Origin of the sequence: Terrisporobacter petrolearius, assembly GCF_020748185.1 — a bacterium.
GTDB classification, from domain to species: domain Bacteria; phylum Bacillota; class Clostridia; order Peptostreptococcales; family Peptostreptococcaceae; genus Terrisporobacter; species Terrisporobacter petrolearius.
Genome location: NZ_JAHZMO010000004.1, coordinates 1 through 57,671 on the forward strand (window position 1 = coordinate 1; position 57,671 = coordinate 57,671).

64 protein-coding genes and 2 riboswitches (1 of these 66 running past the window's edge) are annotated in these 57,671 nt (G+C 28.0%); of the genes, 48 read left to right on the forward strand and 16 right to left on the reverse strand.

Annotated features, from left to right (window positions below; genetic code table 11):
- Positions 1–140: 140 nt before the first annotated feature.
- On the reverse strand, positions 141–920 hold the full coding sequence (locus K0040_RS03500) for a class I SAM-dependent methyltransferase (protein WP_228107565.1): 780 nt from the start codon (positions 918–920) through the stop codon (positions 141–143).
- Between the two features lie 325 nt (positions 921–1,245).
- On the opposite strand from K0040_RS03500, the gene K0040_RS03505 reads away from it, so the two are divergent.
- The 11 genes from K0040_RS03505 (at position 1,246) to K0040_RS03555 (ending at position 11,576) form a co-directional block, all read left to right on the forward strand.
- The gene (locus tag K0040_RS03505; protein WP_228107566.1) at positions 1,246–1,854 is read left to right on the forward strand and encodes a DUF2284 domain-containing protein; all 609 of its coding nucleotides are present in this window, start codon (positions 1,246–1,248) and stop codon (positions 1,852–1,854) included.
- Between the two features lie 111 nt (positions 1,855–1,965).
- Positions 1,966–2,580, forward strand: a complete 615-nt coding sequence (locus K0040_RS03510; protein ID WP_228107567.1) for a flavodoxin family protein — start codon at positions 1,966–1,968, stop codon at positions 2,578–2,580.
- 252 nt (positions 2,581–2,832) lie between these two features.
- Positions 2,833–3,201 carry a GntR family transcriptional regulator gene (locus tag K0040_RS03515; protein ID WP_228107568.1) on the forward strand — a complete coding sequence of 123 codons (369 nt, stop codon included), beginning with the start codon at positions 2,833–2,835 and terminating at the stop codon, positions 3,199–3,201.
- A complete protein-coding gene (locus K0040_RS03520; protein WP_228107569.1) occupies positions 3,202–3,900 on the forward strand; it encodes an ABC transporter ATP-binding protein in 699 nt (232 codons plus the stop codon).
- The gene (locus K0040_RS03525) at positions 3,894–4,706 is read left to right on the forward strand and encodes an ABC transporter permease (RefSeq protein WP_228107570.1); all 813 of its coding nucleotides are present in this window, start codon (positions 3,894–3,896) and stop codon (positions 4,704–4,706) included. Before K0040_RS03520 ends, K0040_RS03525 begins: the two co-directional genes overlap by 7 nt.
- 111 nt (positions 4,707–4,817) lie before the next feature.
- Entirely contained in the window at positions 4,818–5,981 is a 1,164-nt protein-coding gene (locus tag K0040_RS03530; RefSeq protein ID WP_228107571.1) for a DUF2812 domain-containing protein, read from the forward strand.
- 50 nt (positions 5,982–6,031) lie between these two features.
- The gene (locus K0040_RS03535) at positions 6,032–6,700 is read left to right on the forward strand and encodes a response regulator transcription factor (RefSeq protein ID WP_228107572.1); all 669 of its coding nucleotides are present in this window, start codon (positions 6,032–6,034) and stop codon (positions 6,698–6,700) included.
- A 2-nt stretch (positions 6,701–6,702) separates the two neighbouring features.
- Positions 6,703–7,743, forward strand: a complete 1,041-nt coding sequence (locus tag K0040_RS03540) for a sensor histidine kinase (protein WP_228107573.1) — start codon at positions 6,703–6,705, stop codon at positions 7,741–7,743.
- A 140-nt stretch (positions 7,744–7,883) separates the two neighbouring features.
- On the forward strand, positions 7,884–8,651 hold the full coding sequence (locus tag K0040_RS03545; RefSeq protein WP_074917029.1) for an ABC transporter ATP-binding protein: 768 nt from the start codon (positions 7,884–7,886) through the stop codon (positions 8,649–8,651).
- Positions 8,641–10,671, forward strand: coding sequence for an ABC transporter permease (locus K0040_RS03550; RefSeq protein ID WP_228107574.1), 2,031 nt, complete (start codon positions 8,641–8,643; stop codon positions 10,669–10,671). Before K0040_RS03545 ends, K0040_RS03550 begins: the two co-directional genes overlap by 11 nt.
- Positions 10,672–10,961: 290 nt before the next feature.
- Positions 10,962–11,576 (forward strand): hypothetical protein, encoded by a 615-nt coding sequence (locus tag K0040_RS03555; protein ID WP_228107575.1) that lies wholly within the window; start codon positions 10,962–10,964, stop codon positions 11,574–11,576.
- A gap of 315 nt (positions 11,577–11,891) precedes the next feature.
- On the opposite strand, the gene K0040_RS03560 is transcribed toward K0040_RS03555, so the two are convergent.
- The 5 genes from K0040_RS03560 to K0040_RS03580 form a co-directional block, all read right to left on the reverse strand.
- Entirely contained in the window at positions 11,892–12,311 is a 420-nt protein-coding gene (locus tag K0040_RS03560) for a WapI family immunity protein (RefSeq protein WP_228107576.1), read from the reverse strand.
- A gap of 34 nt (positions 12,312–12,345) precedes the next feature.
- The gene (locus K0040_RS03565) at positions 12,346–12,636 is read right to left on the reverse strand and encodes a DUF362 domain-containing protein (protein ID WP_228107577.1); all 291 of its coding nucleotides are present in this window, start codon (positions 12,634–12,636) and stop codon (positions 12,346–12,348) included.
- Between the two features lie 15 nt (positions 12,637–12,651).
- Positions 12,652–13,110 carry a flavodoxin family protein gene (locus K0040_RS03570; RefSeq protein WP_228107578.1) on the reverse strand — a complete coding sequence of 153 codons (459 nt, stop codon included), beginning with the start codon at positions 13,108–13,110 and terminating at the stop codon, positions 12,652–12,654.
- Positions 13,111–13,215: 105 nt separating this feature from the next.
- Positions 13,216–13,563: a TIGR04076 family protein gene (locus K0040_RS03575; protein ID WP_228107579.1), complete on the reverse strand. Its 348-nt coding sequence runs from the start codon at positions 13,561–13,563 to the stop codon at positions 13,216–13,218.
- 98 nt (positions 13,564–13,661) lie between these two features.
- A complete protein-coding gene (locus tag K0040_RS03580) occupies positions 13,662–14,597 on the reverse strand; it encodes an alpha/beta hydrolase (protein WP_228107580.1) in 936 nt (311 codons plus the stop codon).
- A gap of 319 nt (positions 14,598–14,916) precedes the next feature.
- On the opposite strand from K0040_RS03580, the gene K0040_RS03585 reads away from it, so the two are divergent.
- The 3 genes from K0040_RS03585 to K0040_RS03595 all read left to right on the forward strand — a co-directional run bounded on the left by K0040_RS03585 (position 14,917) and on the right by K0040_RS03595 (position 18,490).
- Positions 14,917–15,831, forward strand: coding sequence for an ABC transporter ATP-binding protein (locus K0040_RS03585; protein ID WP_228107581.1), 915 nt, complete (start codon positions 14,917–14,919; stop codon positions 15,829–15,831).
- Positions 15,831–17,084 (forward strand): ABC transporter permease, encoded by a 1,254-nt coding sequence (locus K0040_RS03590; RefSeq protein WP_228107582.1) that lies wholly within the window; start codon positions 15,831–15,833, stop codon positions 17,082–17,084. The genes K0040_RS03585 and K0040_RS03590 overlap by 1 nt, the downstream gene beginning before the upstream one ends.
- 74 nt (positions 17,085–17,158) lie before the next feature.
- Positions 17,159–17,231: riboswitch (Fluoride riboswitch) on the forward strand.
- Positions 17,232–17,281: 50 nt separating this feature from the next.
- The gene (locus K0040_RS03595) at positions 17,282–18,490 is read left to right on the forward strand and encodes a cation:proton antiporter (protein ID WP_228107583.1); all 1,209 of its coding nucleotides are present in this window, start codon (positions 17,282–17,284) and stop codon (positions 18,488–18,490) included.
- Between the two features lie 51 nt (positions 18,491–18,541).
- Here K0040_RS03595 and K0040_RS03600 read toward each other — a convergent pair whose 3' ends face one another.
- The gene (locus K0040_RS03600) at positions 18,542–19,429 is read right to left on the reverse strand and encodes a PhzF family phenazine biosynthesis protein (RefSeq protein WP_228107584.1); all 888 of its coding nucleotides are present in this window, start codon (positions 19,427–19,429) and stop codon (positions 18,542–18,544) included.
- 106 nt (positions 19,430–19,535) lie between these two features.
- Between K0040_RS03600 and K0040_RS03605 the strand changes: the two genes are divergently transcribed.
- The gene (locus K0040_RS03605; RefSeq protein WP_228107585.1) at positions 19,536–20,951 is read left to right on the forward strand and encodes an aminotransferase-like domain-containing protein; all 1,416 of its coding nucleotides are present in this window, start codon (positions 19,536–19,538) and stop codon (positions 20,949–20,951) included.
- A gap of 135 nt (positions 20,952–21,086) precedes the next feature.
- Positions 21,087–21,620: a GNAT family N-acetyltransferase gene (locus K0040_RS03610; RefSeq protein ID WP_228107586.1), complete on the forward strand. Its 534-nt coding sequence runs from the start codon at positions 21,087–21,089 to the stop codon at positions 21,618–21,620.
- A 129-nt stretch (positions 21,621–21,749) separates the two neighbouring features.
- Here the strand turns inward: K0040_RS03610 and K0040_RS03615 are convergent, their stop codons facing one another.
- Positions 21,750–22,289, reverse strand: coding sequence for a metal-dependent hydrolase (locus K0040_RS03615; protein ID WP_228107587.1), 540 nt, complete (start codon positions 22,287–22,289; stop codon positions 21,750–21,752).
- A 199-nt stretch (positions 22,290–22,488) separates the two neighbouring features.
- Here K0040_RS03615 and K0040_RS03620 point away from each other — a divergent pair, with 199 nt between their 5' ends.
- The 3 genes from K0040_RS03620 to K0040_RS03630 all read left to right on the forward strand — a co-directional run bounded on the left by K0040_RS03620 (position 22,489) and on the right by K0040_RS03630 (position 24,791).
- Positions 22,489–23,394, forward strand: a complete 906-nt coding sequence (locus K0040_RS03620; protein ID WP_228107588.1) for an N-acetylmuramoyl-L-alanine amidase — start codon at positions 22,489–22,491, stop codon at positions 23,392–23,394.
- Between the two features lie 132 nt (positions 23,395–23,526).
- A complete protein-coding gene (locus K0040_RS03625; protein ID WP_228107589.1) occupies positions 23,527–24,366 on the forward strand; it encodes a polysaccharide deacetylase family protein in 840 nt (279 codons plus the stop codon).
- Between the two features lie 107 nt (positions 24,367–24,473).
- The gene (locus K0040_RS03630; RefSeq protein ID WP_228107590.1) at positions 24,474–24,791 is read left to right on the forward strand and encodes a DUF1540 domain-containing protein; all 318 of its coding nucleotides are present in this window, start codon (positions 24,474–24,476) and stop codon (positions 24,789–24,791) included.
- Between the two features lie 138 nt (positions 24,792–24,929).
- Here K0040_RS03630 and K0040_RS03635 read toward each other — a convergent pair whose 3' ends face one another.
- On the reverse strand, positions 24,930–25,583 hold the full coding sequence (locus tag K0040_RS03635; protein WP_228107591.1) for a leucine-rich repeat domain-containing protein: 654 nt from the start codon (positions 25,581–25,583) through the stop codon (positions 24,930–24,932).
- A gap of 20 nt (positions 25,584–25,603) precedes the next feature.
- Positions 25,604–26,299, reverse strand: coding sequence for a DnaJ domain-containing protein (locus tag K0040_RS03640; RefSeq protein WP_228107592.1), 696 nt, complete (start codon positions 26,297–26,299; stop codon positions 25,604–25,606).
- A gap of 122 nt (positions 26,300–26,421) precedes the next feature.
- On the opposite strand from K0040_RS03640, the gene K0040_RS03645 reads away from it, so the two are divergent.
- The 3 genes from K0040_RS03645 to K0040_RS03655 all read left to right on the forward strand — a co-directional run bounded on the left by K0040_RS03645 (position 26,422) and on the right by K0040_RS03655 (position 30,172).
- Entirely contained in the window at positions 26,422–26,946 is a 525-nt protein-coding gene (locus tag K0040_RS03645) for a nucleotide exchange factor GrpE (protein ID WP_228107593.1), read from the forward strand.
- Between the two features lie 146 nt (positions 26,947–27,092).
- Entirely contained in the window at positions 27,093–28,850 is a 1,758-nt protein-coding gene (locus K0040_RS03650) for an Hsp70 family protein (protein WP_228107594.1), read from the forward strand.
- Positions 28,851–28,996: 146 nt separating this feature from the next.
- Positions 28,997–30,172, forward strand: a complete 1,176-nt coding sequence (locus K0040_RS03655) for a cation diffusion facilitator family transporter (protein WP_228107595.1) — start codon at positions 28,997–28,999, stop codon at positions 30,170–30,172.
- A gap of 30 nt (positions 30,173–30,202) precedes the next feature.
- Here K0040_RS03655 and K0040_RS03660 read toward each other — a convergent pair whose 3' ends face one another.
- Both K0040_RS03660 and K0040_RS03665 read right to left on the reverse strand, forming a co-directional pair.
- Positions 30,203–32,032, reverse strand: a complete 1,830-nt coding sequence (locus tag K0040_RS03660) for a S8 family peptidase (protein WP_228107596.1) — start codon at positions 32,030–32,032, stop codon at positions 30,203–30,205.
- 140 nt (positions 32,033–32,172) lie between these two features.
- Complete coding sequence (locus K0040_RS03665; RefSeq protein ID WP_228107597.1) at positions 32,173–32,493, reverse strand: (2Fe-2S)-binding protein; 321 nt, start codon at positions 32,491–32,493, stop codon at positions 32,173–32,175.
- A 253-nt stretch (positions 32,494–32,746) separates the two neighbouring features.
- On the opposite strand from K0040_RS03665, the gene K0040_RS03670 reads away from it, so the two are divergent.
- The 4 genes from K0040_RS03670 (at position 32,747) to K0040_RS03685 (ending at position 35,748) form a co-directional block, all read left to right on the forward strand.
- The gene (locus K0040_RS03670; RefSeq protein ID WP_228107598.1) at positions 32,747–33,454 is read left to right on the forward strand and encodes a DUF5714 domain-containing protein; all 708 of its coding nucleotides are present in this window, start codon (positions 32,747–32,749) and stop codon (positions 33,452–33,454) included.
- Positions 33,455–33,456: 2 nt separating this feature from the next.
- A complete protein-coding gene (locus tag K0040_RS03675; protein WP_228107599.1) occupies positions 33,457–33,771 on the forward strand; it encodes a hypothetical protein in 315 nt (104 codons plus the stop codon).
- A gap of 46 nt (positions 33,772–33,817) precedes the next feature.
- On the forward strand, positions 33,818–34,195 hold the full coding sequence (locus tag K0040_RS03680) for a hypothetical protein (RefSeq protein WP_228107600.1): 378 nt from the start codon (positions 33,818–33,820) through the stop codon (positions 34,193–34,195).
- Positions 34,196–34,455: 260 nt separating this feature from the next.
- On the forward strand, positions 34,456–35,748 hold the full coding sequence (locus tag K0040_RS03685) for a dicarboxylate/amino acid:cation symporter (protein WP_228107601.1): 1,293 nt from the start codon (positions 34,456–34,458) through the stop codon (positions 35,746–35,748).
- A 722-nt stretch (positions 35,749–36,470) separates the two neighbouring features.
- Here K0040_RS03685 and K0040_RS03690 read toward each other — a convergent pair.
- Positions 36,471–36,716: a hypothetical protein gene (locus K0040_RS03690; RefSeq protein WP_228107602.1), complete on the reverse strand. Its 246-nt coding sequence runs from the start codon at positions 36,714–36,716 to the stop codon at positions 36,471–36,473.
- A gap of 215 nt (positions 36,717–36,931) precedes the next feature.
- Here K0040_RS03690 and K0040_RS03695 point away from each other — a divergent pair, with 215 nt between their 5' ends.
- The 8 genes from K0040_RS03695 to K0040_RS03730 all read left to right on the forward strand — a co-directional run bounded on the left by K0040_RS03695 (position 36,932) and on the right by K0040_RS03730 (position 44,812).
- Entirely contained in the window at positions 36,932–38,050 is a 1,119-nt protein-coding gene (locus tag K0040_RS03695; protein WP_228107603.1) for an erythromycin esterase family protein, read from the forward strand.
- Between the two features lie 20 nt (positions 38,051–38,070).
- Positions 38,071–38,532 carry a GNAT family N-acetyltransferase gene (locus K0040_RS03700; RefSeq protein ID WP_228107604.1) on the forward strand — a complete coding sequence of 154 codons (462 nt, stop codon included), beginning with the start codon at positions 38,071–38,073 and terminating at the stop codon, positions 38,530–38,532.
- A gap of 33 nt (positions 38,533–38,565) precedes the next feature.
- Entirely contained in the window at positions 38,566–39,381 is an 816-nt protein-coding gene (locus K0040_RS03705) for a nitroreductase family protein (RefSeq protein WP_228107605.1), read from the forward strand.
- A 135-nt stretch (positions 39,382–39,516) separates the two neighbouring features.
- Positions 39,517–39,771: a hypothetical protein gene (locus tag K0040_RS03710; protein ID WP_228107606.1), complete on the forward strand. Its 255-nt coding sequence runs from the start codon at positions 39,517–39,519 to the stop codon at positions 39,769–39,771.
- Between the two features lie 96 nt (positions 39,772–39,867).
- The gene (locus K0040_RS03715; protein WP_228107607.1) at positions 39,868–40,467 is read left to right on the forward strand and encodes a hypothetical protein; all 600 of its coding nucleotides are present in this window, start codon (positions 39,868–39,870) and stop codon (positions 40,465–40,467) included.
- Positions 40,468–40,803: 336 nt separating this feature from the next.
- Complete coding sequence (locus tag K0040_RS03720; protein ID WP_228107608.1) at positions 40,804–42,156, forward strand: APC family permease; 1,353 nt, start codon at positions 40,804–40,806, stop codon at positions 42,154–42,156.
- Positions 42,157–42,427: 271 nt separating this feature from the next.
- Positions 42,428–43,261, forward strand: a complete 834-nt coding sequence (locus K0040_RS03725; protein WP_228107609.1) for a CPBP family intramembrane glutamic endopeptidase — start codon at positions 42,428–42,430, stop codon at positions 43,259–43,261.
- 86 nt (positions 43,262–43,347) lie between these two features.
- Positions 43,348–43,442, forward strand: a riboswitch (guanidine-I (ykkC/yxkD leader).
- 59 nt (positions 43,443–43,501) lie between these two features.
- Complete coding sequence (locus K0040_RS03730; RefSeq protein ID WP_228107610.1) at positions 43,502–44,812, forward strand: MATE family efflux transporter; 1,311 nt, start codon at positions 43,502–43,504, stop codon at positions 44,810–44,812.
- A gap of 115 nt (positions 44,813–44,927) precedes the next feature.
- Here the strand turns inward: K0040_RS03730 and K0040_RS03735 are convergent, their stop codons facing one another.
- The gene (locus K0040_RS03735) at positions 44,928–45,605 is read right to left on the reverse strand and encodes a manganese catalase family protein (RefSeq protein ID WP_228107611.1); all 678 of its coding nucleotides are present in this window, start codon (positions 45,603–45,605) and stop codon (positions 44,928–44,930) included.
- 190 nt (positions 45,606–45,795) lie between these two features.
- On the opposite strand from K0040_RS03735, the gene K0040_RS03740 reads away from it, so the two are divergent.
- The 4 genes from K0040_RS03740 (at position 45,796) to K0040_RS03755 (ending at position 48,037) form a co-directional block, all read left to right on the forward strand.
- Positions 45,796–46,218: a VOC family protein gene (locus K0040_RS03740; RefSeq protein WP_228107612.1), complete on the forward strand. Its 423-nt coding sequence runs from the start codon at positions 45,796–45,798 to the stop codon at positions 46,216–46,218.
- Between the two features lie 109 nt (positions 46,219–46,327).
- Positions 46,328–46,783: a MarR family winged helix-turn-helix transcriptional regulator gene (locus tag K0040_RS03745; protein ID WP_228107613.1), complete on the forward strand. Its 456-nt coding sequence runs from the start codon at positions 46,328–46,330 to the stop codon at positions 46,781–46,783.
- A 16-nt stretch (positions 46,784–46,799) separates the two neighbouring features.
- Positions 46,800–47,300, forward strand: a complete 501-nt coding sequence (locus tag K0040_RS03750) for a GNAT family N-acetyltransferase (protein ID WP_228107614.1) — start codon at positions 46,800–46,802, stop codon at positions 47,298–47,300.
- 197 nt (positions 47,301–47,497) lie between these two features.
- Complete coding sequence (locus tag K0040_RS03755) at positions 47,498–48,037, forward strand: DUF7010 family protein (RefSeq protein ID WP_228107615.1); 540 nt, start codon at positions 47,498–47,500, stop codon at positions 48,035–48,037.
- 146 nt (positions 48,038–48,183) lie between these two features.
- Here K0040_RS03755 and K0040_RS03760 read toward each other — a convergent pair whose 3' ends face one another.
- Positions 48,184–50,817 carry a calcium-translocating P-type ATPase, PMCA-type gene (locus K0040_RS03760; RefSeq protein WP_228107616.1) on the reverse strand — a complete coding sequence of 878 codons (2,634 nt, stop codon included), beginning with the start codon at positions 50,815–50,817 and terminating at the stop codon, positions 48,184–48,186.
- A gap of 193 nt (positions 50,818–51,010) precedes the next feature.
- On the opposite strand from K0040_RS03760, the gene K0040_RS03765 reads away from it, so the two are divergent.
- The 3 genes from K0040_RS03765 (at position 51,011) to K0040_RS03775 (ending at position 53,460) form a co-directional block, all read left to right on the forward strand.
- Positions 51,011–51,376, forward strand: coding sequence for a hypothetical protein (locus K0040_RS03765; RefSeq protein ID WP_228107617.1), 366 nt, complete (start codon positions 51,011–51,013; stop codon positions 51,374–51,376).
- Between the two features lie 242 nt (positions 51,377–51,618).
- Positions 51,619–52,824, forward strand: coding sequence for an MFS transporter (locus K0040_RS03770; protein WP_228107618.1), 1,206 nt, complete (start codon positions 51,619–51,621; stop codon positions 52,822–52,824).
- Positions 52,825–52,860: 36 nt separating this feature from the next.
- Entirely contained in the window at positions 52,861–53,460 is a 600-nt protein-coding gene (locus K0040_RS03775) for a DedA family protein (protein ID WP_228107619.1), read from the forward strand.
- Positions 53,461–53,657: 197 nt separating this feature from the next.
- Here K0040_RS03775 and K0040_RS03780 read toward each other — a convergent pair whose 3' ends face one another.
- On the reverse strand, positions 53,658–53,930 hold the full coding sequence (locus tag K0040_RS03780; protein ID WP_228107620.1) for an ArsR/SmtB family transcription factor: 273 nt from the start codon (positions 53,928–53,930) through the stop codon (positions 53,658–53,660).
- 195 nt (positions 53,931–54,125) lie between these two features.
- On the opposite strand from K0040_RS03780, the gene K0040_RS03785 reads away from it, so the two are divergent.
- The 7 genes from K0040_RS03785 to K0040_RS03810 all read left to right on the forward strand — a co-directional run.
- Positions 54,126–54,497: an ArsR/SmtB family transcription factor gene (locus K0040_RS03785; RefSeq protein WP_228107621.1), complete on the forward strand. Its 372-nt coding sequence runs from the start codon at positions 54,126–54,128 to the stop codon at positions 54,495–54,497.
- A 17-nt stretch (positions 54,498–54,514) separates the two neighbouring features.
- Complete coding sequence (locus K0040_RS03790; protein WP_228107622.1) at positions 54,515–55,258, forward strand: metallophosphoesterase family protein; 744 nt, start codon at positions 54,515–54,517, stop codon at positions 55,256–55,258.
- 45 nt (positions 55,259–55,303) lie between these two features.
- A complete protein-coding gene (gene arsM, locus K0040_RS03795; protein WP_465244991.1) occupies positions 55,304–55,891 on the forward strand; it encodes an arsenite methyltransferase in 588 nt (195 codons plus the stop codon).
- Between the two features lie 27 nt (positions 55,892–55,918).
- Complete coding sequence (locus K0040_RS22340) at positions 55,919–56,062, forward strand: hypothetical protein (protein WP_465244992.1); 144 nt, start codon at positions 55,919–55,921, stop codon at positions 56,060–56,062.
- Between the two features lie 113 nt (positions 56,063–56,175).
- A complete protein-coding gene (gene arsB, locus K0040_RS03800; RefSeq protein ID WP_228107624.1) occupies positions 56,176–57,243 on the forward strand; it encodes an ACR3 family arsenite efflux transporter in 1,068 nt (355 codons plus the stop codon).
- Positions 57,244–57,284: 41 nt separating this feature from the next.
- Positions 57,285–57,593 (forward strand): arsenite efflux transporter metallochaperone ArsD, encoded by a 309-nt coding sequence (gene arsD, locus K0040_RS03805; RefSeq protein ID WP_228107625.1) that lies wholly within the window; start codon positions 57,285–57,287, stop codon positions 57,591–57,593.
- Between the two features lies 1 nt (position 57,594).
- Positions 57,595–57,671 carry the 5' portion of a TRC40/GET3/ArsA family transport-energizing ATPase gene (locus K0040_RS03810; protein WP_228107626.1) on the forward strand. The gene runs 1,744 nt beyond the window's last position, so only the first 77 of its 1,821 coding nucleotides appear in the window; the start codon lies at positions 57,595–57,597; the stop codon falls past the right edge of the window.

Below are 57,671 nucleotides of genomic sequence, written 5' to 3' on the forward strand. Positions count from 1 at the left end.
ATTTCTTTTTTATTTTTCATTTTAATACCTCCAAAAGTTTAATATGAATATTATTCCAAACTTACCAGTTTTACATACAAAAAAGACTGTAGGTAAGTTTGTTTTACACAAATCTACCTACAGTCCCGTCCCTTTTAATATTATTTAGTTTTTACAGCTTTTGTTGCAAAATATTTAGCACTATATTTACAGATTTTATCATTATCCACATCTTCATAAAAACCATTAATAGCCAAGCCAACACTTGTTTGACCAGCTATTAAATCTTCCAAAGTATGACTATATTCTACAGCTTCTTTATTATTTAAAAAGTCTATTTTCTCTTCTTCATTTAATTCATCTAAAGAGTTAAATGGAAGTTTATTTACAACTTCAAATACACCTTCATCGTATTTTTTATTATCAAACAAATAAATTAAAGGATTTGTACTTCCAAATAAGAAGGTTCCACCTGTTTTTAAAACTCTATAACATTCTTTGAATACAGGTAGTACATCTGGTATATATGTTACTGATACAGGACAAAATACTAGATCAAAATAATTGTTTTTAAAACAATGTAAATGTGTCATATCTCCTTGCACAGTGGAAATCATCAGATTATTTTCATTAGAAACCTTTTCATCTTGCTTTAATTGATTCATTGATATATCAAATACAGTAACTATTGCTCCAGCAGCAGCTAAAATAGGTCCTTGTTGTCCTCCTCCAGAAGCAAGACATAATATTCTTTTTTTATTTAAATCCTCTGGAAACCAACTTCTAGGCACATCCTTGTAAGCCGTTAACTTTATATTAAATATTCCTTTTCTTGCATTTTCTATTTCTTCTTTTGTCACAGGTATTGACCAAGGAGTATTATTTACAACCTTTTTGTCCCAAGCTAATTGATTTTGTTTTATTACTTCTTTGTTATTCATAATATACACCCCTTAAAATTAATACAAATAAAATGATTAAATTAAATAATGATAAGTTATTCTTGTACTAATTAAATTGCTTGCTTTATAAATAGTATATTATAAATTTATTGTCTTTTAAATAGCTAAGTGATAATACAAAATTTTTAATGAGTAACTGCATTTTTATGATATTTATTGGAATAAAAGAATGAGTTTATATAAGTTATAGCTTTCATAAACATAAGTACACCTAAAGTTAATATTTTTAATTTTCTTTTATATAGAAAAAATATAAAATTATATACTAAAATAGAATTAAAGATATAAAAATGGGGGGATTATTTTGAGTGAGCTATCTTATTTAAATAATAGTTATGTTACAGAAGTTTTTTATAAAAAAATAAAGGTGGAGGATATAATAGCGGATTATATAAATGTGGGCACATTTTTAGAATGTTGCAAGCAATGTCCTAATTATGACACAAGATGGAGCTGTCCTCCTTATGATTTTGATGTAATTGAGTATTGGAAAAATTACAAATACCTACATGTATTAGGATATAAATTTAATTTTGAGGAAGATGTAGTTTTAAAAACTTATGATGAAGATGAACTTAACTTATTTATAAAAGAATTTTTTAGAAAACAAATGGAATTCTTTTATAAAAAAACAAAATACTTAGAAGAAAAATACGAAGACTCTATAAGTTTGGCATGGGGTAAATGCTACAAATGTAAAGAGTGTACAAGAAAACAGTCTAAAAAATGTAGATATGAAAATGACTTGAGATATTCTATTGAGTCGCTGGGAGGAAATGTAGACAAATTAAGTAAAGATTTATTTAACATTGAACTAAAGTGGGCCCAAAGAGGAAAGCTTCCTCAGTATTACTTTAACTCCATAGGTCTTTTAACTAAAGAAGATATTACAATAACTAAAGATGAGTTTTAAAAATACCTAGTAGTTTCATTATTTAAAAATTGTATAAATACATAAAGATTATTTTTAAAAAATATATTAAACTTAATAAGTAAGAATAAAAGTCAAAAAGGAGATGTTAGAATGAAAGTATTATTAATAAATGGAAGCCCACATAAAAGTGGATGTACATATACTGCCTTAAGTGAAGTTTCAAAAGCTTTAAACAATAATAATGTGGAAAGTGAAATTTTGCATATTGGAATGAAGCCAATACAAGGATGTATAGCTTGTGGTAAATGTTATGAAACTGGAAAGTGTGCATTTGCAGATGAACTTTATAATAACTTATTTAAAAAAGTAAAAGAAGCAGATGGAATAGTTGTAGGTTCACCAGTTTACTATTCAGGTCCAAATGGTTCCTTATGTGCTTTACTAGATAGATTATTTTATTCTGCTTCTTATTTAATGAAAAATAAACCTGCAGCAGCAGTAGTAAGTTGTAGAAGAGGAGGAGCAAGTGCTGCCTTTGACCGTTTAAACAAATATTTTACAATAAATCAAATGCCAGTAGTTTCATCTCAGTATTGGAACTCTATTCATGGAAATACACCAGAAGAAGCAAAACAAGATTTAGAAGGTCTTCAAATTATGAGAACTTTAGGTAATAATATGGCTTGGATGCTAAAAACTATGAAAAACTCTAAGGAGGAATTACCACAACAAGAAGAAAGAATAGGAACAAACTTTATTAGATAAGAATAAATAAAATAACTGTAAATTTTAAAATATAAATTGTATTATTGTAATAATACAAAATTTGAAATTATGGATTATATTAAAATTATAGAAAATAATAAATATGAATATAAGTCCTTAAAATAAGTAAATAAGCTTGTTTTAGGGATTTTTTATTTTTGAAATGAAACTTTTTAATGAAAAGTACTTGATAAATGAATTGTATTACTGTACTATTGTATTAAAGTATTAGTACAATAGGGCGGTGAAAAAATGAGTTGGGATATAGATAATAATAAGCCTGTATATATACAACTGGTAGAGCAATTAAAATCTAAGATAATCTCTGGCGAGTTTAAATCAGGAGAAAAAATAGATTCAGTAAGAAGTTTGGCAGAAGATGCACAAGTAAATCCAAACACAATGCAAAAAGCCTTAGTGGAGTTGGAAAGAGAAGAACTAGTTTTTAGCAAAAGAACTAGTGGAAGATTTGTTACTGATGATAAGGAGAAGATTAAATCTATGAAAAAAGAAGTTGCCAATGAGGAAATAAAAAATTTAAAAATAAATCTGGAGAGACTTGGTTTTACTAAAGATGAAATAATTAATCTTGTGATTTCTAATATAAAGGAGGAAGACTAAATGGAAAATATGGTAGAGTTTAATAATGTTTATAAAAGTTATAGAAACAAAGAAGTATTAAAAGGTGTAAATTTAAGTATACCAAAGGGAAAGATTGTGGGATTGCTTGGACCTAATGGTAGTGGGAAAACTACTATGATAAAGTTGATGAATAATTTACTACAAGCAGATCAAGGTAGTATAGAGATAAAGGGTATAAAGCCTTCTATAGAAACTAAAAAAATAGTTTCATATTTGCCAGAAAAAACTTATTTAAATGATTGGATGAAAGTTAAAGATATATTAGGTTTTTTTAAAGACTTTTATGTAGACTTTGATATGGAAAAAGCAGACCAAATGATTGAAAGCTTAAAAATAGATAAAAATCAAAAGTTAAAAACAATGTCTAAGGGTACAAAGGAAAAAGTTCAGTTGATTTTAGTAATGTCTAGAAATGCGGATCTATATATACTTGATGAACCTATCGGCGGTGTGGATCCAGCAGCAAGAAGTTATATACTTAAGACTATTCTATCAAATTACAATGAAAATTCTACTTTATTAATTGCAACACATTTAATAAGTGAAATAGAAAATATTTGTGATGATGTAATATTTATTTCAAATGGTGAAATAGTACTTAGGGGAAATGTGGATGAAATAAGAGAAGAAAAAGGTAAGTCAATAGATGCTTTATTTAGGGAGGAATTTAAATGTTAGGTAAATTAATCAAATATGAATTTAAAGCTTGTGGAAGAATATTTTTTCCGCTATATTTAGGAATTTTGCTATTAGCAGCAATAAATGGAGTAAACATAGGTGTTAATTTTAAAAATGAAGCAGTAGATGGGCTTCCTATGAACCCTAGTGCATTCAATACTCAAGGTATTTTAATGCTAGTTTTAGTTGCCTTATTTGTGGCTTTATTTGTAATTACTATAATTCTTACAATTCAAAGATTTAAGAAAAATTTACTTGATGAAGAAGGCTATTTAATGTTTACATTGCCTGTTAGAAGCAGCTCTTTAATATTGTCTAAACTTTTAGTCGCTTTAACATATGCAATTATTAGTGCAATTGTGGCAGCATTATCATTTACAATAATGGGTGTAATAGGTGGAGATATTAATGTATTAGAATTTTTCAAAGCATTTGTAAATTCAGAGTTTTTAACAAAAGGTATAGAGTTTATTGTTTATATGGTTTTAGGATTCTTAATAAGTTATAGCATATTTGTATTAACAATTTATTTATCTTTATCTGTTGGTCAACTACCACAGCTTAGCAAGCATAGAGTGGCGGCAGGAGTAATAGTATTCTTTATTCTAAATTTTATTATAAGTAATATTTATAATTTTGCAACTAATAATCTTTTAGGAACAGAAACAAGGGTAGAGTTTACAAGTGGTTTTATAGTTTCAAATTTCTCATATGTAGCACTAGACTTAATAATAGGTCTTACTATAGGAACAGGGCTGTTTTTATTAACTAATTGGATATTAAATAAAAAACTAAACCTTGAATAAATAATTAGACTTGGAGAATCCCTTCAAGTCTTTTGTTTTAAATGGAAAAAACAAATCAAGTATATTATCATTATAAATAAAGTAGAAAATAAATTTAATGGAGATATGTATATGAAAATTTGGGGAAATAAAAAAATAGTATTTTTATGCTTTGATAAAACAGATTGTGCAATTTTAGAGGAGTATCTAAATGAAATGGCAAAGAAAGGCTGGTTGTTGACTAAGATAAAAAATTACCATTTGACTTTTGTGAAAACAGATAAAATAAGTTTCAAATATAATGTTGATCCACTCGGAAAGAATTTTGATGGTGATAGTTATGTAGATAAAATAACATATATAAAATATTGCAAAGATCATAACTGGGAATATATTTGTGGCAATGATTTTTTTCAAATAAGTAAATCAGAAGAAAGTAACAAGGAAAAAATTAAAAGTAAATATGAAGAAAGTATAAAATCTTTACTTATAAAAGATGTTATTTCATTAGTAGCACTTATACTATTATTTAATTTTATTTTTAAATATGAGGGATTTTATTTAGGCGGGTCTTATATGGACTCCGCGTCTAATTATACATGGGTTGGGTTTTATGTTATAGGAATTTTAGCGTTAATATATTTATGTGTAGATTTAATTCTAAGTATAATTTGGTATATTAATTATTTTATAAAAAAGGAATTTAAATATAAAAGCATAAAGCAAATAAAAATAAGCTCTATTTTTAGTGTGACATTACATTTTTTTATTATGACTTTACTTATATTAAATGTAGTAATTAGCTTTCTTGATGGATTTAGTATATCTCCAAGAACGTCATTCTCAAAAGAAAGTTTGCCAATAACCCTTGAAGATTATAATATGAAAATTCAATCTGAACGTGATTGTAGTACAACAAAATATAAATCATTTTTAGCAAAGTATTATTCATTTAGTGATTCAACATATTATGAAGCTTATGATGATGGCATGTATATAGAACATGAAAATAATAGTGGGGTTATTTCTTACGAAGTATTTGAAAGTAAGTATAAAAATATAATGAGCAATGCACTGGAAGATATAAAAACAAAGCATGCTAATATGGGAAGTAAATATAAAAGATATACAAGCGGTGAAGAATTCAATACTTGGGGAGCAAAGGAAATTTATATTGATAAATCAACTAAGGAGAGAATAATAGTTTATGATAATGTGATTTTAATGTTAGATATGGAAGGTGATTATAATAAAAGTAAAATTAATTTTATAAAAGAAAAATTGTTAAATTTATAATATAAGAAAATAAACAAGGAATATTTGGTACTAGGGGGAAATTTGAAATAATGAAAAAAATTATTATAGTAGAAGATGAGGAAAAAATAAGAGCAGAGCTTAAAAATTTCTTAGTTAACTACAATTACGAAGTGATTTGTCTATCAAAATTTGAAAGTATAATAGGAGATATTTTAAAAGAAAATGCACATTTAGTATTATTAGATATAAATTTACCCATCTACGATGGATACTACATTTGTAGGGAAATAAGAAAAAAATCTAATGTTCCAATAATCGTGGTTTCTAGTAGAGATACAGAAATGGACGAGCTTATGAGTATTAATTTGGGAGCAGACGATTTTATTACAAAGCCTTACAATACACAAATATTATTAGCGCGAGTAAACTCAATTTTAAAAAGAACTTATGATAAAGAAAGTGCAGATGGGATTATATATAAAGGATTAGAATTAGACTTACCTAAAAACACTGTTATATTTGAAGATAAAGAAATAGACCTTACGAAAAATGAGTTTAGAATATTAAATTGTTTGATGAAAAATAAAGGAAAAATAGTTTCAAGAGGAGACTTGATGGATTATTTATGGGACTTGGATTTCTTTATAGACGATAATACACTAACTGTAAATATTAATAGGCTTAGAAAAAAATTAGAAGAAATAAAATGCGAAGGATATATAGAAACTAGGAGGGGAAGAGGCTATATAATGCCATAATTATGAAAATAAAAAATTATATAAAAGATAAAAGCTTATCTATAATTTTAAGGCTAATATTTCTCGTTTTTGTAATATATATCCTGAACTTATCTAGAATTGAAAACATAGCTATAAATTTTATTATAACCCTATGGATAGTATTAACTTTTATAGAATTTGCACATGATTATTTAAGAAAAAATTGTTACTATACTAAAATAGAAGCATCTTTAAGAGAACTTGATAAAAAATATTTGCTGCCAGTGCTAATGGAAGAACCTTCTTTTTTAGAGGGGGAAATATTATATAACATTTTAAGTATTACAGATAAAGCAATGAATGAAGAAGTAAATTTATATAAATTTAATCAAGAAGAATATAAGGAGTATCTAGATTTGTGGGTGCATGAAATAAAATTACCCATATCAGCTATCAAACTAATAATAGAAAATAACAAAAATGAACATACATTAAGTGTTTTAGAAGAAATAGAAAAAATCGAAGACTTTATAGAACAAGCACTTTATTATTCTAAAAGTAATGAAGTAGAACTAGATTACATAATAAAGGAAATCAATCTAAAAAAATATATAAGCAATACAATAAGAAGAAATAAGAAGCTTATAAGAGAAAATAAAATAATTATAGATTTGCAAGACTTTAACAGCAATGTGTACTGTGATAAAAAATGGTTGGAATATATTTTAAATCAAGTAATAATAAATTCCATAAAGTATATAGGAAGTGAAGATATAAATGAAAAATTAAAGAGGGAACCTGGCAAAATTACTATATATACAAAGGAAAGTAAAAATTACATAGAACTTTTTATAAAGGATAATGGAATAGGTATAGATGAGAAAGATTTGAAAAAAGTATTTAGCAAAGGTTTTACAGGAATAAATGGTAGAAAGTTTAGAAAATCAACAGGTATGGGTCTATATATATCTAAAAAATTAGCAGATAAGATGTATTTAGGGTTAGAAATAGATTCAAGAGTAAAAGAAGAAACTACAGTAAAAATAACATTTCCTAAGGGGAGTATGACTCAGATAAACTAAAGCAATTCTGATTTGGTGAAACATTACAGAGATATAATGTAAACTTACCATTTTGTAAGATTATGGTAAGGTTATGTTATTAATGCAAACCTCTAAGGCTTATATAATATAAGTATAAATTGGTTATGGAGGTAACAACAATGAACACAGTTTTACAGGTTAAAAACATAGAAAAATATTATGGAAATAAAAGAAATTTAACAAAAGCAATAAATAATATCTCTTTTCAAGTGGAGGAAGGAGAATTTATAGGTATTATGGGTCCTAGTGGCAGTGGAAAAACAACACTTTTAAATTGTATAGCAACTATTGACAAGCCAACTACAGGAACTATATTAATAGAAAACAAAGATATAACTACTTTCTCAAGAAAAAATGTAGAAAAATTTAGAAGAGAGCATTTAGGATTTATATTCCAAGAATTTAATTTATTAGATACCTTAACAGTTTACGAAAATATATCTTTAGCTTTATCAGTGATTGGAGAGAAAGGTGTTAATATTGATGAAAAAGTAAAAGCCATTGGCAATAAATTAAACATTTCAGATATATTAAATAAATTCCCCTATGAAATATCTGGAGGTCAAAAGCAAAGAGTAGCGTGTGGAAGGGCTATAATAACTAATCCTTCTTTAATTTTAGCAGATGAGCCAACAGGATCCCTGGATTCAAAATCAGCAAGAGTACTACTTGAAAACTTGTCTAATTTAAATGAAAGTCTAAATTCAACAATAATGATGGTAACTCATGATGCTTTTACAGCTAGTTATTGTAAAAGAATTTTATTTATAAAAGATGGAAAGATATTCAACGAGTTAATAAGAGGAAATGACGATAGAAAAGAATTTTTCAAAAGAATTATAGAAGTAGTTACATTTCTTGGAGGTGACACTAGCAATGTTATTTAAGCTATCCCGAAGAAATGTACAAAGAAGTATAAAAGATTATAGTGTATATTTTTTTACATTGGCATTAGGTATTTGTATATTTTATATTTTTAATTCCATAGAATCTCAAACAATAATGATGGACTTATCAGACACACAAAAGATTTTTCTTGATGCTCTTAATAAGATAATATCCATGGTCTCTGTATTTGTATCATTTGTACTTGGTTTTTTAATACTATATGCAAATAATTTTTTAATAAAGAAAAGAAATAAAGAGTTTGGGATATATTTGACACTAGGTATTAGTAGAAGTAAAATAGCTTTTATGTTATTTTTTGAAACTATTATAGTGGGCATATTGTCTTTAGTAGTTGGAATATTTATTGGGGTGTTTTTATCCCAAGGATTAGCAGGAGTTACAGCCAAACTATTTGCTATAGACATGACTGAATATAAATTTATTTTTTCAAAAGATGCATGCCTAAAAACTATTTTTTATTTTGGGATTATGTATTTTATATCTATGGTATTTAACTTTATACTAGTATCAAGATGTAAGTTAATAAACCTTATAAATGGTGATAGAAATAATGAAAAATTAAAAGGTACAAATTTAGCTTTATCAGTGATTTTATTTGTTATATCAGTTATTTGTTTGGCAGTGGCATATAAGTTAATTTTAGAAAATGGATTAATGGAGATAAATGATAAATTCAAATTATCAATTATACTAGGAATAGTTGGAACTGTGTTGTTTTTTAGAGCATTGGCAGGATTTTTAATAAAAGTAATACAAAGTAGCAAAAACCAATATTTAAAAAATCTTAACACATTTACTTTGAGACAATTGAATAGCAAAATAAATACAAATTATATATCCATGAGTGTTATTTGTTTGATGCTGTTTGTTTCCATAGGAATGTATACAGCATCCATAGGAACAAAAAGTGCGATGGAAAATACATCACAGTTCTTAGCGCCTTATGATATGACTTTGACACATACATATGAAAAACAAGAAAATTTAAAAGCCTCAAAAGAAAAGATAAGTGAAACAGTAAAAAAAATAGGATTTAACATAAAAGATTATACAAATGAATATTTGGATTACAACATATATAATTCACCAGTAAAATTTAAACAGTTGTTTCAAAGCACTACAGATGATTTTTTATCCAGACAAATAAATAGTATGAGAGATTTTAATGCACCTATTGTAAAATTATCAGATTATAATAAATTAATGAAAATGCAAAATAAAGAGACAATAAGTTTAAAAGATAAAGAAGTATTTATTTTTACTGATATGTCTACAATAGAGCCTTCAGTTAAAGAATATGTAAACAAAAATAAGACTATGAAAATTGGAGAAGAGGATTTTGAAGTTAATAGTCAATATGGATTTAATTCAATAGAAGATACTCCAATTAGTGGTAATTTTGCAACACTAGTAGTTAAGGATGATAATGTTCATAATTATAGTTTACTTAAAAAGTGCTTAAGTTTAAATTATACTGGTGATAAGAAGGAAACAGAAAATAAAGTAGTGAAAAATCTTGAAAAATCCATGGCTGAAAGCAAAAAATATGAAGAAAATAGTAAAGTGAAGATAAGTGCAATGACTAGAATTATAGCATTAGAGGGAAATATGGCTTCATCGAGTATGTATTTATACGTTGGATTATATATAGGAATAATTTTCTTAATAGCCAGTGCAGCAGTTCTTGGACTTAGTCAATTGTCAGGTGCTATTGAAAGTGTTGGTAGATATGAAATATTAAGAAAGCTAGGCGTAAGTTCAAATATGATAAACAAATCCATCTTTATACAAGTTTTATTATACTTTGCCATACCTATACTTTTAGCTTTAGTTCATAGTATATTCGGAATAAAGGTAGCAAATGATGTGGTAAAGATAATAGGAGATTATGATACTTTAGGCAACAATATAATTTCCATTTGTATCATATGTGCTGTTTATGGTGTATATTTTTATGGAACTTATAGAGGATATAAGAGAATTGTGAATAAGCAATAGTACGGTAAGATTAGTGCAATAAATTATTAAGATGAACTATTTAAATAGATAGTAATTAAAAATGTTAAAAAAGAATACTTTTATCTAGATAAAAGCTGATTTATATACGAATTATGAATCAGCTATTTTATTATGCTTAATAAATATTGTTAGAAGTGTTTTAGATGTATAGGGAAAAATGAAATATAATGCAAAACAAGCATTATTCAAATATAATATAGATAAATAAGCACTTATACTTCAATAAGGAATGAATAAAATCATAGAAATATTATAGAAGGAGGGTAAATATGAAAATTAGTAAAAATACTATTATAATTATTTGTGCGTCATCTATTTTGTTAATGGGTTGCAGTAATAAAAGTAACAATGAAGATAAAACTACAGACTCAAAATCATTGGAATACACAGAAGAAATAAAAGTAGACAATTTAAGTACTAAGGATATGGAAAATCATATACCATATATAGATTCTAGCAGTGGTGAAATTGATAATTCTATTATTAGTAGGAGATATGAAAGTGTAAAAAAAGAAGAGTTGACTTATAATAGTCCTGAAAAAACAACAGAAAATGAAGTTGTTGTATATCCCGCAGACTCAATAAAGGACGATATTTCTTACAAAACAATTTTACAAGGCTTTACATATTTTTCAGAAGGGAATCCAATTAATTTAACTTATGATGAAGCCATAAAATTAGTGAAAAAAGTGCTTCCAGATGATATAGAAAAAGTTGATTATGTATTAGATAAAGAAGTTAATAAGGAATATGTTTATTATAAATCTGATAAAGGAAACTTTAGAGTAGGGTTATCATATGGTAGTGAGTTTAAAAATGATGATCTTGAAGATATACATAAAAATTCTGTATTAGGAATAGATTACAGCAAAGAAATAGTATAGACAAATATATATTATGAGTACAGTATCCATCTAAGTAAATTCTAATTTGCAAAGTAGATTTGGTTAATAATATTAATACATTTCAAACAATTTATGTCAAACTAAATAAATAACCACATCTTAGAACTCAGAACATTGAAAATACTAAGGTGTGGTTATTTTGATATTATAACTATCACGAAGTAGACTAATATAGCCTAAATCAATTAATATTGTTTTCTATTAATTAGATTCTTATTTTCAAGTCTAATTTATATTGAAATTTATTATTCTATTTATTTTGATGATTTTTTAAAGAATTTCACCTTATAGATTTTATTTATGTAGGTATTTCTTATAAAGCTGGAAAAGCTCTTTTGCAAATGTTTTTAAGTAAGTTTGGTCAAACTCATTTTCAAAACTTAATTCTTGTTCAAAACCATTTCTACAATGGTTATTCAAACACCCTTTTACAACAATATGTCCATTACCATTTCCCAAAAACTCTATATAATTGGATATACTATATGCTTCTTCTAGTCTTGCTGAACCATCTAAAAAATCATATAAGTGCTTCAAATTGCACACAAACACTACAAAGTCTTTTATATCAATATCCATAGTTGTTCGAGCTGAAAATTTATCACTTTCTATATAAATATTTAAAGTTGAATTTATAGGATAATCTATTTCTTGTTCAAATATATTAATTTCTATTTCAATAGTAAAGTCTTTTGTACTTAACCTATGCTGCATTTATTTTTCTCCTTATACTAAATGAGTTTAATATTTATAAAAATAGTTCATTCATTTTTCTTTCGAAACATACTTTTTCTAATTTTTTTGAAATTGCCAATATTGACTCTTCATCTACACTTCGAACTTTGTTTGGACAAATAGCTACACAGCGCATACAGGAAACGCATTTTTCTTTGTCTACCAACATTGGATTATCTTTTGAAATAGCATCAACTGGACATTTTATAGCACAAAGACCGCATTTCATACATTCTTGTCTCACTTGTGGAACTATAGGAATAACTTTATATTCTTTGTATGGACTATTCCCAGGTACATACAAATCTTTAGTAACTTTTCACTGTTTCAGGACTTCTTTGACCTGACTAGAAAATTTTATCAGTTCTTCTTTTTCTTGTAAATCTGGTCTTCCAGTGGCAAATTGATGTGCAATAGAATGTTCTGTAACCGAAGCTATTGCTGCAATGGAGAAAAATCCTAATCTTGTTAATGTATCTTTCAATTCTAACAATACATCTTCATATGCTCTATTCCCGTATGTTGCTACTAAAATAACTTTTGAACCATTTCCCTTTAGCTTCTTGATATTAGCCATTGCTGCAATTGGTACACGGCCACCAAAAGATGGAACTGCTATAATACAAAGGTCTTTTTCACTAAAGGGAAATTTTGAAAAATCTTCTATTCTATTAGACAAATCTAATTCTATGATTTCAAGATCAAATTGTCTACTTATTAAATCTGCTGTTTTTTTAGTTGTACCTGTGGGACTAAAATAAATTTTAAATAGTTTCATATATGCGATATCTCTCCTCTAAATTTTAACTTTTGTTTGTCAGATTATTAATCTGAAATTCATACACTTTAATTAATCTTCATCTGAATATAATAAAAATCAAAACTACTCAAAAAACCTTCCCTTATAAAAATTCTCATTTCCAAGTTTCTTTGCAGTAAGTCTGAACATGACGCAACCATCTGGACATACAATATCTTTGCTATACTTACTAGTTCCGCCGATATTTTCCAAATCTCCACCACTTCTCACAGCCTCCATTATTGGAAACATAATCATCATGGATTTTGAGCAAATACCCTGTCCATTAGCATTTACAGGACAGCCATAGGTGCATGTATACTTATCTCCAATTTCCTCACCATTTCTGCAATAATGCTCTGTGCTTTCCCCACGTAGAAACCCTATTACCTGGATTTCCCATTCATACTCCTCATCATACCATTTTTTCATCATAAACCTCCAACATTAAATTTGTTTTCTCATTATTTATAAATAATTTACCAGGCAAAAATTCCTATTTTTAAGCCTGTTCTATACATTGGAATTTATCAGTCTAAAAATATTTTAATTTCATTTGCTATTTTTTCATATTTGTAGTCATGAATATAGTGACTACAATCCAGTTCAATCATTTTTCCACTAGCACAATTACTCATATACTTTGATTGAATATTCTTCCAAGTCTCCTCATTCCAACCTGTTCCATTTCCATTTGAACAAAACATTAATATTGGTATATTGGGCATTTTGCCATTTGAAACTACTTTTGCATTTTCTTTAATATGAGTTACTTCATTTATCATGGTGTCTGTTGCAGTTCTACTATAAAAAACAGCTCTATAGATATCTTTTTCTGTATCAGAAAGTGTTCCAAATTTTACGGCATCTCCATTGGCTATCTGTGGAATCATTCTTGTGATACCTACTTTACTAGCAAACTGTCCTAATTTTATTGTCAACATATCTATTTCGTAATTCTCATATGCATCTGGAACAGCCATATCAAGCCCAATAATTGTACTAACTTCATTAGGATATTTCTGTGCCCAATACAAAGCTTCTATTCCTGACATAGAGTGAGGACATAAGACATAAGGTCCAACTATTCCGGATTTTTTCAAAGCAGCCCTTGTTTCTTCTAATATAGTATCTATATCTCTTTTTTCATCAACTATATCACTAAAACCATATCCAAATTTTTCTATAACTACTATTTTATACTCCTCACTCAATAAAGAATACAAAGACTTAAAATCCAAAATAGGAGAACAAGTTCCTCCCCCAGACATAAAAACAAGTGTTTTTGCGCCTTCCCCTTCAGTATAAATACTCATTTGTTTATTTTTAACATTAACCACTGTACCCAAGGGCTTCAATAGTTTTTTCTCTTTTTGGGATTGAACTTTATGATTTACATAACAGATTAATAATAGTACAACTAAAATAATTATTGCAATTCCCATAACCTTCATAACTTTTTTCATTCTCATGTTCTCCTACAAATTTTCTATTTATTATCAGAATTATTCCTAATTCTCACTATATGCCAATAGCGAGGTTTGCTTACATTATACATAGTATTCATTTATTTTCCAATAACAAAGTAATTTCCTTAATTTAAAGTGTAATACATTGTTTTAACTTAGTTCAAAGAATTTATCTCTAATAGTAGATATAGTCATAAGTATTTTTAAAATTAAAAAAACTGCATCTATCATATATGGTTTTTTAAGAAAATTTAAGTTGAAACAAAAATGATGTTAGTATATGATTTACTAGACGACTATTTTAAGGGAGGAATGTATGAGGTTAGAAGTAAGAGAGATAAGAAAAAGTTTTTCAGAAAATGAAGTACTGCATGGAATATCATTTTCAGTTGAAAGTGGAAAGGCGCTTGGGTTATTAGGAAGAAATGGTGCAGGAAAAACTACAACAATTCGTATATTAATGGATGTTTTTAAAGCTAACTCAGGCGAAATATTAATAGATGGAAAGAAATTTGAACCGCGAAATTATCAAATTGGATATCTACCAGAAGAAAGAGGTTTATATCCTAAAAAGAAAGTTACAGAGCAGATAGTTTATTTAGCTCAGCTAAGGGGCATATCAGCAAAAAATGCAAAAGAAAGTACAAAGATATGGCTTAAAAAGTTAGGCATAGAGGAATATGCAAATAGAACCCTAGATAGTTTATCTAAAGGTAATCAGCAGAAGGTACAATTAGCACAAACTTTAGTTTGTGATCCAGATATAGTTATACTTGATGAACCTTTTAGTGGATTAGATCCAGTTAATGCACAAATACTTAAAGATACCGTAAGAGAATTAATAAATCAAAATAAACTAGTTATATTCTCAAGCCATCAAATGAGTTATGTTGAAGAATTTTGTGAAGATATAGTTATACTAAATAAAGGTGAGATTGTATTAAGTGGAAATCTTAAAGAAATAAAAAGAGAATTTGGTAATAATAGGTTAATATTAAGTGCAAACAACTTAAAAGTAAATGATTTAAAATCTATATGCCAAGAGAAGTTTAATGATTTAGTAATTGTAAATGAAGTTAAAAAAGATTATTTAGTATTAGAGTTACATAATGATGCAACAAAAAATCGATTTTTAGAAAAAATACTAAAAGAAAATATAGATATAGATAAGTTTTCTACATATGAACCAGATTTAACAGACATATTTGTAAAGAAAGTAGGTGAGGAATAATGAAACAATTTCTTACTGTACTAAAATTTGAGCTTAGCAATTATTTCAAAAAGAAATCTTTTATAATAAGTACTGTAATAATTGCCTTAGTAATGGTAATTGGCTTATCTCTACCAAACTTTATAGATATGTCATCCATATTACCAACAGCAGATGAAAATGAAACTAATGTAGAAGATGTTGTAGAAGAAGATAAAACTAATTTTGCAATATATGATGAAAACAATATTATACCTAATAAAGAAATATTAAATGCTTATTTTCCAAACTCAAATTGGAAAGTGGTAAAAAATCAAGGTGAATTAAATAAGTTAGTTGAAAATCAAGATGTAGAAGCAGGTTTTAATATAAACAGCTTAACTAAATATGACTATGTTGTTCAAAATACTAAGTTTGATGATGAAAATAAAATTATGTTTGATGAAATTTTGAAAAACATATATAGAGAAAAGCAAATTACTAGTAAAGGAATGGATTTCAAAAAGGTAGATAAAATCTATAGCACTCAAATAGTCTCTAATGTTGAAATATTAGGAAAAGATAGTGCAAACAATTATTTCTACGCATATATATTAATTTTCATTATATATATGATGATTATAATGTATGGTCAATTAATTGCTATGGGAATAACTGCAGAAAAAAGCAATAGAGCAATAGAAGTTCTAGTTACTAGTACAAATACAAATAATTTAATCTTTGGTAAGGTTATTGCAGGTGCAATAGCAAGTATAGCACAAGTTGGAATAATAATGTCATCAACATTTATTGCATATAAGGCAAATAGTGAAGTGTGGAATGGAATGTTAGATAATGTATTTAAAATGCCTCCAGAATTAATAGCTACATTTGCCATATTTGGAATATTAGGTTACTTATTCTATTCATTTATATATGGTGCATTGGGAGCTTTAGTATCAAAGACAGAAGATATAGGCACAAGTGTTGGCCCTATTACAATGATATTTGTGATAGTATTTTTCATAAGTATATTTGGATTAACTAACGGAGATAGTGTGATATTAAAGGTTTGTTCATATATACCATTTGCCTCTCCAATGACTATGATAGTAAGGGTTGCAACAGGAGCTGTTACATCAGTAGAATTCGTAATATCTGCTCTAATATTAATAGGATCAACAGTATTAGCAGGAATGGGTGGAGCTAAAATATATAGGATGGCTACATTAATGTATGGAAATCCTATAAAATTAAAAAATGCTTTAAAATGGATTAGAAGTGAAAAAGAATAATACAACTTCAATTAAGAAAAATAAATAATGTTGAAGGTAATATTGATTGAATTAAAATGCAAATTATGTTAAAATAAGAACACGGGAATGAAGTTCTCCCAAAGTTTACACTTAAACCGCATTTATGCTGATGACTTCTGTGATTATTTTGTCACGGAAATTATCAGCTTTTTTTATGCAAAAAATAGGAGGTAGAGATGTTAACAAGTTTAGCAATTATTTTTTTACTTGGCTTATTAATGGGAAGTATATTTAATAAGTTAAAATTGCCCAGCTTAATGGGAATGATTTTTACAGGGATTTTACTAAGCCCTTATGCATTTAATTTATTGGATGATAAAATATTAAGTATTTCACCGGATCTTAGACAGTTGGCTCTTGTAATTATTTTAACTAGAGCAGGATTGTCACTAGATGTGAAAGATTTGAAAAAAGTAGGCCGTCCTGCTGTATTAATGTGTTTTGTTCCTGCATGTTTTGAAATTTTGGCAGTTGTTCTGATTGCACCAAAATTACTAGGGGTTACAGTATTAGAAGCAGCAATTATGGGAGCTGTGGTTGCAGCCGTATCTCCAGCTATTATTGTTCCTAGAATGATTAATCTAATAGAACAAAAAATAGGAAAAGAAAATAGTATTCCACAATTAATTATGGCTGGTGCATCAGTTGACGATATTTTTGTAATAGTATTGTTTACTGCTTTTACAGATTTGGCAAAGGGTGGAGACATGTCTTTATCAAGTTTCGCACAAATACCGATTTCTATAATAATGGGAATCTTAGTTGGTGTACTTATGGCAACTGTATTAATAAAAATATTTAAGAAAGTTCATTTAAGAGATTCTATAAAAGTAATAATAATACTTAGTGTTTCTTTCTTATTAATAGAATTACAAAACAGCTTGGAAAGTATAATTCCTATGTCAGGATTACTTGCAATTATGAGTATGGGAATATTAATTAAAGCAAAATATGAAATGCTAGCAGTAAGATTATCAAATAAATACAACAAATTATGGCTTGCTGCAGAAATAGTATTATTTGTTTTAGTTGGTGCAACTGTAAACGTACAATATGCAATTACAGCTGGAATACCAGTAGTAATAGTAATATTATTTGCATTAATGATTAGAATGATAGGAGTTTTTGTTTGTCTAATAAAAACAAAGCTTTCTAAGAAAGAAAGATTATTCTGCATGATAGCTTATACACCAAAGGCTACAGTACAAGCAGCTATTGGAGGTATGCCATTAGCTATGGGTCTTTCTTGTGGGAACATAGTTTTAACTGTGGCAGTTCTTGCTATACTAATAACTGCACCATTTGGTGCAATAGGAATAGATAGTACTTACAAAAAACTTCTTTGTGGTGATAATAAAGAAGGAAGAGATAAATTAGCTAATTAAATTTTAAAAATAGGATAGTTATTTATAGTAAATAACTATCCTATTTTTATATTAGTATAAAATTTCACCTTCTAAAATAGTCCTTGCTTCACCACCGATTTTTATATCTATAATTTCATCCTTATCACTTTTTATTTCAACATAAACTTTACCAGGTCTTTCAACAAAATGACCTTGTTCCCCGATTAAAAATGATTGATTTTCATCTATTAATTTATGATGGACTATGTAAGATGATACACTACCATTGCCAGTGCCACATACTGGATCTTCTGGTACACCGCAATAAGGAGCTATGGATCTTACATGATATGTACAATCATGATTAAAAGTTTCCATAGTAAACAGAGAAATGCCAACAAAATTATTTTCATCACTTAATTTATATATTTTATTTAAATTAGGAGTAATATTTTTTAATATTTCTAAGTTTTTCACACCAAATACAATCCACCAAAGACCAGTGCTAACATTTTTTATTGGATAAGGTAATAAATCGTCGCTACAAATATTTAGTGACTGTGTAATTTCTTCTCTTAGATGATCTAAATTTATAAACTTGGGATTTACTTGAGTCATCATAAAGATTTTTTTATCATCAATATTTCTAATTTCAACAGGCAAAACTCCTGATTTAGTTTCTTGATAAAACTTATCTTTACTTAAATCTAGTTTGTTTTCTTTATATAAAGTATTAAAAGTAGCAATAGTAGCGTGACCACACAAGTCTACTTCAAATTTTGGAGTGAAAAACTGAACTTTAAAATCGGCTTTGTCAGAAGAAGAAACAAAGGCAGTTTCTGAAAGATTCATTTCTTTTGCAATCTTTTGTTTTATAAAATCATCAATACTATTGGCATCTGTCACAACACCAGCTGGATTACCTCCAAAAGGAATAGAAGAAAAAGCATCTACTTGCTTAATTTTAATTTTATTCATTTTAACCCCCTCTAAAATATTATCTTAAAAAAATTGTAACATTGATAATTTTTGCAATCAATATTATAATTGTATGCAATACAATATTACAATTAGGAGTGAGAAAATGCCTGTAAATTCCTTTGAAAATTACCCAATGAGCTGGAAGCCAAGCTTGAAGAATATTAAAGGTTCTATTACTAAAGGTTTAGCAAAACTTTTAGAAGAAGATATAAAAAATTGTAAATTAAGTCCTGGAACAAAGCTGCCACCTCAAAGAGAATTGGCAGATTTTTTAGATATAAATTTAAGTACAGTTACTAGAGCATTTAAACTATGTGAAGAAAAAGGACTTATTTGTGCAACCATAGGAAAAGGAACATTTGTATCTTCAGATGTTCATATAAAAAATACCATGATGGAAACCTTAGAAAGAGGAAGCTTAATAGAGCTGGGCGCCTCCCATCCTACATATGAGCAAAATGAATATGTTGTTAAAACTATACAAGAAATAATGAATAGACCTGATGCATATAAGTTGCTTGAATACAAAGAAGTGAATGGTTCACCTTATCAAAAGAGTGTTGTATGTAAATTTTTAAAGGAAGAATATAAACTACCTTGCAATGAAGATGACATACTCTTTACTGCTGGTGGTCAAAACGCCTTATGTTCCATATTATTATCCCTATTTAATAGTGGAGACAAAATAGGCGTAGATCCATTAATATATGCAGGACTTAAAACTAGTGTTAATATGTGTAAAATTAAGTTAATTCCCATTGGATCAGATGAGAAAGGAATGAATCCTAAGTCTTTAGATACTATTTGTAAAAATGAAAAACTTACAGGAATATATTTAATTAATGATATTCATAATCCTACTACTAAAACAATGAGTGAAAAGAGAAGAGAAGAAATAAGGGAAATATCACAAAAACATAATTTATTGATTATCGAAGATGGCATTCACAGATTATTCTTAGATAATCTTCCAAAAACTTTATATGAAATAAGCGATAATACTATTCATATAACAAGTATGTCAAAAATTATCTGCCCAGGTTTGAGAGTGGGGATGATAATTACACCACAAAAATATAAAAAAGATATTCAGTTTGCTTTATATAACATGAATGTTATGGTGTCAAATTTACAAATTGAAGCTTTGTGTAATATTATCAATAATCAAGTTTATAAATCAATAATAAATGAAAGAAAAGAAATTATAAAAAAAAGAATGAAAATAACTGAAAATATTTTAAACAAATCTAATTGTAATTACAATAAGGGTGGTAATCTAATATGGTTGAAACTACCTAATAATTTTAATTCTAAGGACTTTGAAGTACTTTGCAAAGAAAAAGGAGTCCAAGTATATTGTAGTGAAAGATTTGTGGTGGGTAATGAAAATGAATTGTCTTGTATAAGATTATGCATAACAGCACCGCACAATGAAGAACAACTAAAAAAGGGTTTAAATACAATAGTAAATTTAATAAATAGATATATAAATAAAGAATGGGAACTTTCTAAGGATTAGGTTATTTATATAAAGTTGTTAAATGGAGAATGGTGTCATTATATGTTAATTTATATTATTCTGTGTTATATTATTTATAGTATATAATAAATTAAATATTAATATTAAATTTTAAAAGACGGGATGGGATGTATTGTGAAAACGGTTTTAACAAAAAATAACCTAAGTGTTGTATTAAGAAGTCCAAAAGAAAGTGACGCTAAAGAAATAATAGAATTTTATAATATAGTAGGTGGAGAAACTACATACTTATCTTTTGGGTCAGGAGAATACAAAGTAAGTGCTTCGCAACAAGAAAGTGCAATTAAATCAGTAAATGAGTCAGATAATAATACGATGATTCTTGCTACAATAGATGATAAAATAATTGCAATAGGTACAATATCTTCTAACCAAAAGAAAAAGGGTAAGCATGTTGGTGAATTAGGTATAGTTATTAAAGAAGAGTACTGTAACTTAGGGCTTGGAAAAATAATGATGGATGAATTAATAGATTGGTGTAAGTCAAATGGTATAACTACTAGAATAAGCCTGTCTGTAAGAAAAGATAATCCAAGAGCTATAGAATTATATAAAAAGTGTGGATTTGAAGTAGAAGGTATACAAAAAAATGAAACATATATAGATGGAGAATATTTTGACATTGTGCTTATGGGATTGATTTTATAGTAAAGTGATTAAATTATAATTTTGGATAAAAAATAATTGTGAATATATACTTAGATATACTAGGGTGTATCAAAAAAGATACACCCTATTTTTTATTCCTAATTTATCAACTTAAGCAAAATTAATTATTTATAATGTGATTAAATAAAACCTATACCCAACAAGAAATACTACTAAAATACTAAATGCTTTGTTAATATTCTTTTCAGTTCTTGAACTAGTCTTTATAGGTAGAATGGAAAAGTTAATTCCAACAGGATAAAAAAGCTCTACTCCTTCCTTTGTAATTAAATCTAAACAAATATGAGAAATTACTCCAGCCAAAATTCCGCTGAAAATACAAGTAAATACAATATTATCATTACTTGAAACTATAACTATTTCTCCAATAAATGCTATTAAACCTACAAATATTAAACTATGAGTAAAACTTCTATGCCTGAATCTTTTACCAAAAACTTTATATATTATGGGAAACCTCTTACTAATATATGATCCTCTCATATCTATATCGCTAAGTAATGCGCCAAAATGTGTAAAATAAGCATATATAAATAAGAGAACTATACGATAAGATAAGTTATATACCACAAGGAAGGTGTTATGTATGTAAGGAAGTAATAATAGTCCTACAATATAACCACCCTTTGAGTGAGTTTCTTTTGTCATAAATCCTCCAGTTGTCATAAATTTCTAATATATTTTATTATAAAGGAAATATATACAAATTTCAAAATATAATTTAGCTAGTATATTTATATATGAATGATAAGATATTTTCAATAAGAGGTTTTTTTAGATTATTAAATATATAAAATTAGTGTCAAAAACTGTCATTAACTTATATATTATAGAAGGAGGTGTTTATATGGCGAAAAAATATCTTATTGCCCTTGATGATGGACATGGAATGGAAACAGCAGGCAAAAGAACGCCACCATTGAAAGAAGATTTATATATTGATGGTAAACTAGTAAGAAAAAAAGGTGAAGTAATTAAAGAAAATGAATTTAACAGAGCTGTAGTAAAATATTTAGAGAAAGCATTAAAAAGATGTGGTTTTGATGTTCTATTAGTTGCTCCAACTGATGTGGATACATCATTACAAACAAGAGTCAGCCGTGCAAATGCAGCTAATGCTGATGCATATGTAAGTAAGCATTATAATTCACTGGGAGAAAAGTGGCAAACTAAGGCTAAAGGAGTAGTAACAATAATTCATTACATTTCACAAGCTAAAACAAAAGTACTGGCAAAAAATGTACAAGACGAATTATGGAAATTGCATAAAGGTCATGATTGCATAAATTATGGAGTAAGAACTGATATGGATATTTCAGGATTTAGTCTTTATGTTCTTAAAAATACAAAAATGCCTGCAATTTTAACTGAATCAGGATTTATGGATAATATGACAGAAGCTGTGTGTATGTTAGACCCAGAATTTCAAAAAAATGATGCAGAGGCAACTTGTAAAGGTATATGTAAAACTTTTGATATAAAATATGTAGAGCCAGAAGAAGAATTTGTTTGTACAGAAAAAGATGTGGAAGTTTCTACAGATGTAAAATATGTAAAAGTTATTGTTGATAAGTTGAACGTTAGAAATTGTCCATCATGGGATGATGGAGCAGTAGCTGGCACTGTAAAAAAAGGTGAAGTTTTTACAGTAATGAAAAAAGTTAAAGTAGACGGTTATTATATGTATAAGCTAAAATCAGGCCTATATATAACTGCTAGCAGCACATATGTAAAAAGCATGACTTCTTTATAAAAAGTTTTAATAGAATAATAATCCTTCCTCATTATAAAAGAGGAGGGATTTTTTACATTTTTTTGAAATATTAAAGTATAATTATTGGTGGTAAGAAAATATAACAAAAATTATGCATGGGAGGACTATAAAGTGAAGAAAATTATATTTATTATTTTATGTATAGTAATTAGTACAACAGGGTGTAGTAAGAAGCCAGATACAAAAGAGGAGAGTATAAAAGAAAATAATATTCAAGCAGATACATCCAAAGTTGAAAAAAAGAAAAATGAAGAGGATAAGATAAACAATATTATTAAGACTTATGAAAATGTAGAGCCAAAAGAATGGGGTGAACATTTGAAAGGAGTAGTAAGTCATGTAGATGATAAAAATAAAGAAATAGCTTTAACACTAGATGCTTGTGGTGGAAAACAGGGAAGCAAATACGACAAAGAATTAATAGATTTTTTAGATAAAGAAAATATTCCTGCCACATTATTTATAAATTATAGATGGATAGAAGCTAACAAAGATATTTTTATGAATTTATCTAAAAATAATAATTTTGAAATTGAGAATCACGGATATAGTCATAAACCTTTATCAGTTAATAAAAGATCTGTTTATAATATAGAAGGAACATCAGATGTAAATGACGTTATAAAAGAAATAAAATTAAATGATGATGCAATATATAAATTAACAGGTAAAAAACCTAAATACTTTAGATCTGGTACGGCTTATTATGATGATGTTGCTATAAAAATTGCAGATGAAGTTGGATACAAAATAGCTGGATTTAGCATAAATGGCGATGGTGGAGCAACTTTTTCCGAGGAAGATGTAATAAATGAAGTTAGCAAAGTAAAGGCTGGAGACATTATAATTTCTCATTTTAATCAACCAAATGGAAATACATACGAAGGTTTAAAAGAAGCTCTTATAATATTGAGAGAAGAAGGATATAAATTTGTAAAACTAGATGAATAAATAAAAATATTAAATCCTATGTTTCATAATATTGAAAGTTGTAAAATAAATAATTATTTACTTATATTTAGCACATAATAAGAATGAAAAAATGTAGGAGGTATTATATGAAAAGTACTAGTGTAACTTGTAAAGCCACTAATTGTGTTCATAATAAAAGCTGTGATTGTATGGCAGGTGTAATAAACGTAAAAGGTCTTAGTGCCAAAACTGTTCAAGAAACTAATTGTAATACTTTTGTAGAAGAAGGTGGACATGCTCACGACAATTTATCCAGCCTTTATGACAATAAAAAAACTGTACCAGAAACAATTAGATGCAGTGCAAGTAACTGTGCATATAATGAAAATGGAAACTGCTATGCACAAGATGTTCAAATAATGGCAGCAAATGCAGCTTGCGGTACATTTGAATGTAGATCATAAAGAGATAAGAAAGAACTCTGAATATATTTAGAGTTCTTTTTTGTAGTATAAATTTAAAAAAGAGTCAATGAATTTTACTTGTATATTCTTCATATTAATTCCCCTTATCTCACTATGAAACTTAGTATATAAATTATATTAACTACTTAAATGTTCACAAGGAATATAGTATTTTTTACAATAATCTTCTGCAATGGAATTTTTGTAACAGCGAATAGTAAGTTTAGGACAAAGATTAAAAGCTCTAGGATGAATATTAGTAACATTTTCTGGAATCACTATTTGATTTAAATTTTTACAATTTACAAAAGAATTTTCACCTATATATTCCACGCTTGTGGGAATTATTACGTATTTTATAAATTTATTATTGAAAAAAGCATGGGTATTTATATTTTGTACATCTTGAGGTATAAAATAAGTAGATGTTTGTTTTGAAGGAGGATAACATATGATTGTGTTCATGTCACTGGAGAAAAGCACACCTAGTTTAGAACAGTAGTTACTATTTCCTTCTTCTACTTTTATACTTGCTAAGTTGGAACAATTAAGAAAACATTTGTCTTCAACTAAAATAATATCTTCATTCACTAAAAATTCTTTTATATTTTTATCTTTAAAGGAGTCCTTGCTTAATATGGAAAAAGAATCTAAATCATCTTTATAATAAGAATCGGATGATTTTTTAGAAGTGGTTTTATTATGTTTTCCTTTGTCATTATTCTTATAAAAAATGTAAAAAACAAAAATAATAAGCAGAATAGCTACTATAACCCCGATTTTAAAGATCATATTTATAACCCCCTTAAAAATTAAAAAATATCCCTCAGTCTATCATAAGCTAAATTTATTTTTTTATATGTATCTTCTAATTCTTTTCTAACCTCTGCTGGCATTTCTTCTTTGTTGTATTTGTCAGGATGATAACTTTTAGTTAGATATGCATATTGTTTTTTTAAGTCTTCTTTTGTGCAATTTTTACTTAGACCAAGTATTTTATAACATTCATCCAAGTCATCTGTATTTTCATCTTCTTGAATTTTTTTGTTTTTTTCATTTAATACTTTGTCGTATATTTGGTCACAAGAATTAGCATCTAAGTTAAATACATTTATAAAATCACTTATTATCTCAGTTTGAGAGTTGTTTAATGCTTCATTGTCTATTAAACATAAAGTTATAAGATGAGAAAGAATTTTAAAATCAAGATTTTTCTTATCTAGAAGTTTGCCTATGGAGTTTTTTAGAGAAATAATTGTTTCTTTGTTATAGTTATGAAACCTTCCATAATCGTATTGTGCAAATAGCCAAATTTCCTCGCTACTGTTCATGTCAAAAGATTCAAAATAATCTAGTATATAATCTCTTTCTTTCTGGGATATTTCTTCGTCTGCCTTAGCGCAGTAAATAAATAGCCTCATTAAATAATCAGCTGTGGCATTTTCCACATTTTCTTCTAAATTTTCATCTATATAACCTTTTAATAATAAATCTTCCATAAGAGTCATAATAAAACCTCCTTAAATTTTAATATTTCTCAATTAATTAGAGTATATATAAAATAATTTTCAGTATCAATCATATATATTAAATAAGTTAATAAGTATGAAAATTTTATAAGGAGGAGTAGATGTTGAGTGAGGGTGAGGATGTAAAGAAAGAGTGTAATATAAAAGATTTGACTGAAGTTATTATGAATATGAAAAGTGATTTAAGAATAATAAATAAAAATAGCAAAAAAAGCATAATGTCTATTGAATCCTTAAAAGAGGATCTAAATAAGAACAATAAGGAAAATTTTAAACTAAAAAAAGAAATTGAAGAAAGAAAAAGTAATGAGATAAAAATTTATAGGAAAATAATTTTAATCTTAGACCAAATAGATAGTTTTCAAAAGATTATAGCAGATTTAGATAATAAGGAGTTTTCATATAACTTGGATATAATGAAAAAAATTATTAGTAAAGAAATGAGTGAAATCAACTTGGTTGAAATTAAATCCATGGGAGAGTTTTTTAATCCAGAATTACATAAATGTGTTGCAGTGGAAGAGGATATTTTGAAGGAGAGCAAGGAGATTATTGGAGTGATTAAAAAAGGATATATGCTTAGAGGGAAGGTCATAAGACCTGCTTCAGTAATTATAGCCAGGTAGGTCCATGGCACAGCGATATATCTTTGCTATTGCTACAGATATATCCGTTGCTTAAAAATCGCTACGCTCATGGCGCCAACGATATGTATTCACTACCGCTTCATACATATCCGTTGCTTAAAATGATATGATAAGGAGAAGATAAGATGGGAAAGATAATTGGAATTGACTTGGGGACAACTACTTCGGAAATAGCTTACATAGAAAATTATGAACCGAAAATTATTCCAGACTGTTTTGGAAATAGAATTGTTCCGTCAGTTGTTGGAAAGAAAGAAGATAATACTGTTATTGTGGGACAGGTGGCTTATAATCAGCTAATACCATCCCCTGAGAGAACAGTGGCAGAAGTAAAAAGACTTATGGGATCAGACACTAAAATTACTATGGGAGAAAAGGAATATATGCCCCATGAAATATCTAGTTTTATTTTAAAAGAGTTAAAAAAATATGCAGAAGATTATTTGGGAGAAGAAGTGGAAGAAGCTGTTATAACTGTACCTGCTAATTTTAATAACTCTCAAAGAAAGGTAACAAAACTTGCAGGAGAAATGGCAGGCCTTAAGGTAGAAAGAATTATAAATGAACCAACAGCAGCAGCCATGGCTTATGGTATTAATAATGCAGACAAAGAAGAAAAGATCCTTGTTTACGACCTTGGTGGAGGAACTTTTGACGTATCTATTTTAGAAATGTTTGAAGGTATCTTAGACGTTAAATCAAGTAGAGGTAATGATAGACTTGGTGGAAAAGATTTTGATAGTAGAATAGAAAAATACATAGAAAAGGAATTTGAAAGAATTTATAATCAAAACTTATATAAAAACCTAGATGTTCAAAATAAGTTAAGTATAAAGTTAAGAGTAAAAGAAGCTGCAATAAATGCAAAAAAAGAATTATCAAATCAGCTATCAACTACAATAAACATACCTTTTATAACTGTTATTGATAATAAACCTGTATCTCTAAGTATAGAATTGAAAAGAGACAAATTCAATGAGTTAACAAGAGATTTAGTTGAAAGAACTACACAAAAAATTGATGAAGCTTTAAAAGCTGCCAACTTAAAGGCAAAAGATATTGATACAGTTCTTTTAGTTGGTGGGTCTAGCAGAATACCTGCTGTAAAAGAGTTAGTGGAAAGTAAGTTTAAGGGTAAAATTATATCAGGAATAAATCCAGATGAAGCTGTAGCTATGGGAGCTGCAATTCAAGCAGGCATAAAAAGTAATCAAATTACTAGTGAAGAAAATCTTATAATAGCTGATAAATGTAGTCATAATCTGGGAACAAGCATAATAAAAATAGGGGACGGGAAAGTAATTAATGGAGCTTTTGATTGTATAATTCCAATAGACAGTAGCATTCCTTGTTCTAAGAAGAAATTATACTATACTGCAGTAGATAACCAGGAAGAGGTAAGAGTAGAAGTTTATGAAGGAAACGAAGAGCTGGCAGAAGATAATACGAAGATAGGTGACTTCTTACTAAAAGGAGTTCCAAAGGCTAGAGCAGGGGAGGAGAGTATAGAAGTTCAATTTGATTATGATTTAAATGGAATACTAGAAGTGAAGGCTACTATAATGAGCACAGGTACTTCAATTAATAAAATTATAGACAATTTTAAATTAATTAAGTTGCCACAAGATGCATTGGTAGATGAAAATTTATATGAAAGATTTAAAGTAGATGAATGGCAAGAATATGATTTGGCACCAGGAGTTAAAAGTATAGTTGAGTTGGCAGAAAATAAAATTAAAAGTTCTAAAATGGATAAAGATGATTTTAAATATAGAAAAATAGAAAAACTGTTGGAAGAGTTAAAGTTGGCAGTAATTCATGATAATGAAGAACTGGTGGAAAAGTATGATGAGGAGTTAACTGATATATTATTTGAAGAATAATAATTAAGTCATCAAAGCCTGATTTTCATATTTTATGGAAGTTAGGTTTTTTATTTCTATTTTTTGACAAAAAACATTACTATATATTATTATAATATAAGCACAATAATATAAGTAAAAGAAGTATTGTTAAAAAGGAGAGAGAAATGATTTCAGATTACTTAACTAAAAAATTCATAATAAATCATGAAAACACGGAAGACGAAAAAACTAGAAATGCCTATGTATATATGGGCAGTATAGTAGGAATTATATGCAATTTAGTATTATCTATTGTTAAAATAAGTGTAGGATTTTTAAGTGGCAGTGTTTCTATTACAGCAGATGGTTTTAATAACTTATCAGATATGGCATCTTCTGTAATAACTATGGTAGGTATTAAACTGGCAAACAGACCAGCAGATAAGGAACATCCTTTTGGTCATGGTAGGATGGAGTATTTATCAGCTTTAGTAGTTGCATTTATGGTTATGCTTGTAGGTGTTCAGTTTATAAAAACATCTGTAGATAGAATCATGAATCCTGTGCCTATAACTTTTGAAATAATACCATTTATTTTATTACTTTTATCATTAATAATAAAGTTTTGGCTTAGCAGATTTAATAAATATGTGGGAGAAAAAATAAATTCATCTGCACTAAAAGCTGCTTCAGTAGATGCTCTTGGAGATGTGTTTACTTCTAGTTGTGTGTTAATATCATTTTTAGCTGCGAAATTTACCACATTACCAATAGATGGTTATGTAGGTTTAGTTGTTTCAGTAGCCATACTATATGCAGGTTATTCCTTAGTTAAAGAGACAATAAGCCCACTTCTTGGTGAAGCACCAGACGAAGAATTGGTAAAAGGAATTAAGCAAGGAGTTTTATATTATGATAATATAATCGGCGTTCATGATTTAATAATCCATAACTATGGTGTGGGAAAATGTATGGCATCTATTCATGCTGAAATTCCTTCAAATATTGATTTAATAACAATTCATGAGATCATAGATAGTGCGGAGAGGGAAATTTCCCAAAAGCTAAATATATATTTAGTTATACATATGGATCCAATGTGTATTCATGATGATAAAATAAATGCAGTTAAAGAAAAGGTTCAAAATATACTTTTAAAATTTGAAGCTGTTAAATCTATGCATGACTTTAGAATTACTGAAGGAGAAAATAAGATAAACCTTATATTCGATGTTGAAGTTGATGCTCACAATATTAATACAAAGGATAAGGAAGAAGAACTTAGAAATGACTTAATAGAAGAAATTAAGAAGATGGATCCTTTATACAATTGTGTAATAACTATAGATAAATATTTTTAAAAAAATTACTGGGAAAACCCAGTAATTTTTTTATTGCACTCTTATACTTTTAATTGTGCTGTAATCACTATAATAATCTTTTTTATTATTTGTTCGAACAGCTTTTACTTTGTAATAATATGTTTTTTTCTTAGTTAACTTTTTATCTGTATATGTAGTCTTATTTGAATAACCTATATAGTGGTATTTACCATTTTTTGAAGTTGCTCTATATATCTTATATTTAGTTGCTCTGTTAACTTTTTTCCAAGACATATTAACATTTGACTTAGAAGATTTTAGGGTAACAGTAGGTTTATATAATTTTGTTACAACTCTAGCTTTGGAGTAAGGCCCATAATAATACTTATTGTTAACTTTCTTAATTGCTCTAATTTTATAATTATAAATAGTTCCTGAAGCTTTGTTTTTGTCAGTAAAACGAACAAAACTAGATTTTGGATTTTCTTTTACTGTAGCGATTTTATCATATTCTTTTTCTTTAAAATTGTATCTATAAATTGCATAACCATAAGAGCCTCTTACGGGCTTACAAGAGAGAGTTACTTGTGAAGTAGTATAATTTTCTATCTTAAAACTACTAACCGCTTTAGGTACTATTATCTTCTGTTTATTTATAATTTTACTCATATTAGGAATACCATGTCCGTAATATTTATCCCAGCCTTTTTCACCGAAATCATCTGCGCTTGAGATTATTAGTGATTCAACTTTAGCAGGAGTCGTGTTAGGGTTAGCAAGCTTTATTAATGCAGCTATGGCAGAAATATGAGGCGCTGATAAAGAAGTACCATTTTCCTCAGTATAACCTCCCTTATATGAACAAGTTAATATTTCATAACCTGGTGCTGCCACATCAACAGTATTTCCATAGTTTGAAAAATATGCTATTTTATCTGATTGATCGGAAGCTGAAGTAACTATTACAGAATCCATATCTGCTGGGCATGAATAAGACACATTTTCGCTATCATTTCCAGCTGAGGTAACTACAACCACATTATTCTTAAGAGCATATTCTACTGCATCATGTAAAAAAGAATGATGAACCCCACCAAAACTTAAGTTTAATACATCAGCACCATTGTCTACGGCATATCTTATTCCTAGGGCAATATTAGATGTACTACCTTTACCATCACTATTAAAAGTTTTTACCGGTAATATTTTAACATTTAAATTTGGAGTACAATCTACAAGCACACCCGCCATGGCAGTACCGTGTCCATTTAGGTCATTGGGAGTATTATCGTTATCTAAAAAATCCCATCCATTAGATAAAACTCTATTTTTAAGAAAAGGATGACTTACAATGCCGGAGTCAACCACACCTACAGTGATTTCCTTTGACTTATTAGGTAAGGAATTGACATACTTGTCTATTTGAAGACGTTTAACACCCCAAGAATTAAATGAAGTATTTGATAAAGTAGATTCATTAGTATTGTTTGAGTTTTGTGTACTTTCCACTTCTAATTCTATATCAGGCTCAACGTATTTTACATTTACATTTGAATTAAGTTTTTCAAAAGCGTCTTTTGTTGACTCTTCACTATCAAACTGTAAAAAATATAAATTATCAGGACCTGATATAATGTCTTTTGCACCCAAATCACCTAGATTTAAATTATCTATTTTTGATTTCACTATTAAACGTTTGCTAGAATACTTTGAGTTTGAAGGTTGTTTTACTTGATTTTCCTCTATAAGATTTGATAATTCACTGGAAAGATCATCGTAGTTATCTACTTTTTCCGCTTGCGGTGAATCAGCATCTGCTATAGTTGTTGTATTTTTCAGAAAAATAAAAATAAAAGTAAGTATTGAGAAAGTAATTACTATTTTTCTTAACTTATTCATTTGTTCCCCCTAATTTTAAATTTTAAATATATTATACAATAAAATATGTGGAAATAAATAGAATTTTGTCAACAAAAAGGAGTTTACCATATTATTAATATAGCAAACTCCTTTTCCTATTTATAAAGATAATTTAAAAACTATCTTTTTATATCTATAACGTTTTGAACTAAAGCTTTACATCTTCCACATGAAGATCCGGCTTTAGTAGCTTCTGCAACTTTATCAACTGTATCACAACCATTGTTTACTGCATTTACAACATCTTCTAATGACACCTTGTTACATCCACATACTGAAGCTAATATTTCTTCTATAGCTCCTGCACATCTACCACATCCAGTAGCAGCTCCTGTTTTTTCCTTGATTTCTTCTAAAGTTCTTGCACCATCTATCATTGCCATTCTTATATCTATATAAGAAACATTTTTACAATGACATATTATTTTGTTTCCAGCCATAATTATTCCTCCGTTATGCTATATTGTGAATTTTAAAATTCAATATATAAATACTGAATTATTACCTTTTAATATATACCAAATATTATTAGGTGTTAAACAATTTTTTATAAATACAAGTTACATTTTACATTATTATGGGACGAAAGCAAAGTCATTTTGACCTTTATAATTCCTACTGCTACAATTAAATTAATATATTACAAAAGAAGTCATTTAACAAGGAATTATATAAAGAAAGGATGATTGTATTATGGAAGAAAGCTTTCATAAATCGGGATGTTTGATTTGTGGAGAATCAGTTATTATTCTAGAAAAAGAAGCTACACATACCTGTTCAATTTGTAATAAACATTTTATCTCATCAACTATTTGTATCCAAGGTCATTATGTTTGTGATGATTGCCACACTAATACTAATGAATTCGTTGAATTATTACTTAATTCCAAAGAAACAAATCCAACTATACTGTTCTCTCAAATAGAAAATTTAAAATCTGTAAATATGAATGGACCAGAACATCATAGTATTATTCCATGCGTTTTGTTGACTGCATTTAAAAACAGTGGAGGCAAGATTGATCTATTATCAGGGATTGAAACTGCTTTGCAAAGAGGTAAACAAGCTCCCGGTGGTATTTGTGGTTTTTGGGGGACTTGTGGTGCAGCCGTTGGTGCTGGAATTTATGGTAGCATAGTTACTAATTCTTCGCCCCTTAACAGTATGTCATGGCACAAGCCACAGAAACTAGTATCAAGAACCATAAATAAAATAGCACAAGAAAATGCAGTTAGGTGCTGTAAAAGAACTTCTCGTCATGCAATTCTAGAGGCAATTGAATGGACTAAAGAATATATGGGTACCGAACTTGGGAAAAGTGATTTTTTATGTACCTTATCTCACTACAATAAAGAGTGCATTCATGAAAATTGTCCATTTTATAATGAACAAGGAGATTAATTATGAGTAGATATAAATTTGCTAATTATGACATAGATTCTGTTGAATTAAAATGCCTTGTCGTAAGTCAGGGCTTAAAAATAGATAAGAAAGTATATAAAAAATTTAGTTCTACTAATAGAATTAATACAAATGCATTAACGTGTAATTGTTTCAAGTTACCAAATGATACAATAGTTATGGCAACAGATTTAGGTTTTCATTTATCTACTTTATCTTCTATGTTTTCTTGGGATAATATTAAACTTTTTAAGTATATGAATGATATGAAAACAGACTTTATATATAACCCCGCCAGACAAAACTCATGTTATTGATAACTATTTTGAACTTGGTGCTAGTAGAATAGCCTGCAGTCTGGAAGTGTGGGATGACCAAATTGCATCTTCTATAACACCTGGAAAAAGAGAAATAACAACAAAAGAAAGACATTTGGATGCACTTACATATATTGCGGAAAAATACGGTCCTAATAAAGCTTTTTCAAACTTTATTATAGGACTAGAACCTATAGAAACTTTAAGAGAGGGAGCTAATTACCTTGCAGAAAGAGGAATTATACCATCAGCTTCCATATGGATGCCCTTTGGCAAACCTGTTAATGGATCTATGAAAACCCCTAATGTTGAATATTTTAGAGCTGTTAAGGAAATGCTCGGTGAGATTTATGTCAAATATAATCTTAATCCTGCAGGTAGTTGCGGATTTAATGTTTGCATAGAAAGATATATAAAAAAATAGGTTGAAGAAAAATAAGTTTTTTTGTTTAATAAAACTGAATATTTCGAATATAGATATTGATATTTACAATTATTCATTTTCTGATATAATTACATTAATAAAAAACTCGGACATACAAGGAATGCCGGGAATAATATCATAATGAAGGAAAAATGAATGGAAAAATGTCATAATAAATGAATATGATTTATTTAAGCTTGCAATTTATTAAATGATTAATATTATGACTATGAAAATTCTAATTAAAAATGGAGGCTAAAATGGAGACTACAAAGAAAAAATTCAACTTAACAACTAAAATTTTTATAGCATTAATATTAGGTGCAGTATTTGGGATAATTCTACATTATTTTGTACCGGCAAGTACTTTTAGAGATAAGATCTTAATAGATGGAGTATTCTATATAATAGGGAATGGTTTTTTAAGATTAATGCAAATGCTTGTTGTTCCTTTAGTATTTTGCTCTTTAATATGTGGAGCATCAGCTATTGGTGATACAAAAACCTTGGGAAAAGTAGGCATTAAAACTATGGGATTTTACTTAATAACTACTGCTCTTGCTATAACAGTTGCTTTGTCTGTAGCAAAGGTTATTAACCCAGGAATAGGACTTGATATATCAGCTATAGAACAAACAAAAACTACTATAGGAGAAACTGCAAGTTTTGCTGATACTTTATTAGATATAATACCTAAAAACCCTATACAAGGTTTAGCAGAAGGAAATATGCTTCAAATAATTTTATTTGCCATATTAATTGGTATAATACTTGCAAAATTAGGTAAGAAAGCATATGTGGTATCTAAATTTTTTGCACAATTTAACGATGTAATGATGGAAATGACAATGATAGTTATGAAGGTTGCTCCAATAGGTGTTTTTTGCTTAATATCTAAAACATTTGCAAACATAGGATTTGATGCTTTTGTACCAATGTTAAAATATATGTTTAGTGTGTTCTTTGCTTTAGGTTTACAATGTTTTGTTGTTTATATGTCAATGTTTAAAGGATTTACAGGATTAAATCCAATTAAATTTATAAAGAAATTTGCACCAGTTATGGGATTTGCATTTTCTACAGCAACATCAAACGCGACAATACCAATGTCAATTGATACTTTAGAGAAAAAAGTTGGAGTAAATAAGAAAATATCTTCATTTACTATACCTCTAGGAGCTACTATAAACATGGATGGTACAGCAATTATGCAGGGTGTGGCTGTTGTATTCGTAGCTCAAGCATTCCATGTGGATTTAACATTTGTTGATTATTTAACTGTTATTGCAACAGCTACATTGGCATCAATAGGTACAGCAGGAGTTCCAGGTGTTGGTTTAATCACTCTTTCTATGGTGTTTAACTCAGTAGGACTTCCAGTAGAAGGTATAGCATTAATTATGGGAATAGATAGAATACTTGATATGACTAGAACTGCTGTAAACATAACAGGAGATGCTGTTTGTACTGCTATAGTTGCTCATCAAAATGGAGATTTAGATAGAAAAGTATTTGAAAGTTATGAAGAAGAAGAGCAAGCAGCCCTTGCTTAGACATAAAACAGAATATAATTTATAATACAGAAGGGTGTATCAATTTTGATACACCCTTTATATATAAAGATACAATTTATTTATTTAGAAAGTAGCCCTAAACAAAATGAGTTCTTGACTCTCACTACCCTAAGGCCTATTGATAGCATCTATGGTTGAATTTTATATTAAATAAATATCCACCGTTGATAAATAAATTGTAGCTTATTAAATATTATGCAAATTTATTATTATATATACTCTAAATAAATAAAAATAAATTGATTTGGAATTATAAATATATAAATGAAATAGTTAAATATTCCTAAGTAAATCTTATTTTTATAGTATTATATATTATAGAGATATTTAAAATCCATATGTAAAGAAATATGTAATACGAAAGGAATATGATAATGAGTATGTATATAAAAATTATTGGTTATTTGGGGATGATCATTTTTATAGTACTAAATATAGTGGGTCGCTTAATTGATATAAGCGACGTGGTTTACGTTATTGTAATGATTATGTCATTAATAATGTTTATACCCCTTTGCGTACAAGAAGTGTTGTCTTTGAAGAATAGATAAATCACTGATTATAATATGATAAGACTAAGCTTTAGACATAAATAAAGATTTATGCTGTGAAGGAGAGTTGTGGTTTATTGGTGAAATAGATGTAAAATAAGCCTATATCTTAATGAAGATATAGGCTTATTTTTGTCATAAATCATTAATTTACTTAATCTTAATTTTCTGGTCAATAAGAAAATATATGATCATTGATGGAAAAACGATAAATGATATGTATTCGCTAGGTATTATATTAAATAATAGTAACAAACCAAGGGTTACAATCAAAATACCACTGCCTAAATCTACAAATAAATTTATTTTTTCGGTTTTTCCTTTATAGTATTCTACTGATGTAAAAATAATAATTATTATTCCTAAAACTATGGATATCATACCAGGTGATTTCATAAATATTATATTCCTCCCATTCTTACTAAAATTCTTTTAATTTCATTATTCCCTATTGTAGAAATTTTTCTTACAAATTATTAGGAATTATGAGTCATAAAAAATTATACTACTTTCTTTATTATAGAAGTGTTAAAAATTTTTAGCATAATAAAATTTTCGATTTTTCACTGTGCTACAATTAGGATAAGTCACATAAAAGTATGGAGGAGTATATGAAGAAATTTATAAAAAAACTAATGATAGTACTACTTGTGATTACAGTAATATTAACAAGTGTTTTTTATAAAAATATAAGAATAAAGGTTTACATAAAAGAAAATAACTCATTTGATTTGATAAATATAAATAATTATGAAGTATTTCTTTCTGGTGAAACCCACACCATGACCAAAAGTGATAAATTTAAAAAAGGATTTTTTACATACTTAAATAAAAAAGCTGGAGTTAATAACATAATAGAAGAGGCAGGTTTTTGTAATGTACTTTTATTAAATGAATATATACAAAGTGGGAATGAAGATTATTTAAGATCTTTTATGAAGCAACTAAAAGGTACAATGGCCTATACTAAAGAAAAATATGAATTTTATAAGTGGTTATATAAATATAACTTAGAATTAGATGAAGACTCTAAAATAAATGTGTATGGTGTTGATGTGGAACATGACTTATTGGCTGCTGTAAAAGGTATAAAAACTTTAATAGATAAAAATAAACCTGTGCCAAAATCTCTTCAAGGGGCAATTTACCTTCTAAAAGAAGAAAATACAAAGGCTACTAAATATTTAAAAATTGCCTATGAAGAAGATAAAAAATCATGTAAAGAATATTTTGGGGATAAATTTATATATTTTGAAAATGGAATAAAGAACTTGTATCAACTTGGAGGAGGAAAAGATATGCGTGATAAGGTAATGATGAAAAACTTTTCATTTTTATATTCACTAAAAAAAGGAGAAAAATTCTTTGGACAATTTGGAAGTGAACATATATATCAAGATTACATGAACAGCGATTTTCTTACTATGGAAGAGGTAAGGTTTGGCACATTACTAAATAGTAAATCATCTCCAGTAAAAAATAAAGTTTATTCTTTGCTATGTGTTTATGAAAATAAAGAAGGCAATTTTCCATCAAAGAATTTTTTCAATTATTATTATTTTAATAATATTAAATCTGATAAATTTATTGAACTTTCAGGGGGAAAAAGTCCTTTTTATAATAAGGAATATCTATTTAATGGAAGTAAGGAAAATAAAGTTACTTGTGATTATATACAAGGATTGATGATACTTAGAAATTCTAAAAAAACACAAGTATATGGAAACTAATACGTTTTTAGGGGGAATATATGAATATTAATTTTAAAGATATAGATAAATCAAATTATAATACTTGTATAAATCTAAAGGTAGGAGACCATCAAAAGAGCTATGTTGCAAGTAATGCCATTTCTCTTGTACAAGCTTTTTATGAAGAAGAGTTATATCCTATTGGGATTTATAATGATGAGGAAATGGTAGGATTTATATTATATGATTATGACAAAGAGCTAGAGGGATGGTCATTTTCTCGATTTATGATAGATATTAATCACCAAAACAAAGGTTATGGATCAAAAGCTTTGGAAAAGTTTTTAGAGTTTTTTCATAATAAATATCCAAAGGAAAATTTATATACAAGTGTGGAAATAGACAACGAAGTAGCCATGAAGCTTTATGAGAAATACGGCTTTAATAAAAAAGATTCCTTTGAATATAAAATTGGAAACACTGTTTATAAAGAATTTAGAATGTTGAAGGAATGGTTATAGTTTATTTTACATGATGACTAAAGGAGGATTAATTTGAACAATACTTTTAATAAATCAATTACAGAAATAATAAAAAATAGACATTCAGTAAGAACTTACAAAGATGTAGAATTATCAAATGACATTATAGAAAAAATAGAAACTTACTTAAAAGAAATTAATAATAGTGAAGGAATATTTGGTGGAAAAATAAGAGTTAATTTAATTGAAAAAGATGACAATGACAAAGAGACTAAGCTAGGAACATATGGAGTTATAAAAGGTGCAAGATATTATTTAGTAGTAGCTTATGACAAAAGGGAAATGGGACTTTATGATTTAGGGTACTTATTTGAACAAGTTGTATTATACTGTACTTCTTTAAATTTAGGAACTGTGTGGTTAGGAGGAACTTTTAATAAGGGTAAATTTGTAAAAGCCATAGATTTGAAAAGCAATGAAGCCCTACCAATAGTATCTCCAGTAGGTATTGAAGCTGAAAAGAAAACTTTTATCGCAAAAGTATTTGGTACTAATACAAATAAAAGAAAAGCATTTAATGAAATATTTTTTAAGAATAATTTTGATAGGCCACTTACTTATGAAGAAGCAGGGGATTTTGGTGAAGTTTTGGAAAATGTAAGATTAGCTCCATCTGCTGTTAACAAACAACCTTGGAGAATTGTAAAGGAAAATAATAATTTCCATATATACAATGAAGGTAAAATAGAAATGAGCAAAATTGATATGGGTATTGCACTATGTCATTTTCATTTAAGTGCTAAAGAAAAGGGGTTTAAAGGTGAGTTTAAAGTTTTTAATGAGAAAGAAAGTGATAAATTTAAATACTTAATATCTTGGATAGGATAAATATAATAAGAATTAAAAAATTGTTTTGAAGTTATTAAGGGGGACTAACAGGAATGAAAAATAGTGATTTCATTTCAATCTCAAAAGTAACATATTTACAAATAAATTTTTAAGCATGTTAGGGGGAGAGACAAAATGATAAGAAAAAAAAGTAAAAATCCTATTGAAATCTATAAAAACAGAAAGAAAAACTATGGCTGGGAAGTAAAAAATGAAGATAGTGAATACTTAATATTTGAAAAAGAAGAACCAAATGGAAAGTACTTTCAAACTTTTATGAAAGACGAATTATCTTTTAGCTCTATATTTGTTATAATATATCTACTTTTTATTCAAAATATCCATTATGAGTACAACGTAGACTTTTACTATACAGTAACAAGTTACTGAGGAATTTTTATGTTATGTTTTGCTAATTTATTTATTATAATATTTTTAATAATATGCATTGGAGAAATATATTATTTATTTAAACATAGAGTTAGTATGCAGGGGGATAAAAGTGAGTATATAATACCAATAAATCTAGTAAAAAGAAAAATGAAGTATGAAAAAGTAGGATCAATTACTTTATTATCTTTATTTATTATAGGATTAACAATCACAATAGGGGCCAATGTTTTATTAAAAGACAAGGTGCCAAATGTTAACATAAATTTAAAATTAACAGAGTTAAATGATAAAATTGAAGGTGAAATTGATAATTCCTTAGATGTAAGAAAAACAATATTTGCAGAAGATATTTATTTTAAGCAGATTGTTTACCATACTATTGACAAAAAATACTATACTGATCGACTAATAAAAGGTCGCTTGGATATAGAGTATTTTTTCAGTGACAATAAGTGGATTTTAAATAAAAGTTTTGAAAGTATTTATAATGACTTAAGTGATTACAGTTTATATAAAGAAGATAATAATTCAAAAGAACTTAAAAATTGGGGTGCAAAGAAACTATTTATAGGCGAATACAAGGAACGTATTATTTTGTATGAAGATAAGGTATTAGTCATAGATGGAGATTTTGATTATACAAAGAAAAATATAGATAAAATATTAAAAACTTGTAGTGAATTGAAAAAGTAAAGATGGCTAGGTAGTATACCATTTCAACAAAATACAAGAAAATAATTTGAAATCTAAAAAAGTATAAATTAATTAAAAGCTACTTCAAATAGGAGAATAGTGGTAATAACTTAAATTTTTAAAGTTATTGCCACTATTTTTTTCATTATTATGTCTAAAATAGAAATTGACTATTATAAAAGGTATTAATATAAAATAGTGTGAAAATTTTGATTAATTTTAAAAGTATTGCGAAAACGTTTTTTTGTACTACAATTATCAAGGAATGTATTTTTTTGTTATGGCATATAAGGTGTGATTATAATTATTGTTTGTATTAAAAAGGGAGGAAGATTTATGGAACAAAATTTACAAAAAAATCTAGGATTATCAGCAGCACTATCAACAGTTATTGGAATGGTTATAGGTGGAGGGGTATTTTTTAAACCTCAAGCAGTATATACCCTTACAGGAGGGGAACCAGGACTGGGAATTTTAGCATGGATATTAGCCGGTGTACTTACAATAGCTGGTGGATTAACTGCAGCTGAAATATCAGCAGCTATACCTAAAACAGGTGGAATGATGATATATATAGAAGAAATTTATGGTGAAAAATTAGGATTTTTAACTGGGTGGATGCAAAGTTTACTGTTTTTCCCAGCAATGATAGCAGCTATATCAGTAATGTTTGGTCAGCAAGTTGCTTACTTATTTGCTAATTCTTCACTTAGTTTACCCTTCTCAATAGGTGTAATAATATTTTTAGCATTTATGAATAATTTAGGTTCAAAAACTAGCGGTATAATACAAACAGTATCTACAGTTTGTAAACTAATACCTTTAGTTATATTAATAGTATTAGGTTTTGTCAAAGGAAATCCATCTACAGCATCAATAATGAGTCCAATGGTAGGAGAGGGATTATCTCCTATGAGTATATTGGGGCAACTTATGATAGCTGTATTATTTGCTTATGATGGATGGATAAACGTAGGTGCTATAGCAGGTGAAATGAAAAACCCGGGCAAAGATTTACCAAGAGCTATTGTTGGTGGTTTATCAGTTGTTATGTCAGTATACGTTATAATAAATATATCATATCTTTGTGTGTTACCAGCAAGTACATTAGCATCATATGATGCTCCAGCATCTGCAGTAGCAGAGATTATTCTAGGGGCAACAGGTGGAAAATTAATCACATGTGGTATATTAATATCATTATTTGGATGTGTTAATGGATATATTTTAACTGGTTCAAGACCTTTATATACTTTAGGCATGAAAGAATTAGTACCAGGTAGTAAATTTATAAAAAAACTTAACAAACAAGATACTCCAGCATATTCAATAGCTGTTATTTCAGTAATTTCAATTGTGTACTCAATATCAGGTCAATTTAATTTACTTACAGATTTAGCTATGTTTTCTGTGTGGGCTTTCTATATATTAACTTTTTATGGAGTGATAAAACTTAGAAAGGACAATCCTAATTTACATAGACCTTACAAAGTGCCAATGTACCCTTTAATACCAATTGTTGCAATGTGTGGAGGATTGTTTGTAATTATAAATCAATTATTCTTTGCAGGTTCATTTAGTAGAGCACTGGCAATTGGTAGTATTGTAGTAACTTTACTAGGTTTACCTATATATAATTATTTTGATAAATTAAGAGTAAAAGATTTCGGAACTGAAAAAATAGGATAGATATTATAAATGTAAATGAAAAATAGGATAGACTCATAAATGTAAACGGTTACAAATAAAAGGATAGTTGTGATAACATAAATTTAAAAGGTTATTATACTATCCTTTTTATTATTAGACAGAAGTTATTAAAACAGATTATCTTTGGTTATCTTAAGTTATCTTAAGATGTATTAATAAAGTAGTAATGAGAATATATTTTATAGTAAAATTATGGAGTGAGGGGAACTTTAAGAAATTATTTTAAATGAAGAGGCATAGGGGTGAAGTAATGAAAGAAATAAAAATTTGGAAAATGATATTGATTTACCTTGGAACCACATTTGTAGTTGTATTTGGTGTAACAATATATTCATTTTTAAAAGGGACACAAGAAATTAATGATGTAGATTTGTCATTTGTCTTATCTTTATCAGTATTATTAGTTACTTTAATGTCAGGTAGAGTAGGCATAAAACTAGCAAAAGAAAGATTTAACAACTTTAAAAAAGTGGCTAGTATAAAAGAAATAATAATAGTAGTAGCAACTCAGATATTTTTATCCATAGGTCTTTCTAATTTAAGTTTAGGATTTGTGGCAATTAATGATAAAAATAAGGCATTAGAAGTGGCAAATGAAACTTTTGGAAATCCAACTAATAATATAGAATTAGTAATATTTTTAATTTCCGTAGTAATAATAGCCCCTCTTTTAGAAGAAATAATTTTTAGAAGAATTGTTTTTAAAAGACTAAATATGAGATTTAGCTTTACTATTTCGGCAATTGTATCATCTTTGATTTTTGGTATTGGTCATGAGTTTTTAGGTATATTAGGAGCTATAATATTTGGTGTGGCTTGTTGTTTATTATATATAAAATATAAGAACTTATTAATACCAATTACAGTACATGTTGTAAATAATTTATTGTCGGGAGTTCTTACAAGTATAAGTTATTTTAATGGAAGCTTAAATCAGAAGGTAAGTGTTATAACAAACTTTGATATTAAAATGAATTTTGTTACAGGTACAATTTTGACAGCTATAACATTAATAATATTTATTAGGTTTATTAATGCTAATAAGCAGTATATAAAAACAAATAAAAGTAGATTACAAATTTAATAGTTTTCTCTTAATGTTAACATATAAAAAATATATTTGATTTAATATTAATATTGTGATAAAATCCCACTATAATTGAATTTTATATTTTAGTTTTCTAGGGTTCCGCAGTTTATAGCTGGCTGGTCCGAGAGAAAACGCACAGCAATTGTGTACACGGAAGGATAAAAGCCTGGGAGATATTTTTAATAATATCCCTGTGGCTTTTTTTTATTACTATTTTTAAGGAGGCATAATTTAATGGAAAAATTAAAAGTTAAATTTATGAAGTATGTTAGTTTAAATGTTATGGGAATGATAGGTATTTCATGTTATATTCTTGCAGATACATTGTTTGTTTCCAAGGCCCTTGGAACTGTAGGTCTAGCGTCACTGAATTTTTCAATACCTGTTTTTAGTATTATTCAGGGTATTGGACTAATGATAGGTATTGGAGGTGCAACGGATTATTCAATTAGTGAACAGCAAAAGATCAGTAACAATACATCATTTACTCAGTCACTATATTTGGGTGGCATAATGTCTATTATATTTGTATTGTTAGGGGTTTTCTTTGCAAAAGATTTAAGTACATTGTTAGGTGCAGATAAGACAACACTTTCACTAACAAAGACTTATTTGACTACCATAATGTTATTTGCACCCTTTTTTATTTGTAACAATATTTTGCTGGCTTTTATTCGTAATGACAATAATCCTAAGTTATCAATGATAGCCATGCTTACTAGTAGCTTGGCAAATATAATTTTAGATTATGTTTTTATGTTTCCTTTTTCAATGGGGATTTTTGGAGCAGCACTTGCAACATCACTTTCTCCAATAATAAGTTTATGTATATTATCCATACACTTTACTCAGAAAAATCAAAACATTCATTTTATAAAAAGTAAAATATTATTTTCTAAGATATATCATATTATGACATTAGGACTTTCATCTCTTATTGGAGAGCTGACGTCAGCAATATCTTTAATAACATTTAATCTAATTATACTAAGAATTGATGGAAACACAGGTGTAGCTGCATATGGTATAGTAGCAAATGTGGCACTTATTGCTACATCCATATTTACAGGAATATCACAGGGAATTCAGCCTCTGTCTAGTGAGTATTATGGTAGAGGAGATATGACATTAGTAAATCGTATTTTGCGATATTCTATGACAACTACTATAATATTTGGAGTTTTAATTTATACAGTTGTTTATATTTTTACAAATCAAATAGTGGCTATTTTTAATAGTGAACAAAACATGAAACTTATGATGATAGCTTCACAAGGAATGAAAATATACTTTTTGGGGTATTTATTTGCTGGAATTAATATAGTGTCCTCTGCATTTTTTAGTTCCATATCAAAGGCAAAACAAGGTATGATTATATCTATTTTAAGAAGTGCTTTAATTCTTATACCTGCTGTTTTACTTCTAAGTATTTTCTTTAAAATGGATGGTATTTGGTACTCTTTTGTAATAACTGAATTAGTGGTGTTTACTATAAATAGTATGTTCTTAATTAAGATGAGAAACCAGTATAAAGAAGTTGTATAAAATTTAAAATAGCAACTATTTTGGCAGATGCCAAAGTAGTTGCTGTAATTAATTTTTATATCGAATATGTAGAAGTTCTACTAAATTATATGAAATACATTCTTCTACTAATTTTCTATTTTTTTATTGGTTCCTCAAATGATGGTGGAGTAATATTCATTTTGCTATCGTGGTTAGGTCCTGGTGTAGACAAGTCAAAGTAAATTTTTGAATCTTCAGTTACACCAAAATTCTTATTAGAACCTGTATCTTTAACTTTGTTAAGCGCATCTCTAAATAATGCATTGTGAGCTTCCTCTCTGTTTAGTAAGAAATCTATTGTTTCTCGTACATATTTATCTTCTATTTGTCTATAAAGATATTCATAAACAACTTTAGCTCTTTGTTCTGATGCTATATTGGATAGTAAATCAGCAACTAAGTCACCTGTTACAGTTACGTAATCAGCTGTCCATGGTGCTCCTGATGAATTTATTAATACTGGTGATAAACCTGTTAATACATGGGTTTCAACCTCACCTGATTCAACTGCTTTATAGTCAACATCATGACCGTTTAGTAAATTTATAGTTTGTGCAACCATTTCCATATGGCTAAGTTCTTCTGATGCAATATCTAAAAACAAATCTTTAATTTCTGGATCTTTTATTCTAAAACTTTGAGCCATATACTGCATGGCAGCTTTTAACTCACCATTACCTCCACCTAATTGTTCTTGCATTAGAACTGCATATTGAGGATTGGGTTTTTCTACTTTTACTTCTTGTAATAATGCTTTATCGTGTTTAAACAAAATAATTTACCTCCTTTTTTATGTCTATTCTTATATTTTCCTATATAATACTTTGTATTCTTTTTATTAATGGAAAACATTCAAATTTATTAAAATAGCAACTTATATATTAAAAATAATTACTGTGATATAATCTATAATTAGATAATAATTTATTAATTGTATATAGCCTAAGAAGGGAGATTAGAAAATGATCCAATCAATAGTACATATTGCCTTAGTTGTAAAGGATTATGATGAAGCAATAGATTTTTATACAAAAAAACTTCATTTTACATTAATAGAAGATACATATCAACCAGACCAAGATAAAAGATGGGTAGTAGTATCTCCACCTGGTTCAAATGGAACAACAATCTTACTTGCAAGAGCGTCAAAAGAAGAACAAGGGGCTTTTATAGGAAATCAATCTGGTGGTAGAGTTTTTCTTTTCTTGGGAACTGATGATTTTTGGCGTGATTACAATGAAATGATAAAGTTAAGAATAGAGTTTGTTAGAGAGCCTAAAGAACAGGATTATGGAATCGTTGCAGTGTTTAAAGATTTGTATGGCAACTTATGGGATTTAGTTCAGTTTAAAGAAAATCATCCAATGTTAAAAAGAGTTAAATAATGAATTTCAAAAATACATATGTTAAATAAATTTATGAAGGATATAGTTGAAAGTTCAACTATATTCTTGTATAATATAATTAGTTGAATTTTCAGCTAATTTAAGGAGGATGAGCAAAATAGAAAAATTAACTAATGACATACTAAGAGAAATCGGTAGCTTATCTAGAGCAATACATTCTATAAGTGATATAAAATATAAAGAGCTAAAATTACAAAAAGGTCAGTTTACATTCTTGACGAGGATATGTGAGAATCCTGGTATTAACTTTGTAGATCTGTCAAACATGTTAAAGGTAGACAAAACTACTACGACAAAAGCAGTTCAAAAATTAATTGAGGCTGGATATGTAGACAAGAGACAAGACGAAACAGATAAAAGAGGATATAAACTATTTCCTACAGAAAAATCACTTAAAGTATATAACTTGATAATTGAAGAAGAAAACAAAAATATAGAAGTTTGTTTAGAGGGATTTACAAAAGAAGAAAAATTAGTAATAAATAAATTAGTAAAAAAAATGAGCAAAAATATAGAAGAAGATTGGAAAAATAAAAAAAGGTAAGAGTGAGAATTTAAAAATGATAAGAAAAGCTAGTTTAAATGATATAAATAATATAATGGATATAATAAAATCAACAGTAGAAGAAATGAAAACTTACAATAATACTCAGTGGGATGAAAATTATCCTCAAGCCATAGATTTTACAGAAGATGTAGAAGGTGGAGATTTATATGTACAAGATGAAGATGGGAAAATAAAAGGGTTCATCTGCGTTAACTATATAGAGCCAATAGAATACGAAGACTTAAGCTGGCAATCCAAAGATAAAGCCATGGTAATACACAGAATGGCAGTTAATCCTAATTACAGACAGCAGGGAGTAGCTACAAAGTTAATGAATTTTGCAGAGGAATTAGCTCTAGAAAATAATGTTGTATATCTAAAAACAGATACTTATTCAATAAATACAAAAATGAATTCTTTATTTAAAAAATGCGGATTTAATCTTGTAGGAAAAATGAGTTTCTTAGGAAAAGAAAAACCATTTTATTGCTATGATAAATTATTAAAAAATTAAAGTTAAAAATGTTGTTATAAAAGGATAGGGAAAACTATTAAGTTATCTTTCTATCCTTTTTTGAATTGATTACAAATAGTTGGAAATTAGTGTTTTAGAAACTGTTACTATATAGTAAAATTGTAACTATGTAAGTCTTATAAAAATTATTAATAGATAGAACTGGAAAGTTTAAATCGGAATTTTAGGAGGAGAGAATGAATTTAGATGATTTAAGGTTGGACTGTGCAATAAAGCAAAAGAGAGGACTCCATATTATTATGGCCTCAGTTATTATATGGGGGGCAATTTTACTTGTACATATGTCATCAATGAACATATTGACTAAAAATTTATTTACATTTATTTGTACAACACCACTGTTACCAATTTCATATGTTATTTCAAAAGTAATTAAAGTGGACTTTCAAAATAAGGAAAATCCATTGACCAGTTTAGGCGTTTTATTTTCAGTAAATCAGATAGTATATTTACTTATTCCAATGTGGATATATCCTACCATACCAGATAAAATGTTAATGGTTATAGCAATAATTTTTGGAGCTCATCTTATGCCATTTGGTTGGCTATATAAGTCGAAAACATATTTTGTTTTATCTATTATTGTTCCAATATCAGCATTGATTGTAGGTCTTAATTTTACACCAGTCATACTTGCTATTATGATAATATTGTTTGAAATAATTTTTTGTATATGTTTAATTTTTGAAAATAAAAAATTGAAGCTGGATTTCTAATATTATGAGAATATAGATTAATCAAATAATTAATGATAGCAACTATTTTGGGAGATGCCAAAGTAGCTGCTATCATTAATTTTTATATCTAAAATGTAGAAGTTTTATTTAATTAAAAATATATTGTTCTACTAATTTTCTGTTTTTTAACTTGTTTTTCTGTGAAGTAGTTTCACCATGTCCATAATTACTGTTGAGATTATTGCCAAAATAAAACATATACCCAGTTCTCTTATTCCAAATGCTAAAGGCATATCAAAAATATCCCTTAAGAAAGGTAATAATGTTAAACTATACAATAGAGTACATACTATTATGGCATAAATTACGTACATATTAGAGAAAAATCCAATTTGCAATGAGGAATATTCATTGGATCTAGATGGTAGGGTTTGGAATATTCTGCATAGTGTTATAGTTGAAAATGCCATTGCTGTACCTAGTGAAGGTGAGAACTTTCTGCCTATAAGTTGTGCGATTATAACTACTATTCCAATTAAAATACCTCTAAATGTAATGATTTGTATTGTGCCACCTGCTAATATACTTTCATTAGGATCCCTTGGAGCTTTGGACATAACATTTTTTTCTGGTTTTTCAAAGCCTAAAGCTATAGCTGGAAGGGAATCTGTTATTAGATTTATAAATAATAGTTGCAAAGTTGTAAATGGATTTGGCCAATTGGCAAATACAGCAAATAGTATAGATGTTATACCTGCAAGATTTCCTGCCAACAAATAGGTTATAGATTTTTTTATATTTGTGTAAACAGTTCTTCCTACTTCAATAGCATTTACTATAGTTGCAAAGTTGTCGTCAACTAATATCATGGCAGACGCATCTTTTGCCACATCTGTACCACTTCCCATACCTATACCTATATTAGCCTGTTTTAGTGCTGGTGCATCATTAACACCATCACCTGTCATGGCTGTAATTTTTCCTTTATTTTGCCATGCTTTTATAATTCTTATTTTATTTTCTGGAGATACCCTTGCATATACTGGTATGTGTTCTAATTTTTCAGATAGCTCTTCATCACTTAAATTGTCTAATTCCTTGCCTGTGAGAGCCAGATCATCATCATCCATTATACCAATGTTTTTTGCAATAGCTCTTGCAGTTGTTTTGTGGTCTCCAGTTATCATTATAGTTTTTATTCCAGCAGATTTTGCATCTTTAACTGCATCAAAAACTTCTTCTCTAGGAGGGTCAATCATTGCTATTAGCCCAACTAAAGTCATGTCTACCTCATCTTCCAATGCAGGTACAAAGTTTTCGTCTGGGACATCCTTAAATGCAAAGGCTAAAACCCTAAGTGCATCGTTAGAAAATTCTTCGTTTACTTTTTTGTATTGTTCCAAAATATCATCACTTATGGGTTCTTTTTCACCATCTACTAAAGCATATTTACATCTACTAAACACAACATCTGGGGCACCTTTTGTAAACATATAAGCATTATGATGAATACTATTTACTGTTGACATTAGTTTTCTATCACTATCAAAAGGTATTTCATTAAGTCTGTCATATTTTTCTCTTAGTTCTTTATAATCTAATTTTTGTTTATTTGCAAATTTAATTAATGCAACTTCTGTTGGGTCTCCTATTTCTTTTCCTTCTTCGTTTATATTTGAGTCGTTACATATGGCAGATGCAACAGTCAAAGCTTTAGAATGATAAGAGTAATTTATATTTTTAGGGTCCATATCATCTTCAGAAGTTTCATGCATATAAAAATCAACTACAGTCATTTTGTTTTGTGTAAGAGTACCTGTCTTGTCTGTACAAATTATACTTGTTGAACCTAAAGTCTCTACTGCAGGTAATTTTCTAATAATAGCTTGTTTCTTAGCCATATTATTGGTACCAAGGGAAAGTACTATGGTAACTATGGAAGACAATGCTTCTGGTATGGCAGCAACAGCTACTGCAATAGCAAACATAAAAGAATCTATAATTATTTTGCTAGGCAAGGTATTTGTAGAAATGTAGTTTCTTATAATTTGTATAGCAAATATGCCTATTGCTATTATAACTATAGCTACTCCAAGTTTTTTGCCAAATTCATCAAGCTTTTGTTGAAGTGGTGTTTGCTTATTTTCTGCACTTTCTAGCAGACCAGCTACGTTACCCATTTCAGTGTTCATTCCAGTTTTAGTTACTACAAAACTACCCCTACCATAAACAACTAAAGAACCACTAAAAACCATATTTCTTTGGTCGCCTATTCCAACTTCTTCTTCTATATTTTCATTATGTTTTAATACAGGTTCACTTTCTCCTGTTAACATTCCTTCTACGATCTTTAAAGTTTGAGCTTCAATAAGCCTACCATCTGCTGGAATATAATCTCCAGCTTCTAATATAACTATATCTCCTGGAACTAACTCTCTAGATTCAATGCTTTGTTTTTGGCCATTTCTCAAAACCTTAGCCTTTGGCGCAGATAGTTTTTTTAGACTCTCTAAGGAACCCTCAGCTTTTTTTGTTTGAGTCACTCCTAAAATTGAATTCAATATAACAACTATAAAAATTATTATGGATTCAACAGCTTCACCTAGGACTATTTGTACTACTGCGGCAAGTAAAAGTATTAATACTAATGGATCTTTAAAACTTTCTAAAAATAACATCCATGTGGGAGTTTTATTAGCCTCTTTCAGTTCATTGTACCCAGATGTTTCTAATCTTTTTTTTACAACATCATTGTTTAATCCTTTTATGTCAGATTGAAGGTTACTAATAGATTCAATATATGATTGTCTATAATACATTTTTGTCTCCTTTTAATAATTTTTTCTAAATTTATTATTTACAATTGAGTATTAAATATTATTAAAATTAAAATGAATGGTATGATTAATAAATTAGAATTTTTGAGCCAGAGTTTTAATTTAGTTGATTTTGCAACGATTATTATGATATTATAAGTGAGTATAATTATGTAAAAATTTGAGGTGAAATAATGTGGAAAAATATACTAAAGAAGAATTAAAAGAAGCACTAAATGTTGTAACTTCATCTATAAAAAACTGTGAGAAGATGCATCCGAAATTTGAGGAAGGCACATCACAACACACACTTCTTAAAAATAGGATAAAAGCATTATATATATCGAAATCATTAATAGAAGAAGAAAATATTAAAGAGAAATATACAAAGGAAGAACTGGAAAAATCCATAGCTCCAGTTTCGTCAATTATAAGCAAGTGTGAAAAAGCAAAGACAAAAGCAGTGGAAGGTACAGGAAATCATACTAGACTGACAAAACTTATAAAAGCTATGTATATTTCAAAATCTTTAATTACAAATGAGATAAGTAAAAGAGATTAATATTTATATAAAGTAGTTCAAATGACCTACTTTTTTTGTGCAGTAACATAATGTTTAATAATAAACGTAAAAAATATGATATTGATTAAAATAAAATGAAAAAGTTGAAAAAAGCAAAAATTGAGGTAGGTTAATATTGTTCTTTATCATAAATAAGAAATAAAGTAGTAGAAAAAATAATTGTGTTGCAGCCACGTATAAACTAAACTTAATAGTGAGATTAAAATTAAGTGGGTGGTAAGATGAATAACATATTGAGTACCTACAAAGGCCTACCGAGAGAAATCTACATATTATTTTTAGGGAAAATAGTTAATGCAATGGGGGCATTTGTTCAACCTTTAATGTCATTAATACTAACGCAAAAACTGGGAATGAGTGCAGGAGAAGCTGGTGAACTTGTTACTTTTATGGCAGTATGTCAAGTGCCATGTATTATAATGGGAGGAAAATTAACAGATACCATAGGAAGAAAAAAAGTAATAACTATATTTCAGATAATAGGCATTATAATGCTAATAATTTGTGGAATAATTCCACTATCAATAACAACAGCTAAATTTATGATACTGTCTTCTTGTTTTTATTCTATCTCAATGCCTGCCTATGATGCCTTAAATGCAGATTTAACAAATGAAAGTAATAGAAAGAGTTCTTATTCATTACTATATATGGGTGTGAACATAGGATTTTCCATAGGATCCATGATTGGAGGGTTTTTGTACAACAATTATTTGCCTTTGATTTTTATAGGTGATGCTGCCACAACTATAGTTGCCCTTTTATTAATTATATTTTATATAAAAGAACCAAATAAACAAAAGGAAGTTGTACTAGATTGTGAAGAAGAAGATTTACAAAGATCAACATTAAGTGTTATTCTAAAAAGGCCAATACTTTTTTTATTTCCATTAATGATGTTGTTATTTCAATTTGCATATAGCCAATGGGTATTTACACTACCTATTCAGTTAGGTGAATTGTTTAATGAAGGTGGAGCTAGGCTTTATGGTTTTTTGGGTGGATTCAATGGTATTATAGTAATAACTTTTACACCTATATTAACTTATTTTACTAAAAAATACAGAACTTTGAATATTATGAGTGCAGGTGGAATGTTATATGGATTGAGCTTTATTATATACGCCTTTGCATATTATAAAATATCTTTTTTTGTTTCCACATTGGCACTAACTATTGGTGAAGTTCTTATAGTAACAAATGCCCAAGCTTTTATTGCAAATAATACTCCTCCATCTCATAGGGGAAGGATAAGTTCAATTTTTCCCATGATATCAGGTACAGGGTATGCTATTGGTCCTATGATAATGGGGGATGTAATAGATGCCTGTGGTATATTTGTGGCTTGGATGATAATTACGGCCGTTTGTGCAAGTGGTGCAGTGGGAATGATTTTGCTAAAGAATCTTAATAATGTAAATGATTAGATGAATTTGATGATATAAATTATAGGAGGGCGAGATTTGGATTTTAGTATAGTAGCAGAAAATTTAATAGAAGATTATGGATTGATAAGTATATTTTTAGTAGTTTTACTTGAATATGCAAATTTTCCACTGCCTAGTGAGGTTGTGTTACCATTTATAGGTATAATGGCAGCTAGCGGAAATATGAATTTTGCCCTAGCTCTTGTGGTTTCAGTTTTTGGGGGGATAGTTGGTAGTATTACAAACTATTTGCTAGGATTGTATTTTGGTAAACCTATACTTAAATATATGACAAAGAAATATCCTAGAACACAACCTTCAATTAAGGCGTCCATGTGGTGGATGAACAAATATGGAAAAATGTCTGTTATGCTGGCAAGAATGGTACCTGTAGCAAGGACCATAATATCTATTCCTGCAGGTATAAATAAGATGAACATAAATATTTTTATACTGTATTCTACTATAGGTATAAGTTTGTGGAATACCATACTAATATCTTTAGGTTATGTACTTGGAGATAATCTAACTTTAATAACTAATATAGTTAAAGATTACTCACTAATAGTTGGCCTATTGGTAGTTATTGCTATGATAATATTTTATATTAAAAAAAGAAAAAAGTTAAATCAGTAATGTGATACCTTTCCTTTAGTTATACATATAAAGAAAAAGAAAGACCTCTTAATATTTTATGAATATTGAGAGGTCTTTTATTTATTGATGGAAGAGATAACGCAGTAACGCTCATTATAAATGCTAAAAAAGTATATCCAATTGTTATTGAATATACTTACATTTATTACATCAAAAAAATTGATTTGAAAACCCTTTTATAAAAATAATTTTTGAATTACCTCATAAGTTAAAACTCTTGATATACTATCTTTATTAACAGAATAATAATTCCATTTTCCCATGGAAGTTTTACTTATAAGATTTACGGAAAGTAACATTTTTAAGTGATATGAAAGTTTTGATTGAGATATATCAAACATATCTACTAGTTTGCAAACACACACACTTTCCTCAGAGTATAGTTTTTTTAGTATTTGTAATCTGATAGGATCAGATAATGCTTTAAAGATTAATTCTAAATTTTCCATATTAATACCTCCATTATTAATTATTATATCAAATTATTTGAAACTAATAAAAATATTTATTATTAATATGGACAAAATATAGTTATTAAATCAAAAAAAATTGATTTATTTTGCAAAAATCAGTTTACAAAGCTTTACTTATAACATATCATATGAGTATAAGTGAATATGATTATATACAAATGAGGTGACATAGTGGAATTAATACAAATGTTAAAAGCTCTTGGTGATGATACAAGGCTGAGAATAATAAATATTCTAAGTCATGGTGACTTATGTGTTTGTGAAATAGAAGTAGTTTTAGGAATTTCCCAATCAAATGCGTCTAGGCATTTGAATAAATTGATGAATGCCAAGTTAGTTACTTATTACAAAGAAGCAAAATATGTTTATTACAAAATAAATGAAGAAACAATTAATGAGCACAACTTTCTAAAAGAGATTATTGAAAAGGAATTATGCAATATAGATAATCTAAATAATGATTATGAAAATCTTAAAAAATTTAAAAATGATGGAATGTGCTGTGAATCCATAGAGAAATATAAAAAAATTAAGACAACATAAGATAAGGAGAATAATCAATGAAAATAGGAGTTATATCAGATATACACAGTAATATTTATGCCCTGGATGCAGTATTAGAAGACATAGAAAAAAGAAATGTGGATTTGATTATATGTACAGGAGATTTAGTAGGTTATGCAACTAGACCAAACGAAGTTATAAATACCATAAGAAAAAATAGAGTTCTAACAATAATGGGTAACTATGATGACGCCATAGGAAATTATAGACTGGTTTGTGGGTGCGATTACCCAGATCCTAAAGACGCACAAAAAGCCAGTGCATCTATGAGTTTTACTTTACAAGAAACTAGTGATGAAAACAAAGCTTATTTGAGAAACTTGCCAAAGGAATTAGTGCTTACTTTTAACAACAAAACTATAAGGTTTGTTCATGGAAGTACTAGGCTAATTAATGAATATTTAAAAGAAAACTCCAAAGAAGCAGAGGAAGTAATGGGTGAAATAAAAGAAGATATTTTAGTCTGTGGCCACACTCATATACCTTATTTTAAGCAATATGGACAAAAACTACTGATCAACGCAGGTAGTGTGGGAAAGCCCAAAACTAATAAATCTGATGCCAATTATGTAATAATAGATATTCAAAATGATGATGAAATAAGTAAAACACCTTTTACAATTAATGTTGAAATAGTAGAAATAAGTTATGATTATGAAACAATAGCTAAAGAAATTGAAGAAAATGAAATATTACCAAATAGCTTTGCAGATCTTTTAAGAAAAGGCAGTGCAAAATAAAGTTCTTATTTAATTATGAAATTTAATATAGGAGGTATATATATAATGAATGATTTTAATAAAGATGATATTAGAAATACTGTAAGAGACAGCTATAAAAAAATAGTAACTAAAGAGTCAAAACTTGGATGTTGTGGAGAAGATATTTCAAAGAGTATTGGATATTCAGAGGAAGAACTAGATGTTGTTCCAGAAAATTCTAACCTAGGGCTTGGCTGTGGAAATCCTCACCTTATAGGAAATATAAAAGAAGGAGAAACTGTTCTAGACTTAGGTAGTGGAGCAGGATTTGATTGTTTTCTTTCATCAAAAAAGGTAGGGGAAAATGGATTTGTTATTGGTGTGGATATGACACCAGAAATGTTAACACAAGCAAGAAAAAATGCAATAGATAATAATTATACTAATGTGGATTTTAGACTGGGTGAAATAGAGAATTTACCTGTTGCTGACAACACTGTAGATATAATTATATCAAACTGTGTAATAAATTTATCTCCAAATAAACAAAGAGTATACGATGAAGCTTATCGTGTATTAAAACCTGGTGGAAGGATGTCTATATCAGATATAGTGCTTATGAAAGAGCTAACTTGTGAAATGAAACAAGATGAAAAGCTGTACTGTGGCTGAGTTACTGGTGCTTCTTCAGTTGAAGAGTTGGAAAATTATTTAGAAAAATCAGGATTTAAAAATATAAATATAGATGTAAAACCTGTGTCCAAAGAATATGAAGCTAAGTGGGGACATAATTTAAAGGTAGGCGAGTATATTATGTCAGCCTCTGTTAGAGCTACCAAATAAATTATAAGATTATATATTAACTAAGGATAAAGGAACTTACTTTGTTCTTAGTATAATTTCAATAAAACATATTCATATATTTGAATATGATTATATAAATAAGGAGGAAAATTATGAGTAATAAAAATGTTAATGAAAAAAACTATAAAGAAGGAGGAATGGGCTTATTTGAAAAGTACCTAACAATTTGGGTAGCACTATGTATAGTAGTAGGAGTTCTAATTGGTGTATATTTACCACAAATTCCACAAACTTTAGATAAGTTTACTTATGCCCAAGTATCCATACCTGTAGCAATATTAATTTGGTTGATGATTTATCCTATGATGCTAAAAATAGATTTTTCAGCCATAAAAGGTGCAGCAAAACAAAAGAAAGGTCTAATTGTAACTTGTGGAACTAACTGGTTAATCAAACCTTTTACCATGTATGCAATAGCTTATTTCTTTTTAATAATAGTATTTAAAAATATAATTCCAGCTGATTTGGCAAAAGAATATTTGGCAGGAGCAGTACTACTTGGTGCAGCCCCTTGTACAGCGATGGTATTTGTATGGAGTCATTTAACAAAAGGAAATCCTGCATATACATTAGTTCAAGTAGCCGCTAATGATCTTATTTTATTAATAGCTTTTGCTCCAATTGTGGCATTTTTACTTGGCGTAACTAATGTAGCTGTTCCAATGGATACATTATTACTATCAGTTGTATTATTTGTAATAATACCATTTGTTGCAGGATATTTTTCTAGAACTATGATAATAAAGAAAAAAGGATTAGATTATTTTGAAAATGTATTTTTATCCAAGCTTAATGGTATAACAGTAGTGGGATTATTGTTAACATTAGTGATATTATTTGCTTTCCAAGGACAAAAAATAATAGATAACCCAGTTCACATAGCATTAATTGCCATACCTCTTACAATACAAACATTCTTTATATTCTTCTTAGCATATGGATGGTGTAAGGTATGGAAGTTACCACATAATGTAGCAGCTCCAGCTGGTATGATTGGTGCTAGTAATTTCTTTGAACTGGCAGTTGCAGTGGCTATTAGTTTATTTGGACTTAACTCAGGAGCAGCACTTGCTACTGTTGTTGGAGTACTTGTTGAAGTTCCTGTAATGCTTGCACTAGTTGCAATAGCTAATAAAACTAAGCATTGGTTTATAAAATAAAATTTATGGATTGAATAAATATAAAAATAGGAGTGATTAAAATGAAATTAGAAATATTTGAACCTACTATGTGTTGTTCTACAGGGATCTGTGGTCCTAGTGTAGATAAAAAATTAGTTAAAATAAGCGAAGATATAGAAACTTTAAAAAAAGAATTTGAAGGAATAATTATTGAAAGATATCAACCACAAACTCATGCTATGAAATTTATGGCTAATATGGAAGTAGGAAAGCTTGTAAGAGAAAATAGTCAAAAAATACTTCCAATAACAGTATTAGATGGAAAAGTAATAAAAAGTGGATCATATCCAACATTAGAAGAATTAAAATCAAATTTAAGAGGTGAGTAGATTGACACAGTTTTTATTTTTCTCAGGAAAAGGTGGAGTTGGAAAAACTTCAATGGCTTGTACAACAGGAGTATACAA

Coding starts and splice junctions, on each gene's coding strand:
- K0040_RS03500 (WP_228107565.1), bottom strand. CDS start 920: ATGAATAACAAAGAAGTAATAAAACAAAATCAATTAGCTTGGGACAAA.
- K0040_RS03510 (WP_228107567.1), top strand. CDS start 1,966: ATGAAAGTATTATTAATAAATGGAAGCCCACATAAAAGTGGATGTACA.
- K0040_RS03515 (WP_228107568.1), top strand. CDS start 2,833: ATGAGTTGGGATATAGATAATAATAAGCCTGTATATATACAACTGGTA.
- K0040_RS03520 (WP_228107569.1), top strand. CDS start 3,202: ATGGAAAATATGGTAGAGTTTAATAATGTTTATAAAAGTTATAGAAAC.
- K0040_RS03525 (WP_228107570.1), top strand. CDS start 3,894: ATGTTAGGTAAATTAATCAAATATGAATTTAAAGCTTGTGGAAGAATA.
- K0040_RS03530 (WP_228107571.1), top strand. CDS start 4,818: ATGAAAATTTGGGGAAATAAAAAAATAGTATTTTTATGCTTTGATAAA.
- K0040_RS03535 (WP_228107572.1), top strand. CDS start 6,032: ATGAAAAAAATTATTATAGTAGAAGATGAGGAAAAAATAAGAGCAGAG.
- K0040_RS03540 (WP_228107573.1), top strand. CDS start 6,703: ATGAAAATAAAAAATTATATAAAAGATAAAAGCTTATCTATAATTTTA.
- K0040_RS03545 (WP_074917029.1), top strand. CDS start 7,884: ATGAACACAGTTTTACAGGTTAAAAACATAGAAAAATATTATGGAAAT.
- K0040_RS03550 (WP_228107574.1), top strand. CDS start 8,641: ATGTTATTTAAGCTATCCCGAAGAAATGTACAAAGAAGTATAAAAGAT.
- K0040_RS03555 (WP_228107575.1), top strand. CDS start 10,962: ATGAAAATTAGTAAAAATACTATTATAATTATTTGTGCGTCATCTATT.
- K0040_RS03560 (WP_228107576.1), bottom strand. CDS start 12,311: ATGCAGCATAGGTTAAGTACAAAAGACTTTACTATTGAAATAGAAATT.
- K0040_RS03570 (WP_228107578.1), bottom strand. CDS start 13,110: ATGAAACTATTTAAAATTTATTTTAGTCCCACAGGTACAACTAAAAAA.
- K0040_RS03575 (WP_228107579.1), bottom strand. CDS start 13,563: ATGAAAAAATGGTATGATGAGGAGTATGAATGGGAAATCCAGGTAATA.
- K0040_RS03580 (WP_228107580.1), bottom strand. CDS start 14,597: ATGAAAAAAGTTATGAAGGTTATGGGAATTGCAATAATTATTTTAGTT.
- K0040_RS03585 (WP_228107581.1), top strand. CDS start 14,917: ATGAGGTTAGAAGTAAGAGAGATAAGAAAAAGTTTTTCAGAAAATGAA.
- K0040_RS03590 (WP_228107582.1), top strand. CDS start 15,831: ATGAAACAATTTCTTACTGTACTAAAATTTGAGCTTAGCAATTATTTC.
- K0040_RS03595 (WP_228107583.1), top strand. CDS start 17,282: ATGTTAACAAGTTTAGCAATTATTTTTTTACTTGGCTTATTAATGGGA.
- K0040_RS03600 (WP_228107584.1), bottom strand. CDS start 19,429: ATGAATAAAATTAAAATTAAGCAAGTAGATGCTTTTTCTTCTATTCCT.
- K0040_RS03605 (WP_228107585.1), top strand. CDS start 19,536: ATGCCTGTAAATTCCTTTGAAAATTACCCAATGAGCTGGAAGCCAAGC.
- K0040_RS03615 (WP_228107587.1), bottom strand. CDS start 22,289: ATGACAAAAGAAACTCACTCAAAGGGTGGTTATATTGTAGGACTATTA.
- K0040_RS03620 (WP_228107588.1), top strand. CDS start 22,489: ATGGCGAAAAAATATCTTATTGCCCTTGATGATGGACATGGAATGGAA.
- K0040_RS03630 (WP_228107590.1), top strand. CDS start 24,474: ATGAAAAGTACTAGTGTAACTTGTAAAGCCACTAATTGTGTTCATAAT.
- K0040_RS03635 (WP_228107591.1), bottom strand. CDS start 25,583: ATGATCTTTAAAATCGGGGTTATAGTAGCTATTCTGCTTATTATTTTT.
- K0040_RS03640 (WP_228107592.1), bottom strand. CDS start 26,299: ATGACTCTTATGGAAGATTTATTATTAAAAGGTTATATAGATGAAAAT.
- K0040_RS03645 (WP_228107593.1), top strand. CDS start 26,422: ATGTTGAGTGAGGGTGAGGATGTAAAGAAAGAGTGTAATATAAAAGAT.
- K0040_RS03650 (WP_228107594.1), top strand. CDS start 27,093: ATGGGAAAGATAATTGGAATTGACTTGGGGACAACTACTTCGGAAATA.
- K0040_RS03655 (WP_228107595.1), top strand. CDS start 28,997: ATGATTTCAGATTACTTAACTAAAAAATTCATAATAAATCATGAAAAC.
- K0040_RS03660 (WP_228107596.1), bottom strand. CDS start 32,032: ATGAATAAGTTAAGAAAAATAGTAATTACTTTCTCAATACTTACTTTT.
- K0040_RS03665 (WP_228107597.1), bottom strand. CDS start 32,493: ATGGCTGGAAACAAAATAATATGTCATTGTAAAAATGTTTCTTATATA.
- K0040_RS03670 (WP_228107598.1), top strand. CDS start 32,747: ATGGAAGAAAGCTTTCATAAATCGGGATGTTTGATTTGTGGAGAATCA.
- K0040_RS03675 (WP_228107599.1), top strand. CDS start 33,457: ATGAGTAGATATAAATTTGCTAATTATGACATAGATTCTGTTGAATTA.
- K0040_RS03685 (WP_228107601.1), top strand. CDS start 34,456: ATGGAGACTACAAAGAAAAAATTCAACTTAACAACTAAAATTTTTATA.
- K0040_RS03690 (WP_228107602.1), bottom strand. CDS start 36,716: ATGAAATCACCTGGTATGATATCCATAGTTTTAGGAATAATAATTATT.
- K0040_RS03695 (WP_228107603.1), top strand. CDS start 36,932: ATGAAGAAATTTATAAAAAAACTAATGATAGTACTACTTGTGATTACA.
- K0040_RS03700 (WP_228107604.1), top strand. CDS start 38,071: ATGAATATTAATTTTAAAGATATAGATAAATCAAATTATAATACTTGT.
- K0040_RS03710 (WP_228107606.1), top strand. CDS start 39,517: ATGATAAGAAAAAAAAGTAAAAATCCTATTGAAATCTATAAAAACAGA.
- K0040_RS03715 (WP_228107607.1), top strand. CDS start 39,868: ATGCAGGGGGATAAAAGTGAGTATATAATACCAATAAATCTAGTAAAA.
- K0040_RS03720 (WP_228107608.1), top strand. CDS start 40,804: ATGGAACAAAATTTACAAAAAAATCTAGGATTATCAGCAGCACTATCA.
- K0040_RS03725 (WP_228107609.1), top strand. CDS start 42,428: ATGAAAGAAATAAAAATTTGGAAAATGATATTGATTTACCTTGGAACC.
- K0040_RS03730 (WP_228107610.1), top strand. CDS start 43,502: ATGGAAAAATTAAAAGTTAAATTTATGAAGTATGTTAGTTTAAATGTT.
- K0040_RS03740 (WP_228107612.1), top strand. CDS start 45,796: ATGATCCAATCAATAGTACATATTGCCTTAGTTGTAAAGGATTATGAT.
- K0040_RS03745 (WP_228107613.1), top strand. CDS start 46,328: ATGAGCAAAATAGAAAAATTAACTAATGACATACTAAGAGAAATCGGT.
- K0040_RS03750 (WP_228107614.1), top strand. CDS start 46,800: ATGATAAGAAAAGCTAGTTTAAATGATATAAATAATATAATGGATATA.
- K0040_RS03755 (WP_228107615.1), top strand. CDS start 47,498: ATGAATTTAGATGATTTAAGGTTGGACTGTGCAATAAAGCAAAAGAGA.
- K0040_RS03760 (WP_228107616.1), bottom strand. CDS start 50,817: ATGTATTATAGACAATCATATATTGAATCTATTAGTAACCTTCAATCT.
- K0040_RS03770 (WP_228107618.1), top strand. CDS start 51,619: ATGAATAACATATTGAGTACCTACAAAGGCCTACCGAGAGAAATCTAC.
- K0040_RS03780 (WP_228107620.1), bottom strand. CDS start 53,930: ATGGAAAATTTAGAATTAATCTTTAAAGCATTATCTGATCCTATCAGA.
- K0040_RS03790 (WP_228107622.1), top strand. CDS start 54,515: ATGAAAATAGGAGTTATATCAGATATACACAGTAATATTTATGCCCTG.
- arsM (WP_465244991.1), top strand. CDS start 55,304: ATGAATGATTTTAATAAAGATGATATTAGAAATACTGTAAGAGACAGC.
- arsB (WP_228107624.1), top strand. CDS start 56,176: ATGAGTAATAAAAATGTTAATGAAAAAAACTATAAAGAAGGAGGAATG.
- arsD (WP_228107625.1), top strand. CDS start 57,285: ATGAAATTAGAAATATTTGAACCTACTATGTGTTGTTCTACAGGGATC.